Here is a 57,671-nt window from a genome sequence, read left to right as displayed (position 1 = left end):
TACGGTACCAAATGGTCCCGCTCAAAATGATAATGAGGAGAATATTCCTCTCGTTCAAAATAATGTGGTACAAGATGAAGTAGCTCAAGGTGAAAGTGATGAAGCAGTTGCACCACTACATGAGGCAAATCATGAAAATGATGAAGCAAATGTTGCTCCTGTGCCTCTGCCTTTACAAGTAGAAGAGCCTGCTGTCACAGTAGAAAAACTCAATCTGGTTGCTAAGACCGCTGATGGCAAGTATTACGGCATTATGACTCTTGGAGACAACAGAGATATTGAAGGTACTAGAAGTTTTTATGAGCTGACAGAAGAGCAATATAACGAGGCAAAAAAAGACTTCTTGCTTACCTTTAAGAGAAAAGATGGAAAAGCCTTTACGCTTCCACATACAAAATTTCAAAGCACTGATCAGCCAACAGGAGAGATTTTTACTGAAGTTCAGATTAAAAACCATCAGATATATTCTGCATCTGTGGGAGACCCCGTGCTGTCATGGGAGTCATTCAATCCCACTCAACTAGTTGAAGTAGAAGATGTTGTATGGTCTATTACGCTTCACAAAGATTGGGTGATTGAAGGCGATCCAGAATTTGCGACAGGAACCAGCTGGTCGAGTCATATAGACGGCATTTACATTTGCTATATCTGTGAGATAGATGGGCAAGGACATCGCATCTATTCTAAAAGCAATGAAACGAGTAGAAATTCACATAGATTGATCTATTTGGATACAGATTCAGAAAATGAAGATACTCTAAGTGTGATAACAATTAAAAATATTACGATTGACGGTAGCCTCGATGGTTTAGGCGAGACTCCTGCATTTGGGGGCATGTCTGTAGGTGTCTTTAATGGGAAACGAAATACAGCAGTAGATCTTGCTGAAGATGTTCATATTAAGAATTGCTTAGGTGGAGTTTACTTACACAAAGGCACAGGTCTTATTATGAATGCCTCATGTACCATTGAAAATTGCCACTATCAAGAAACTGGGTCCAATCCCTATATTGATCCTAATCAATTCACCTTTTCGGGCGGTGGTGCTATTGCCGCAGATGGTTGGGCACATATTACAATCAACGGTGGTAAATTTATTAATAATAGCTCTACAACAAATGGTGGTGCGATTTATACCCCATATGGTCAATCAAAAACAGTGATTAAAAATGCTGAATTTATTGGAAACTCTACCGCTGAACAAGATGGTTACTGAACCTGCTTTAATGTTGGGTGAGCCACCCATTGATCCAGATTATAGTGATCCATATGGCCCGCAGGATCCTTGGCCAGGGTATACCTATCCTGTTATTAAGCATTCAACATTTGAGGCAAATACGGCCGCAAGAAATGGTGGCGGTATCCTCACAGATATTCAGGTAACTGTTGAAGATAGTACATTGAGTCAAAACAAAGCAGTATCGGGTGGCGGTATCTTCACTCATGACCATGACTACTCAGACCCTGTGAATACAGCCAATTATCAAAACTTAACCATTAATGATGGTACAGTATTTGAAAACAATAAGGCTGCCTCTTTTGCAGAGCCACCTGTTAACTTTGCTGCCTTTACTAATTTACAATTTAAGTCAACATCATTTACACCAATGATGAATGCAACTTATCCGCTTATCTCTCATGATTCACTCTTAAATAATTATGATGTGAACTATGAAGGAAACAAACATCAAGTGGCAGAAGTCGCTTATGTATTTGTTGCAGAAGATGATCGTCCACTGCCAGCAAGTGTTCAAGCACTTCTTCCTGAAAAACAACAAGTGGCCAGTGGTAAAACAGTAACACCAGCCCAATTAGCACAGACAACTGTTGCAACATCTGAAGGTACATGGATCTTTAAAGGCTGGGATAAAGCGAGTGAAATTGTTACAGAAAATGGTGTTGTCTTTACAGGCACATGGACTTTTGAGAAAAAAGTTATAAATTATACGGTTACCTTTGATGCTAATGGTCATGGGGCAGCTCCTGAAGCACAGACTGTTATAGAAAATGGTCAAGCAACTGTTCCAACCCCACCAACGGCAGATGGTTATAGTTTCGGTGGCTGGTATACAGAAGCTGAATGTGACAATGAGTATGATTTTGATACTGCAGTCACGAATGACCTTACACTTTATGCAAAATGGACAAAAAATAAAGTAACTCCAAAAAGAGAAAATCCGCAACCAAAACCAGAGCCAAAACCAGAGCCAAAACCAGAGCCAAAAGCAGAGCCGAAACCAGAACCAAAACAAAAACAAAAACAAAAATTACCTAAAACGGGAGATATTTCTTCAAATGGTTCAATAGTGATAATGGCTATGTTGAGCGTGATAGGTGTCGGCAGTGCACTGATTTATTGCGGAAAAGAAGAAAATTAACTTTTTTGACAGCGGTGGAAGTTCACCGCTGTCTTTTTAGGTCTGGTCATGAAAGAAATAATACTATTTAAGCATTAAAAATCATACAGTAGGCTTTACATCAATAATCCAGTATGCTATTATAATTAATTGTGTGGAGCAATCCACTAATCATGCAATATTCCGCTGAGACCTATGCACTTATGAATATTGCGCGAGAGGAGAAGTAAAATGAACCCACTAATTGCAGAAATTACAAAAGAACAATTACGTGATGATATTCCTGAGTTCCGCCCTGGAGATACTGTTCGTGTTCATGCACGTATCGTTGAAGGTACACGTGAACGTATCCAAATCTTCGAAGGCGTTGTCATTCAACGTCGCGGCCAAGGAATTAGCGAAACATATACTGTTCGTAAAATTTCTAACGGTGTCGGTGTAGAAAGAACTTTCCCAGTTCATTCACCACGCGTGGCTAAAATCGAAGTTGTTCGTAAAGGTCGCGTACGTCGTGCTAAATTGTTCTACTTACGTGATCGCGTAGGTAAAGCAGCACGCATCAGAGAACGCGGACATCGCTAATATAAGAAAACCTCTATCAAAATGATAGAGGTTTTTTGTTTGCGTTGTATGAGAATGATTCTCTTGATATAATGAACATAATTCAAAATAGAGGACGGATAAAATGAACCCAATTATCGAAAAATTTGAGACAGCTGCTAAAGAAAGAAATATTGTTTTAGAGCGTTCAGAAGATACTAAGATGGTCAAAACTTATGGTGGAAAAGAAGTTGAATTAAAACAAGTGCTTTATCGCACGACATTGCAATTAGGAGAACGTGGTTATGTTCCAGCTTCGATCTTATTCCAAGATGATGACGCTAAAACAAAAATTAATTATCAAATCTCATATAGTCGAGTAGCACAAGTGTCCGACCGCAATAAGTTATCGGATATATTACTTGCCTTAAATGCACTTAATGCAAGTAAGACAGGCTATTATAATTTTATTGTTCAACCTGATGGTGGAATTAGTTTAAGACATGTTGGTTTGACAACTATTGATATTGAGTCAATGCTCGAAACTTTTGTATTTGCGGGTAAATTAATCGGAATACTACTTAAAGATTTAGAAAATATGGATGGAGTGGAAGTACTTCCAGTTAGTATAAAACAATAAATAAAATCGCAATATAAAGCAGTCCTTTGCGGCTGCTTTTTTTGTTGTCTTCACAAGAAAATAAAAATTAAAAAGAATACGTTTTCAAGAAACCGCATCCAATCGCTTAAATAAAACATTTCAAAAAATAAAACAAAAAAAGTATTTACAATCATTTGTGAAATATATAACATATCTCGTGAAAAGGCTAACGCTTAGGAGGATAAATAAATGAAAGATGAAAAGCAAATGTCACATCAACAAGAAGTAGTGGATATGATCAATGAACTTGCTGAAAAAGGAACACAAGCATTAGATGATTTTTTGGCATTAGATCAAGAACAAATCGACTATATTGTTGGTAAAGCTTCGGTGGCAGCGCTAGATCAGCATGGCTATTTAGCACGACTGGCAATTGAAGAAACTCAGCGCGGTGTATTCGAAGATAAAGCAACGAAAAACCTTTTTGCATGTGAGCATGTCGTCAATAATATGCGTCATACGAAGACAGTAGGAATTATTGAAGAAGATGAAGTGGAAGGCATTACAAAAATTGCAGAACCAGTGGGAGTAATTTGTGGTATTACGCCAACGACTAACCCCACATCGACAACGATTTTCAAATCATTAATTGCACTGAAAACCCGTAACCCAATCGTATTCTCTTTTCATCCTTCAGCATTGAAGAGCTCGATTGCAGCAGCTGAAGTAGTCTATAAAGCGGCAGTTGCGGCTGGAGCACCTAAAAATTGTATTCAATGGATCGAAAAACCAAGCTTAGAAGCTACAAATGAATTAATGAACCATCCAAAAATTGCAACAATTTTAGCAACAGGTGGAAATGCGATGGTAAAAGCAGCATACTCTTGCGGTAAGCCTGCACTTGGTGTTGGTGCTGGAAATGTTCCAACATATGTTGAAAAAACAGCAGATATCAAACAAGCTGCTCACGACATTGTCATGAGTAAATCATTCGATAATGGTATGGTTTGTGCTTCTGAATCAGGTGCAATCATTGATAAAGAAATTTATGATGAAATGATTGATGAATTCAAGAGTTACCATGTTTATTTTACTAATGCAAAAGAGAAAAAGTTGCTAGAAAAATATCTTTTCGGTTTTGCGGCTAATAGCAAGAATGTTGAGCAAGCAGTATTGAACTCAAAAGCAGTTGGTAAATCGGCACAGTGGATTGCAGAGCAAGCGGGCTTTACAGTACCAAGCGATACAAGTGTTATTGCGGTAGAGATTCCTGAAATTTCATCAAAAGAACCGATGAGTCGCGAAAAATTAACACCAATCCTAGCCATCTTAAAAGCCAATAGTACAAAAGAAGGCATTCAAATGGCTAAAGAGATGGTAGAATTTCATGGATTAGGACACTCTGCAGCCATTCATACGCGTAATAAAGAGATTGTCGATGAATATGGCTTAGCGGTTAATGTGATTCGTATTATTTGGAACTCGCCTTCAACCTTTGGTGGTATTGGAAATGTTTATAATGCCTTTACTCCTTCTTTAACTTTAGGGTGTGGCTCTTACGGTGGAAACTCAATTGGTGATAACGTTAGTGCGCTAAACTTACTAAATATCAAAAAAATAGGAAGAAGACGTAATAATATGCAGTGGTTTAAAGTGCCTTCAAAAATCTATTTTGAACGAGATTCAATTGAATATTTACAAAAAATGCGTAATGTTGAAAAAGCGATGATTATTACCGATGAATCAATGATTAACTTAGGATTCTTACAACGTGTCATTGAACAGCTTCATTTGCGCCGTAATAAAGTGATCTATGAAATATTTAGTGATATTGAACCAGATCCAGATATTACAACCGTTGAGCGCGGTGCAGTAGCAATGAAGAGCTTTAAACCTGATACAATTATTGCACTAGGTGGCGGAAGTGTATTGGATGCTGCAAAAGTTATGTGGATGTTCTATGAACAGCCGGAAATTGACTTCCACGATTTAGTTCAGAAATTTATGGATATTCGTAAACGCGCCTTTAAATTCCCAGAGTTAGGAGAGGTCGCTAAATTTGTAGGAATTCCAACAACTTCTGGAACGGGTTCAGAAGTAACTCCTTTTGCAGTGATTTCGGACAAGAAAAATAATATGAAATATCCATTGGCGGATTATTCACTTACACCGACGATTGCGATCATTGATCCCGCATTTGTTATGACTGTACCAAAACATGTTGTAGCAGATACAGGGATGGATGTATTGACACATGCCATTGAAGCTTATGTTTCTACGATGGCTAATGATTATACAGATGGCCTTGCACTGCAAGCGATAAAAATAGTCTTTGAATATTTAGGACGCTCTGTTTATCAAGGTGATTTTCATTCACGCGAAAAAATGCACAATGCTTCTACAATGGCAGGCATGGCATTTGCGAATGCTTTTTTAGGAATTTCACATTCTATGGCACATAAAATCGGCGGAATGTTCAATACGGTTCATGGTCGTACAAATGCTATTTTGTTACCATATGTCATCCGTTACAATGGAACACGCCCATCTAAGACATCGAACTGGCCTAAATACAACTACTATCAAGCAGATGTGCGCTATCAAGATATTGCACGAAGCTTGGGCCTTCCAGCGGACACACCAGAAGAGGGCGTCAAAAACCTTGCGCAAGCAGTCTATAGCTTAGGGGAACAAGTAGGCATCGAAATGAATCTAAAAGCCCAACTTGAAAAAAATGGCTTTACGAAGAAAGATTTCATGGCACAGACGGAAAATCTCGCCTATCTTGCTTATGAAGACCAATGTACACCAGTAAACCCAAGACTTGCCATGGTTGAAGACATGAAAGAAATAATGGAAGATGCATTTTATGGCTATAAAGAAAGACCCGGCCGTATTAAATAAATGGCATTTTCTATGATGAAGTTGTTTATATTATAAAATTAAGACAATTTATACTATGCCATGCATCACAATGTGATGCATGGCATTTTGTTGCGGTTTATATTGTGACATACTTTTGAATATGATATATAATGATAATCAAAGATAAATAAAATGAAAGGGGTTTTAAAATGGAGACAGTCTATACTACATATTGGATAAGTAAACGTGATGGCATAAAAAAAAGACATGCCACATATAAAACAGAAGAACAGGCTATTGAAGGTATCAAAGCTTGGTGGGAACTTCAAGGGGACCGTTATGAACCGACATATGAAAGAACGAACACAGGTGCTTTAGAAATTGCCTACATTGATGATAATTATTTTTATCGTGTGGAATCCAGTAAGACCGATCAACCACTACCGCCGACTTCTTATCAATTATTTACACAAGGACAGATTGAAGCCAAACGTGGTCAATGGCACGTCGATGATGATTTATATTTATTCGATGAACTGCCTGAAGCATATCGTGACCGCTTAATAATGGCGATGAATGATATTCTTACAGCACGTGCTTATATTTATACAGAAAAAGGACGTCCTGTTCAAAAAATGGAAAGAAAATAATTAATATAGAAAGAAGTATGGTATGAAAAATCAAAATGATAGAGTACTTGCTGAGATTGCCTTGGCAGCAGCATTAGCTTATATCCTATCTTTCATTAAACTTGATATCAATCAAAGTTATGGCATCTCTTTAAGTTTAATTCCCATTTATTTTATTTCGATGCGCAGAGGATTTCGCGAGGGCTTGCTTGCAGGATTTGTTGTAGGATTAATTCGGATTGTTTCCGGTAATTTTGTGATGCTATCCATTTTACAAGTGATGATTGAGTATCCTTTTGCATTTATGTGTGCAGGCTTCACTGGATTATGGTCAAATAAATTCCAACATCAATTGCAGACTCCTAATGATAATGTTGCAATTTTTACGCTGGGTGTTGCCACATTTGTTGGGACAGCTGTTGAATATTTCGTTCATTTTATAGCGGGTGTTGTCTATTGGGGACAATATGCACCTGAAGGAATGAATCCTGTGATATTCTCTTTAACTGCTAATGGTGCTAGCGGACTTTGTACGTGGCTTACGGGTTTTGTTGTTTTAGCGATTATATTGAAGATGAACAAGCGCCTTTTTCTTGTAAAATTGTGATGAAATAAATGACATTCAACTAAATATACACTAAGATAGTAAAATGGATGATTATTTATAGAAAGGCGTGCATAGAGTGGAACAAACATTTATTGAACAAGAATATCTTGATGCAATTTATAAAGCAGCAAAACAGAATGATCGTGAGAAATTTCGGGACTTATTTTTAAAGTTACATACAAATGATCAGCTAGAAGCTTATAAATTATTATATCCAGAATCAAAAGCTAAAATTACTCAATTTTTGCTTCCTCCTGAATTTGCTGAAATATTTGATATTATGGAGACAGATGAACGACTAGAAACGCTAGAACATTTACCTGATAAATATGTTTTGGATACGTTGGAATTTGTTTCGGATGATAATGTGGTTGACTTTTTACGTTCGCTAGATGAAGAGACTGCTACAAAAATCATTGCGAAAATGGACGAAGAAGACCGTCATCCAATTGAACGCCTACTTTTACATAAAGAAAAGACGGCGGGAGCTATTATGACGACTGAGTTCATTGTTGCCCATCGTGATGATTCAGTGGATTCTATTTTAGAGCAGGCGCGCCAAATTGGTCGTGAAGCGGAAATGATCTATTATATTTATGTATTAGATGATGCAGGTAAGCTTGAAGGGGTCGTTTCTTTACGTGACTTGATACTGGCACCAACACAATCAGCGGTCAAAGATATTATGAATACACAAGTGGTCAATGTTCATCCAGAAACGAATCAGCGTATGGTTACTTATTTGATTCGTGAATATGATCTATTAGCCATTCCAGTAATTGATAAAAATGATGTGATGCTAGGAATTGTTACAGTTGATGATATTTTGGAAATAATGGGGATAGAGTCCATTACAGATTTGCAGCGCATGTCAGGGATCTTAATACCTGATGATGTGACAGCAGAGGAGCTTCGCGATGAGACAGTCATTGAAATGACTAAAAGTCGCTTGCCTTGGATTATTATCTTGCTCTTTTTGGGACTCATTTCTGCAAATGTTATTAGTCGATTTGAGGGCGTGCTTTCGCAAGTTGTGGCACTTGCAGCATTTATGCCGATTATTATGGATACGGCAGGGAATGTTGGTACACAAGCATTAGCAGTATCTATTAGACGACTAACACAACAAGATCAGGATGGTCCTGGTATTATTACATTGCTTTTAAAAGAATTTCTCACTGGCGTACTGATGGGAATTGCAAGTGGTATTGTCATGTTTGGAATTTCTTATGTTATCTATCAAAATCATATCTTATCATTAGTTGTAGGACTTGCAATCGCTGTGACCATCAGTATTTCATGTGTGATTGGGTATATCATTCCTGGACTGTTCAGCCGGTTTGGAATAGATCCTGCGGTTTCAAGTGGTCCATTTGTTACAACGATTAATGATACATTTGGCTTATTTACTTATTTCACCATGGCAACATTAGTGCTTCATTTACTTTAATATATATATGTTTGAGCAGCTCTCTTTTTTGAGAGCTGCTATTATTTTATGTTATGATAAGTTGATAATTGTAAATGAATGCAACGACTATGAAATGAGGTGTCGGATGATTGTTTTTGAAGATCTAAAAAAATACAAAAAAATCATCTCGTTAGTTTTAACATTAACTTTTGCAAATGCGCTTGGAGAGTTATTTCTACCGCGTTATATGTCCAAAATAGTAGATATAGGAATCGTAAATAATGATATTCCATATATCTTAAAGTCCGGAGGTGTCATGATTGTTATTACGATCTTGACGATCATCGTTCGTGGATCTGCTGCTTATTATTCGGCAAAAGCTGCAATGTTATTTTCTAGAGATTTGCGCTATAAAATATTCAATAAAGTCAATGATATGACATTTGATGATACAGAAATATTTGGAATATCATCACTGATTACGCGTACGACAAATGACGTAGGAAATATTGAACAATTGGTCTTAATGTCGCTTAGACCATTGGCACGAGCTCCTTTGATGATTATTGGGGGACTTTCTATGTCCCTTGCTATTCATGTGCAATTGACACTTGTTGTTTTAATTGCATTTCCTTTTTTGGCTGGAATTTTATATTATGTTATGAAGGGGGTTATTCCCTATTTCCCAGTATTACAAGCACGTCTAGATCGCATGAATTTATTATTCCGACAGCGATTAACAGGACTTCAAGTAACACGTGCTTTTTCAAATGATGCTCAGGAAGAAGAGATTTTTAATGAAGCCAGTCAAAAACATTATGAATTGAATCTAAAATTAAATAAAGACTTGGCAACGATCCGTCCGTTAATGGTTTTATTTTTGAATATCGCTATCATTGCCGTCATTTATTTTGGTAGCCGCTTCGTATTATCAAACACTATTCAAATTGGACAGTTGATGGCATTTATTCAATATATTACACAAATGCTTAGTGGCTTCATTATGTTGTCTTATATGTTGACACTTTTACCAAGAACGTCAGCTTCCATTCATCGTGTAGAAGAAGTTATTACTTATCCTATTCATAAAACAGGCGGTAATCATTCGCTTGATGGCCCAATACAGTCTATAAAAGCAATGGATTTAACATTTAATTATCCTTATGCAAATCATCCTGCACTGGACCAGTTAAACTTTGAAATCTTTGCTGGAGAGTCAGTTGGAATTATAGGGGGAACAGGAAGTGGGAAATCTACACTTTTAAAACTATTACTGCAATTTTATGAGCCCACATCGGGCACATTAGAGATCAACCATTGCCCCATTCAATCAATTAAAACAAAAGAGTTAAGGCAAGAAATTAGTTATTTACCACAGCAAATCTTTTTCTTTTCTGATTCTATTCGCGGAAATATGCAATATAGCAATAAATATGCAACGGACGAACGAATTCTTAATGAATTAGCTACTGCACAAACGCAGTCTTTTTTAAATTTAAGCGATAAAAAAGTGCTGGATCAGGAGATATATCGTGGCGGAGCAAACTTTTCTGGTGGTCAACGTCAACGCTTAGCGATTGCGCGTGCCCTAAGTCGCGATGCCTCCCTCTATTTATTTGATGATTCATTTTCAGCTCTTGATTTTCGAACAGATTATCACCTAAGAAAGAAATTACACAGTCAATTAAAAAATAAAATTACTATTATCGTAGCCCAACGTGTTGCAACAATTCGACAAATGGACAAAATTTTTGTCTTAAATGATGGACGATTAGTAGGAGTTGGAACACATGATGAACTTTTAAAACATAATAAAATTTATCAAGAAATTGCGATTTCACAAGGAGAAGAGGGGGTGGCCAAATAATGACTGCAAAACAGACAATCAAACGTTTATTGAAATATTTGGCACCTTATAAATTTCAAAGTGTTATTGCGATTGCTACAACATTATTGGTCACATTATTCAGTATCTTTGCACCGATTTACATGGGGAAAATTGTTTCACATTTGCAGCGTGTCATGACCCAAAATGATTCATTGAATTTTGATAGTATTATTCATTTTTTAATGATTTTGGGCATGCTTTATATATTTTCAACGGTTGCTGATATTGCTCAATCCTATATGTTAGAGTATTTGTCGCAATCTTTAATTCGAGATATGCGCCAACAATTATCTTATAAAATCAAAAAAATCCCGCTGTCTTATTTTGATAGTAGACAAACGGGTGATTTGTTAAGTCGTATGACGAATGATATTGACGTTATCGGTCGAAATATTCAACTGAGTGTCAATCGCATTTTTTCAAGCATTTTGTTAGTGATAGGAATTGTAGCAATGATGCTTATTATCAGTCCGACTCTTTTTTTAGTTTTTCTTATAACTATTCCGTTGAATTATTTTGCAACGCAGTGGATTACTAGAAAATCACAACGCTATTTTAAAGAAAAATCAGCGGGGTTGGGAGCAATGGTTGGCTTTGTAGAAGAGAATTTTTCGGGAACAGATTTAATCAAAGCCTATGGTTATGAAGAAGACTCAGCAAAAGTTTTTAAAGAAATCAACGATCATTTATATTCTGTTTCCTATCGTGCCAGTTTTATGGCTGGTGTCTTGCAGCCTATTATGATTTTCATTGGTAATTTATCATATGTTCTAATTGCAGTCGTCGGTGGATTGTTAGTCGTCCATCAACAGATGCTCCTAGGAGATATTTTAGCTTTTATTCAATATAGTCAAGAAATTCGCCGCCCAATCGACATTATTGCAGATATGGCAAATACGCTACAAGAAATGCTAGCTTCGGCAGCAAGAGTTTTTGAATTTTTGGATGCACCAGAAGAATATAAACATGCTAATCAAGTGATTACACGTCCAATTCAGTCAATTGAATTCAAAAATGTTTCATTTTCATATGAAGAAAATGCTCCTGTTTTAGAGAATATTTCATTTAAAATTCGTCATGGAGAAACGATTGCCATTGTAGGTCAAACAGGCGCTGGAAAGACTACATTAGTCCATTTATTACTGAGATTTTATGATGTAACAGATGGACAAATTTTAGTTAATGGCATAGATATTCGCAATGTTTCCAGACAGAACCTTCGTGAATTTTTCGGAATGGTTCTTCAAGAAACATGGTTAATTCAAGGAACAATTTATGACAATATTAAGTATGGTGCTTTAGATGCAACAGAAGAAGAGGTTTTCCAAGCAGCAAAAGAAGCACATGCCCATCACTTTATTGAAAGTTTGCCAGACGGATATTGCACAATATTAAAAGAAGAAGCTACAAATATTTCCCAAGGCCAGCGACAACTTATAACAATTGCAAGAGCCTTTGTGGCCAATCCAGATATTTTAATCTTAGATGAAGCAACAAGTTCAGTAGATACTCGAACCGAACGACTGATTCAAAAAGGCATGAAGAACTTAATGCAGGGTCGTACAAACTTTGTAATTGCACATCGTCTGTCGACTATTGTTGATGCTGACACGATTATTGTGATGGAAAAAGGAAAAATCGTTGAACAAGGAACCCATCAGGCATTGATAGCATCCAAAGGAATGTATGCACAATTATATGAAAGTCAATTTATGGATTAAAAAAAGCAGGTCTTTTTTGACCTGCTTTTTTATTTAAGATTTATTCAGTTCTTTTTCATATAAATACCCAAAAATTAAAATGGCAATAATTGGTACCATCAGTACTAATGCAATCATTCCGAAACCATCTTGTAAGACATCAGCGGATGGAATAGCCTCTGCAATACCTTGCACAAAAGCCAAGATAAAAGTTGCAGCCATTGGGCCAGATGCGACACTTCCTGCATCAAATGCCATACCTACAAATAAATCTGATACCTTTAAAGTCATCAGAAGTACAATAATATATCCTGGAACAACGATATGCCATAGTTCCAGTTCAGGAATAAGAATACGACTGACAGCAAATAAAATGGCTAAACCAGCGCCGATTGATAATGAGGCTTTAATGGGTTTGCCTTTTACTGATCCTCCTGTTACTTCTTCAATCATATGTGTCTGAACTGAGACCGCTGGTTCCGCTAGAATGGTCATTGCACCTAATAAAAATGAAATCAAAAGTAATGGCCAATGAGAATCTAAAGAAGCTAATTTAAAACCGATTAATGCACCGACATTCATAAAGCCAGCATTTACGCCCGTTAAATATAAAACTAAGCCAATAAATACATAAATAAAGCCAGCTGTAATGCGATGGACATTAAAACGGTTGAGTTTTAATTTGGTTACTTGATAAAGATAGAAGACGAAAGTAACAGGTAAGACCGAAATTGCAACATCTTTAAGTTGGGCGCTCATTGTCTGCAAATAATAGCTAAAGAAAGGAATATCATGACTGCTAGAAATCTCTAATGAACCACTTACATCATCTGCCCCGATAAATAAGCTGAGCAACATCATGGCAATGACAGCACCTACTGGTACCATTCCCGTTAAGCCGAAGTTATCAGCCTCTGAAGCGCCTTTTTTTAGCTCTGCGATACCTGCCCCAATTGCCATAATGAATGGAACAGCAATTGCTCCAGTAACTGCAGCAGATGCATCAAATGATAGAGAAATGAATGTGTTGGATGTCACAATCATAACGGCAAACATAAGTAAATAAAAGCCCCAGATCAATTTTTTGATGGGAAAAACTTTTGAAATTCTAAGACTCCCTATCCCAACAATTAATCCGACACCTGTAGAAATTGCAATTAAAATGGAACTTGCAGAAATAGCGTCATGAGTTACAATGCTAATTTGGTTCGCTAGCACGCCTAAGGAAGGTTCCGCAAAAGAAATCATAAAGCCTAAAATGAAACCAATGCCTAACACGATCCAAGTTTTTGCGCTTAAAATGAGCCCTTTACCTAAATATTCTCCAACGGGTGTGATGGAGATGTCCACCCCCACTAGAAATATTGTAAGACCAAGAATTACAAAGATACTACCAAACAAAAAATTTTTTAATGCACTGAATTCAAGAGGCGTGATTGTAAAATGAAGAAATAAAACAAATAAAACAATTGGTAAAACTGATGCGCTAATTTCTTTTAATTTTATAGTGATTTGCCTCATATTCTATCATCCTCCTAAACAACACCGCGGACTTCTTCAAGTGGGAAAGTAAAGAGAACTCCCGTATTTTCTTTCTCAATTTTTAATTCTTCAGCAATTGTGGCGACAATATTATCTGTCTTATCATTTTCAATAATAATGGCAACAATTTCTTTTTCAGGCTCGATTTCCATATTAAATACCTTTTTTGATTTAGCAGCAGAGCCACGACCATGAATAATTGTTCCACCGTTACCGCCTGCACGTTTTGATGCATCAAGAACTAGATCTGCCTTTCCACGATCTACAATTGTTATGACAATATTATACATTTTATGTTGTCCTTTCTCTGTCAATATGGATAAATTGGCTGAATCAATATCATTTTCTTCACGAATCCCTAAAACATCTTTTAAAGAAATTCTCAATCCTAATCCATTATTCTTTTTATCTAAATGCAGCGCCTCAGCCACTTGATGTAATGCACTTTTTGTGCGATGAGAGGGGCCAATAATTAACGTGCATTCTCGGTGCATATCATCTAGTCCTAGCATTTGCCACAATTTAATATCTGCCATGCTATGTGCAAAGAAATAAGTAGCAGATGTTAGACCATTGCGTTTACAAATTGTTGCTGCTTTTTGATGTTTTTCATCATTAATTAGCAACAATAACAATTCAGGTATATCATTTTGCATTTTATTCGTCACCTCACATTTTCATCTATTTATCGTATCATGTTAAAATATTGTTTTCAATCGTCGCCAATTGTAGTAAAATCAAAAGGATATTATGATTTGGGATTTAAAGAAAGGAAAGTATTTTTGTGAAATATTTAAAAGGTTCTAAAATAATTGCATTTTTAATGTTTGTTTTTCTTGTAGGCTTAATTGTTTTAACATATCAACAAGTGTCATTTTTATTCATTCCTATAAATGCTTTATTTAGCACATTAGGTATTCCAGTAATTTTGGCCTTATTCATTTATTATGCTTTACTGCCAATTTATCAATTTGTGTTAGAAAAAACTAGTCGACAATGGCTTGCCATTTTAAGTTCATTTCTTGTATTGATATTGGCATTTGGATTTTTATTCTTAGCCATTTTCCCTAAATTGATTGATGAAATTTCGTCATTTATTAAAATGGCACCGACTATTTTTAATACAGTCGTGACAGAAGTTGAGAACTTGCTTTCAAAAAATGGTCTTTCTTCGCAACAAGTTAATGAGCTGATAAATGAATGGGACATCAATGTGTCCAATACTTTAAAAAATGTAGTAGGTAGCTTAGGGGATGGCATTTCTTCAACAGTTAATTATACCGTTACATTTTTTATTAATTTATTTACAGTGCCAGTGATTTTATATTATTTCTTTAAAGATGGATCAAAAAGTGCAGATAAAATTGTTGAATTGTCGCCGAAAGAATATCGACCATTAGTGGAAGAGATCTTGGAGATTTTTCATGATGGCGTGAGTGGCTATACAAGTGGACGACTAATTTTATGTTTATATGTTGCGGTAGCTTCCTATTTATCTTTTATGCTATTGGGGTTACCTAATGCGATTCTTTTAGGTGTGCTAGCAGGGGTATTTGATATTATTCCTTATTTTGGTCCAGTTTTAGGGATTATGCCTGCAATTTTAGTTGCAGCAACGCAAGGATGGTTTGCGGTAGCTATGGTTGTCGTGACAATTATGGTTATTCAGCAATTGGAAGGAAATGTTATTGCACCATTAGTGATGGAAAATAATTTGAGTATTCATCCTCTTACAACTATTTTAGTGTTACTTGTTTCTGGGAATTTATTCGGAATTTTAGGAATGATTTTAGCGCTGCCTGTCTATGTGATTACGCGTGATATTGTATTGGCAATTTTTAAATTTTATAAGAAAAATTATCAATCAAAAAAGATAACTACTCATTCAAATAAATAGAAAAAAAGCTCATGGAAATAATGCCATGAGCTTTTTTTATATATCCTTTAATTTTTAACTCCTCTTTATCTATGATAAAATATGAAAGAATTCATAGCGAAAAAGGTGCTTAACTTGAAAGAATTAAAACTTGAAGATATTACACATTCTATTGGTGTAAAAGAGTTATTTAAACATTTAAATATTTCAATAACAACTGGCGAAAAAATTGGTTTAATCGGCCGAAATGGTACGGGTAAGTCAACACTCTTAGATATTGTCGCTGGGGATGCTCTTCCTGATGAAGGACAGCGCATTACACCGAAAGATTATACTGTTGCTTATTTAAAACAGGAGCCACAATATGATCCAGATGAGACTGTCTTAGAAACGATCTTCAATAGCCCGCAGCCTTTGATACAATTAGTGCTGCAATATGAATTAATATTAGAACAACTCAGTCAAAATGCGACCGATCAAGCACTTCAGAAAAAGTATACAAAAATTGAAGAAGAAATGAATCGCTTAGATGGATGGTCTATAGATGCGACCGCAAAATCGATTTTAAATCGTTTAGGAATAAAAGATGTTCATGCACCAATGCGCAATCTATCTGGAGGCCAAATTAAAAGAGTAGCACTTGCACAAGTTTTAATTGCGGATGCTGATTTATTAATTTTAGATGAGCCAACAAACCATCTGGATTTCAGTTCCATTCTTTGGTTAGAAAATTTCATAAAAAATTATTCAGGTGCTGTCTTACTGGTTACACATGATCGCTATTTTTTAGACCAAGTCGTGAACCAAATTGTTGAATTGGATTTTCAATCGCTGACAAAATATCCTGGCAATTATGCAGCATATTTACAAAAAAAGCAGGAATTGTTAGAAAATATAGCGTTGCGCCAAGAAAAAAATTATCAGCTCTATAAGCAAGAATTAGCATGGATGCGTGATGGTGTGCGGGCCAGAGGAACAAAGCAAAAAGCTCGCATTCAACGATTTGAAAAGTTACAAGATGAAGTAAATAGTGAGGCAAGACAAGCTGGAATTACAATTAATTTCAAAACGCCACGTCTTGGAAAACAAGTATTTGATTTAGAAAAAGTAAGTTTTTCTTATCATCCAAAAGCGCTAATAAAAGATTTTAGTTTGATTATTAAACGCTACGAAAGAATTGGAATTACTGGAGATAATGGAACAGGAAAATCCACTTTTTTAAAATTACTGTCGCAACAATTAGTACCAGATTCTGGAACTGTAACAGTAGGTCAGACTGTAAAAATCGGATTTTACCAACAAACTTTCCCCAAATGGGACGAGAATAAAAGAATCATAGAGTATTTGCAGGAAGCTGCCAAAACCATTGCTTTAAAAAATGGTCAGCAAATAAATTTAATTCAACTTTTGGAAAGCTTCTCATTTCCTAAAAAAACACATGGAGCATTTATTCGAACTTTATCAGGCGGAGAAAAAAGAAGACTGCATTTAATTCGTATTCTAATGGAACAGCCAAATGTATTATTGTTGGATGAGCCAACTAATGACTTGGATATTGAAACTTTACAAGTTTTAGAAGCTTTCTTAGAAGATTTTAAAGGAAGTGTAGTTGCTGTCAGCCATGATCGTTACTTTTTAGACAAAATTTCCGATAAACTTCTTATTTTTAAGGGCAATGCACAGATTGAAGAATATTTCGGGTCGCTTTCTGAATACACTATAAAGCAGCAAAAAGTTGAGAATGTACCGCAGGCAAAAGATATCAATAGAGCGACTACCAAAAATGCTTCAGCATCTCATCAGGAAACTAAAAAAAGACTTTCCTATATGGAGAAAAAAGAATGGGAAACAATCGAAGAAGAAATTGAAGCATTAGAACAAAAGAGCCAGATGATTGAAGCGAAAATGAATGAAATTAGCTTATTGCCTAATCAAGAAAAATATTATGGCGATTTAATGGATTTACAAAATGAAAAAGAAGAAATTGAAATGAAGTTGCTTGAAAAGATGGAACGTTGGGAATATTTAAGTGAGTTAGCAGAATAAGAGATGGGGGATCGTTGATGAAGCAATATTTAGATTTCGCGCAACATATATTAGAAAATGGTCTTGAAAGAAAAGATCGTACAGGTGTCGGTACAAAATCAGTGTTTGGCTATCAGATGCGATTTAATTTACGTGAGGGTTTTCCAATCTTAACGACCAAAAGGGTGCCATTTGGTTTGATAAAATCTGAACTGTTATGGTTTTTAAAAGGAGACACTAATATTAAATATTTGCTAGAAAGAAACAATCATATTTGGGATGAATGGGCTTTTGAAAAATATGTTAGTAGCAAAGACTATAATGGTCCTGATATGACCAATTTTGGATTAAGAGCAGTAAAGGATGAAGCTTTTAACGAAATCTATCAACAAGAAATGAAAAAATTTCAAGAAAAAATATTAGCTGATGACCGTTTTGCAAAACAATATGGCGATTTAGGTAAAGTATATGGTTATCAGTGGCGTTCGTGGCCTGGAGAAAATGGCGAAACGATTGATCAAATTCAACAAGTTATTCAATCCATTAAAGAAAATCCCTATTCAAGACGACATATTGTTTCTGCATGGAATCCTGCCCAAGTCGATCAAATGGCGTTGCCTCCTTGTCATAGTCTATTTCAATTTTATGTTTCAGAAGGGAAATTAAGTTGTCAACTGTACCAAAGAAGTGCTGATGTATTTTTAGGTGTACCTTTCAACATTTCCAGTTATGCATTGCTCACTTTTTTAATTGCACGCGAATGCAACTTGGAAGTTGGAGAATTTATTCATACTTTTGGCGATGCTCATATTTATTTAAATCATATGGATCAAATTCATAAGCAGTTGAGTCGGCAAACGCGTAATCTCCCACAACTTCAATTGAGTGAACAGCCAGCGAGTATTTTTGATTTTTCAGAAGAGGACATTCAACTTATTGGATATAAACCGCACCCGGGCATTAAAGCACCTATTGCGGTCTAAGTAGGAGGAATAATATGACAATCAACAAGAATATTCTTAATCGCTTAAAAGAAGGGGTTACTCCAATTACTTTTGTGTGGGCGCAAGATATGGACGGTGGTATAGGCAACCGCGGAACACTTCCATGGAAACTGCCCGCTGATATGCAATATTTTAAAGAAGTGACGTGGGACGGTATTGTCGTTATGGGACGAAAAACATATGAAAGTATCCCTCATCCACCACTAAAAAATCGAAAGAATTTTATTTTAACACGTCAAGATGATTTTGAGGCGGCTGGATGCCATATTTATCATGATAGTCGCAAATTATTAGAAGATGCCTTAACCTATCAATTGCCGATACATATTATTGGCGGTGCATCTGTGTATCAATTATATCGAGATGATGTGAATTTACTTTTATGTACGAAGCTTTTGCACCATTTTCAAACAGATGTTAAAATGCCAGAATTGAATTGGTCAAATTTTGAACTGATTGATTCAAAAAAAGGTGAATTAGATAATAAAAATATTTATGATCATGTATTTGAAACATATATTAAAAAATCTGCAATGAAAGAATAGAGGAATACAAATGCCCCATTCATTTGAAAAGTCATTCTATGACTATTTAATGACAGAAAGAGGTAGCAAGAATCATCTAGAGATTGCTCAGTTTGCAGAGTCGGTCTTTAAAGATACAAATTTTCCTAAGCAGTCGAAGTCATATGATGAATTAAGTGCATATTTAGAACTTTCTACGAATTACTTAGAATCGATGTTAATTTTTGATGAGGCATGGGGGATCTATACTTATCAACATCAAGTCGATGTACTTTAAATCAAAAAAAATATGGGATTTTTCTTCAATTATGATATGATGGAGACGATATTTATTAACAAGGAGGAAAATACGATATGAGTACACATATTGGAGCAAGCAAAGGAGATATTGCGAAAATTGTTTTATTACCAGGGGATCCTTTACGCGCTAAATATATTGCAGAAACTTTTTTAGAAGATGTTAGACAATATAATACAGTGCGTAATGCTTTTGGTTATACAGGAACTTATCAAGGGGTTCCTATTTCTGTTCAAGGAACTGGAATGGGTGTGCCATCGATAAGTATTTATGTTGAAGAATTAATTCGCGATTTTGATTGTGAAGTTCTAATTCGTGTCGGATCTGCTGGCGCATTGAAAGAAGATGTTAAAGTACGTGATGTTATTTTAGCGCAAGGAGCCACGACTGATTCGGGCATGAACCGCCAAATTTTTCATCAACAAGTAGATTATGCTCCGCTTGCTGATTTCTCACTTTTAAAAGCAGCGTATGAAACAGGGAAAAAAGCAGGCTACAATGTGCATGTCGGCAACATCTTGACTGCTGACCGTTTCTATAATGAAGAACTTGATAAAGTAAAATTGGCAGAATATGGTATCTTAGGTGTTGAAATGGAAGCAGCAGCACTTTACACGATTGCAGCGAAACATAATCGTAAAGCACTTGCTGTATGTACAGTAAGCGACCATATTATAACGGGAGAGCAGACGAGCGCGGAAGAAAGAGAAACAACATTTAATGATATGATAAAAATAGCACTTGAAGCAGCCATTCATCATGAAAATTAACCACTAAAGAAGGTGTAGCGAGTGAGTTCATCGAAAAAGCAATGGAATAAAAAAGTAACATTAAAACAATATATTATTTCTATAGTAGGTGCTGTCGTATTAGCGATAGTTGGAACATCTTTGTATAAAGATTATCAATTAAAAGCTAACAATGAAGTTTGGATGAGTACGATCCATACTGAAAAAGAATTAGCACCGCTTGAAGAAATGTATAAGCTACTCCTCACTCGCTATGTTGATTCAGTGGATAAGCAAAAGCTGATTGATGGCGCATTAACAGGTATGGCGCAAAGTGCAGGTGATCCATATACAGAATACTTAAGCGAAGATTTTGCAAAAAGTTTAACAGAAGATATTTCAGGATCATTTCAAGGTATTGGGACAGAGGTCACAATGGAAGGACAATATATTAAAGTAATTGCTCCATTAAGTGATTCTCCTGCAGAAAGAGCTGGAATTCAAGCGAATGACTACATTTTAAGCGTAGATGGAACGTCGCTGACAGGTATGCAATTATCTGAAGCCGTTGATCTAATTCGCGGAGAAGAAGGGTCGACAGTAACTTTAACAATTTTAAGAGGTCAGCAACAATTTGATGTAGAACTGACACGTGCGAAGATTCCAGTTGAAACAGTTAAAGTGGAGATTAAGGAAGAGCATCCAGATATTGCCCATATTCGGCTGACAAAATTCAGCGAACCGACAGCTAAAGAATTAATAGAGGCGCTAAAAAAATTAGAGAACCAAGGAATTCAGTCAATTGTCTTGGACGTTCGCAATAATCCTGGGGGTGTCTTGATTGGAGCACTCCAAGTGGCAAATGTTTTTGTGCCTGATGGAAAACCTATTATGCAATCTACTGATCGCACACAAAAAGCTCCAACGATCTATTATGCTGAAAAAGCATTAGGGACTTATAAATTTAAGGGAAATGTTGTACTATTGGTTGATGGCGGAAGTGCTAGTGCTTCAGAAATTTTAGCAGGTGCATTGCAGTCAATTAATATTCCTCTTATCGGCCAAAAAACCTTTGGAAAAGGTACAATTCAAACCATACAACCACTTCAATATAGTAAAGGTGAATTAAAAATTACGATGGGGCGCTGGCTAACAGCAACTGGTGAGCCAATTAACGAAAAAGGGATTATGCCTGATATTGAAGTAGCATCTGATGTTCCAGATGCAATGTTTGCGATTAACACTGAAAAAACTTATGAAATCGATGATATTGGACCAGAAGTCGAAAATATTAAGACGATCTTAAAATATTTAGGATATGATGTTAATCAGACAAATGTTTTCGATGAAAAGACACAAGAAAGTGTTAGAGATTTCCAGCAACAACATGAAATAGAAGTTACTGGAAAGGTTCAAGCAGAAACTGCAGGTGCACTGTCGACAGCTGTTCGCGAACGAATGATAGCTGATGACAAGCAATATCAAGCAGCGATTGATACATTATTAAATGAGAGAAATAATTGATAAAAAGTGGGGAACAACATGAAATATACAAATGATGAATATAAAAATAGCCAATATGATGGAGAATCACCGCTACCACCACGTAGCGAGTTTCACAAAGAAAAAAGCAGAATTCCTCGCTTTTTAATTGATCTTATTAGTATTATTTTTAATGCGGCCATTATAATAGGAATCTTTTTTATCGTACAATATTTTTTCTTTGCGAGTGTAAAAGTGGAAGGTAATTCCATGAATCCTACATTTGATAGCGGTGATCGCTTGATTTTAAATAAAATAGCATCGATTGAACGCTTTGATATTGTTGTATTTAAAGCACCAGATACTGAACCTGGTAAAAATGTACAATATATAAAACGTGTGATTGGCGTTCCTGGTGATAAAGTCGAAATGCGAGAAGACACTTTGTATATCAATGATAAAGAAATGAACGAAAAATATTTACCAGCAGATTTAATTGATTCACTCTCTTATTATTATACAAATGATTTTGATTTGCTGAGTCTATTAGGAGAAGAGAAAGTTCCAGAAGATACTTATTTTGTTCTAGGGGACAATCGCTTAAATTCTAAAGATAGTCGTTCTTTTGGATTTATTGACAAGGATTCAGTGATTGGAAAAATCAGCTTAAGATATTGGCCCATTAATCATTTTGATACTTATTAATTAAAAAGATTGCCCAGCGTGCTGGGCATTTTTTTATTGTGCTATAATAGGATTGTTATTAATAGGATAAAGGAGCAAACATTATGGCAGTCATTCAGTGGTATCCAGGGCATATGGCAAAAGCTTTACGTGAAGTAAATGAACGACTCTCTCTTGTAGATATCGTTTTAGAGTTGGTGGATGCTAGAATTCCTTATTCCAGTGCGAACCCGAAATTAAGTGAATTGCTTCATGACAAATTGAGTATAAAAATATTGATGAAAAGTGATTTAGCAGATGAAAAAATTACTAATGAGTGGCTAAACTATTATGCTAAAAATAACCAGTTAGCGGTTAGTTTCTCTGCATATAAGAAAAATGATCTACAAAAATTAATTCACACCATTCATCAAGCAACAGAAACTCTAAATGAAAAAAGAATAAGCAAAGGAATGAAACCCCGTCCAGTTCGTGCCTTGATTGTTGGTATTCCAAATGTTGGCAAGTCTACATTAATCAATCGCTTGGCTGGGAAAAAAGTAGCAGCTGCAGGCAATCGCCCAGGGGTAACTAAGGCACAACAGTGGATTAAATATAAAAAAGAATTCGAATTATTAGATACACCTGGAATTTTATGGCCTAAATTTGAAGATTTTGAAACGGGTAAAAATTTAGCGGTAACAGGTGCTATTAAAGATCAATTACTGCACTTAGATGATATTGCACTTTATGCAATTGCATTTTTAGTTGAGCATTATCCTCATATATTAGAAAAAAGGTATCAATTAGAGCAAAATTCGGAAAGTGCTTTGTCGACCGTTGATTTATTATTGGCAATCACAGAAAAAAGAGGATTTTTTGATGATTATGAACGAGGAAGTCAGATGCTTTTAAAAGAGTTAAGAGATGGAATATTAGGAGCGATCAGTTTTGAAAGACCAACAGATGAAAGAATTTAAAAATTATAGCATTTCCGATATAAAAAAATATTTACAGTGTCATTCTTCTTTTGACAATATTTTTTATCAACAGTTGCTACTTGATCCAAGAAAAGGTGTGCAACAAGCAGCGAAACAGTGGAAAAGAAATGCTGATAAAATAAAAGAAGTACAAGCGTTCTACCGCACACACCATATAATTGAAGAAGAAAATTATCAAAAAGGGTTTCAAATGATTGCAGGGATTGATGAAGCAGGACGCGGGCCATTAGCGGGTCCTGTAGTTGCAGCGGCCGTAATCTTAGATCCTCAGTGTCCAATTTATGGTTTGAAAGATTCTAAGCAACTTTCTTCGAAAGAGCGCTTGCGATTATTTAATGAAATTAAAGCCAAAGCCATAAGTTATAGCATATCCTATCAATCCGCTCAACAAATTGATCAAATTAATATTTATGAAGCGACACGACGCGCCATGACCATGGCCGTTGAGCAGTTAAATCCTGTAGCAGATCTTTTACTTATTGATGCAATGACTATTGATACGAATATCCCCCAAATTCGTCTAATTAAAGGGGATGACCGCTCGAATTCTATTGCGGCTGCAAGTATTTTAGCAAAAGTAACACGTGATGAACTTATGGTCCAATATAGCGAAAAATATCCGCATTATGGTTTTGAATCGAATAAAGGATATGGAACGGCTGAACATCTAAGAGGTCTAAAATTATTTGGAGCATGTCCAATTCATCGAAAATCGTTCCAACCTGTGACAAATTTTCAATAAATTTTAAATCTGTAGGTAATATAGCAGTTAAATGTATTATTGGAGGATTTATTTATGAAGAATTTGAAAGACATAAACTTAGATATTTTTAAATTAGCACAACTTGGAGAGATCTCACCGAAGACAAAATGTGCCTACTTAAAAATAAAATATCCCGAAGCAATATTTCCTTTTGATTGGATGTTTGATCAGACCACTGTCCAATTTGACAAAAGAAAAAAAGACGAGATGGATGATCGCTTAAATCGGTTATCTGTTACAGAAATTCAAGCACATTATCATAAAAAAGGCATAAAGTGGCTTACCATTCTTGATGACTTATATCCAAAAGAGTTGAGTGCCATCTTTTCACCACCGCTTTTATTATTTTATTGTGGGAATGTTCAATTATTATCCCTCCCTAATAAATTAGCAGTAGTAGGTCCTAGAAAGTGTTCTGATTATGGTCTTCGCGCATGTGATCTTGTTTTAAGACATTTTATACATCATTATAAAAAAGCGCCGATTGTCAGTGGATTGGCTGCTGGAATTGATACCCATGCCCATCAGTTAGCTTTAGAATATCAAGCACCAACTATAGCAGTTCTTGGGACAGGGCTTGACAAGTTTTATCCGAAGCGAAATCAAAAATTACAACAGTACCTAATGAAAAATCAGCTTGTTCTTTCAGAATATCCTTTACAATCGAAGCCTTTAAAACATCATTTTCCTTATAGAAATCGCATAATTGCAGGATTATGTCGTGGAGTACTTATTGCTGAAGCAAAGCAGCGAAGCGGAAGTCTGATTACGGCATCTTATGCATTAGATGAGGGACGTGATGTTTTTGCAATTCCTGGAGACATTTTTTCATTAACAAGTCGCGGGACGAATCATTTAATTCAACAAGGTGCCATTTGTGTGGCGGATGAACAGACGGTGATAGAAGAGTGGGACCTTCAAAAAATAAAATTAACACCATGAGTTGACAAGTTCAAATCGGTTGTCCTATGATATGTATCGATTTAACATTATTTTTAAAGTGATTGTTTGAATGATAAGAAAGGGGTTTTTGTTTTGGCTTTTAAATATCTCGTGATTGTGGAATCTCCAGCAAAAGCAAAAACTATTCAACGATATCTTGGAAAAAATTATAAAGTCGTTGCAAGTATAGGGCATATTCGTGATTTACCGAGAAGTCGTATGGGTATTGATTTTAATAATAATTATGAGCCGGACTATATTACAATTCGTGGAAAAGGTCCAGTTGTTCAAGATTTAAAAAAAGAAGCAAAAAAAGCAGAAAAAGTTTATTTAGCTGCTGACCCGGATCGTGAAGGGGAAGCCATCTCATGGCATTTAGCATATGTGCTCGATCTAGATCCAAATGAAAAAAATCGTGTCACTTTTAATGAAATTACAAAAGATGCTGTAAAAGATGCCTTTAAAGAAGCGCGCCCAATTGATTTAGATTTGGTCGATGCACAACAAGCTCGTCGTGTCTTAGATCGATTGGTCGGCTATGAGATTAGTCCTATTTTATGGAAAAAAGTAAAAAGTGGTCTAAGCGCTGGTCGCGTTCAGTCGGTGGCATTGAAGATGATTATTGATCGCGAAAATGAGATTAGAAATTTCAAGCCAGAAGAATATTGGACAATCTCTGGTCAATTCAAAAAAAATCTCTCTAAATTTGAAGCGGAATTTTATCGACTAAAAGGCCAAAAGAAAGAGCTGCCAAATGAAAAAGTTGTGCAAAGTATTGTAAAAGCGATTGATAAAGAAAAACCTTTCGTTGTAGATAAAATTACACGAAAAGAACGTATTAAAAAACCACAAGCTGCTTTTACAACGAGTACACTCCAACAAACAGCAGCTAATCAACTAAATTTCCGTACATATAAGACAATGCGTACTGCCCAAGAGCTCTATGAGGGGATCAGTTTGGGAAGAGGTGGCGCTACGGGTTTAATTACTTATATGCGTACAGATTCCACACGTATTTCTGCGGTCGCTCAAAAAGAAGCTAAAGAATATATTCAAGCTCAATATGGCGTGGAATATATTGGGCATTATGTTGGCAAAAGTGGGACACAAGATGCGCATGAAGCGATTCGCCCTACTAACATAAATCATTTGCCAGCGGATATAAAAAAATATTTGTCGCCTGATCAATATAAACTATATTCGCTTATTTGGAGTCGCTTTGTAGCAAGTCAGATGGCTGCGGCGGTTTATGACACCATGCAAGTAAATCTTACACAAAATGATGTAACATTTCGCGCAAATGGAAGTCAGATTTTATTTGAAGGATATCAAAAGGTTTATCAAGAAAATAATAAAAAAGATATCATCTTACCTGAATTGCATGAAGGCGACAATGTTTCATTGGTCCAAATTGATCCACGCCAGCATTTTACGCAACCACCAGCACGCTATAGTGAAGCGACTTTAATTAAAACATTGGAAGAAAATGGAGTCGGTCGCCCATCGACTTATGCCCCAACATTAAATACATTACAAAAAAGATATTATGTAGTAATCAAAAATCGCCGCCTTGAACCGACAGAACTGGGAGAAATCGTAAATGAACAAATTATTGACTTCTTCCCGCAGATTGTCGATACGAAATTCACTGCAGAAATGGAAAGTGAATTGGATGATATTGAAACAGGAAAAAGAGAATGGGTGCCTGTTATTGATGAATTTTATCAGCCTTTTCATCGCGATGTCGAAAAAGCTATGGATGAGATGAAAAATATTACCGTCAAAGATGAGCCCGCTGGTTTTGACTGTGATAATTGTGGCTCACCAATGGTTATTAAGATGGGAAAATATGGAAAATTTTACGCCTGCTCAAACTTCCCAGAATGTCGCAATACCAAACCCATTGTTAAAGAAATTGGTGTAACATGTCCGAAATGTAAAAAAGGTAACGTCCTTGAGCGGAAAACTAAGAAAAATCGTATATTTTATGGTTGCGATCGCTATCCAGAATGTGATTTTTCATCTTGGGACCGCCCACTTTCTAGAAATTGCCCGAAATGTGGCGAATATCTCGTTGAAAAAGTTACAACACGTCAGAAGCAGGTCAAATGTTCCAACTGCGATTATGCAGAAGATCCACAAAAATAATATTAAAACCCTTAAGTATCAAAACTTAAGGGTTTTTTAATTTTGGATGATCTGTCATTTTCTTATTATATGTTACAATAAACAGTAGCAATAGTGATGAGGAGGACGAAGATGCAGATACAGATACATGCATGGAAGAATGATTTTTTGAATCGCATACTTTACGAAAAAAATTACTCCGCGCTTACAGCTAGAGCTTATGCAGAAGATTTGGATCATTTCTTTGCATTTTTAATTGAAACGGGCGATTGCGACTTAACCCATGTGACAGTGAATGATGCAAGAATTTATTTAAGTCGTCTAACGGACGAAAAATATGAACGCACGACGATCTCGCGAAAAGTTTCGGCGCTTCGTGCTTTTTATAATTTTTTGCTGATGAATCACTTAGTTGAAGAAAATCCTTTTTCTTATCTTCAAGTTAAAAATAAAAAATTACAACTGCCCAATTTCTTTTATAGCGAAGAAATGGAAGAGTTGTTCAAATCCGTTGAAGGACAAAAACCGCTGGATCTCAGGAATAAGGCTCTTTTAGAAATCTTATATGGGACAGGAATTCGTGTATCAGAATGTCAGCAACTAAGATGGGATAATGTTAATATGGAGATTGGGTATATAAAAGTTCTTGGAAAGGGCAATAAAGAGCGCCTAGTTCCTTTTGGATATTATGCACAAATGGCACTCTTAGATTATCATAAAATGAGCCGCACGCCTCTAATGGAAAAATATCATAAAGAACATGATTATGTATTTATTAATCAATATGGTGATCCATTAACCGTTCGCGGAATACAGTACATTTTGAAACAGTTAATCAAAAAAACAAGTCTAACTGCAAATATTCATCCCCATATGTTGCGTCATTCATTTGCTACGCATTTATTGAATAATGGGGCAAATTTGCGAGAAGTTCAAGAGTTGTTAGGGCATGATAGTTTATCATCTACACAAATCTATACACATGTAACAAAAGAAAATTTAATGAAAAATTATCAGCAATTTCATCCGCGAGCTCACCAGGAAAAAGAATGAAAGGAAGAATAATATGACAACGATATTAGCTGTACATCATAAGGGACAGAGTGCTATGGCAGGTGATGGACAAGTCACTATGGGCGAAAGCGTCATTATGAAAGCGAGTGCTCGAAAAATCAGAAAAATTTATCATGATCAGGTTTTAGTCGGGTTTGCTGGCGGTGTCGCCGATGCCATGAAGTTAGAAGAAAAATTTGAAGGCTATTTGAATGAACAGCAAGGAAATTTAAAGCGCGCTGCAGTTCAATTAGCGCAAGAATGGCGTCAAGATAAAATTATGAAAGACTTAGAAGCACTGCTAGTTGTAATGGATCAGGAACATCTTTTGCTTATTTCTGGAACAGGAGAAGTCATTGCACCTGATGATCAGATTATTAGTATTGGGTCTGGGGGCAATTATGCACTAGCAGCAGCACGTGCATTAAAAAAACACAAGCAAGACTTGAGTGCCCAAGAAATTGCCAAAGCAGGACTTGAGATTGCCAGTGAAATTGATGTCTATACAAATGACCAAATTATCACATTGGAGGTTTAATAAGATTGCTATGAATGTAAAAGAATTTACCCCAAAAGAAATTGTCCAACAATTGGATCAATATATTGTAGGACAACATGTTGCAAAAAGAGCGGTAGCCATTGCACTGCGCAATCGTTATCGCCGCTTACAAATTGAAGAAAGCATGAAAAAAGAAATTACGCCTAAAAATATTTTAATGATTGGTCCTACGGGCGTAGGTAAAACAGAAATTGCTCGCCGATTAGCCGATCTGATGGATGCACCTTTTGTTAAAGTAGAAGCCACAAAATTCACAGAAGTAGGATATGTGGGACGTGATGTGGAATCAATGGTTCGAGATTTAGTCGAGGTAAGCATTCAATTAGTACGCAAAGTAAAGCATGAGCAAGTACGAGCAGATGCTTTTCGCGCAGCAACAAATAGACTAGCGGCAGACTTAGTACCTGCTGAAACAAATGACCGCCACTCTCAGCAACCATCTGGCAATAATCCATTTGCACAAATGATGTATAACTTAGGAATTGACCCCACAACAGGAACACCACGAAAAGAATCAATCTCTTCTGAAGTTCGTCAAAAAAGAGAAACATTAGCTGCAAAAATCCGTACAGGTCAAATGGATCAACAGCGTGTTACAATTCATGTGGAGGAAAAACATCAAACCCCTACTGGTCCTATGGCCGATCAAATGGAGCAATTAGGAATTGATTTAATGGGACCGCTACAAAGCCTCAATCCTCCTAAAATGATTGAACGGGACGTGACGGTAGCAGAAGCAGTCGAGATCTATACGGAGCAAGAGGCAGATCGGTTAATTCAGTCCAGTGATTTATATGCTGAGGCCATTGCATTAGCGGAAAATAGCGGTATTATTTTCCTTGATGAAATTGACAAAATTACTGCAACTCATCAACAAGGGCAAGCACAAATCTCTCGCGAAGGAGTTCAGCGCGATATTTTGCCAATTGTCGAAGGATCTGTCGTAAAAACGAAATATGGAAATGTTCGCACAGACTACATTCTCTTTATTGGTTCGGGTGCTTTTCATTTATCCAAACCAAGCGATTTAATTCCTGAATTACAAGGTAGATTCCCAATTCGTGTTGAGTTAGAAGACTTAACTGCAGAAGACTTTGTTGAGATCTTAACCAAACCAAAAAACTCACTAATCAAACAATATCAAGCACTTCTTGCAACAGAAGATGTCCATGTACAATTTACAATGGATGCGATTGAAGAAATTGCGGATATTGCCTTTGAAGTGAATCGTGCAACAGATAATATTGGGGCACGCCGACTATATACTGTCGTTGAGAAATTGTTGGAAGATTTACTCTTTGAAGCGGGACAAGTTCCCATGGGTGAGGTACAAATTACGAAAAAATATGTCGAAGAAAAATTAGAATCCATCATAGAAGATCAAGATTTATCCCGTTATATTCTATAATAAAAATACCCCTAAAGACTGATATGCCTACAACATTAAAATGAATGATGGCATGCAAAATCTTTTTAGGGGTATTTTTTATTGGTTTTTCTTTTTTTGTAATAAATGAAGGCCAAAAGAGGTCTCGCGCTCTTTTTTTTGCTTGACTCGTCGGATATTGTCGCGATGCTTATATATTATAAACAAATTCAATATAATCATGACCGCAATAAACACTACATCATGGGTGAATAAGGCACATAAAAGTGAACTGAGACCTAAGATGATACTGGAAATGCTAACAATGCTTGTTAAATAAAGTACAGTGCCAAAGCATACGGTGCCAATAAGGGTTGTAAGAGGATAGGTCCCTAAAATAATTCCTACGGTAGTTGCGACAGCCTTACCCCCTTTAAAATTAGCAAAAATAGGATAGGCATGGCCGATACAAGCAAATATTCCAAAAAACAATGGATGCATATCAATTCCATAATATTGTGGCAGTAAGACGGCTAAAGTCCCTTTTAAAATGTCCAAAATAATTACGACTGTCCCCGCTTTAATGCCTAATACACGATATGTATTTGTCGCACCTGAGTTGCCACTGCCATATTCACGAATATCTTTGCCGAAGAAATACTTTCCAATCCAAACGCCAGAGGGGATAGATCCCAACAAATAAGCAATGACAATAAATAATAAATACTTCATAGACTCTCCTCATTTCCTTTTCATTCTAACATGGATGCATCTTGTAAAGAAATATAAAACAAGTGAAATTATTCTTATTTTTTATGTATAATGAAGCGTATGCTATAATAATAAAGCATTTACCTAAGTTTGGTTGTAATAAAAGGAGTGAGCAGACTTGAGTAAAAATGAATATTTAGATTCTTCTATTCATATTTTAAAAGGCTTGGACGCTGTCAGAAAAAGACCGGGAATGTATATCGGGTCTACAGATCGTCGTGGCTTGCATCATTTAGTATTTGAAATTGTTGATAACGGTGTTGATGAAGTGTTGGCTGGCTACGGCTCGGAAATAACTGTCACCATTCATCCAGATGAAAGCATTTCAGTACGCGATGATGGACGCGGAATTCCAACGGGGATGCATGAATCAGGCAAATCAACAATTGAAGTTATTTTTACAACACTACATGCTGGCGGTAAGTTTGATTCTGAAGGAGGCTATCGAACAGCAGGGGGACTTCATGGTGTTGGAGCTGCCGTTGTGAATGCACTATCTGAATGGTTAAAAGTGACGGTTTATCGTGATGGCACAAGTTATACACAACTTTTTGAGCATGGTGGCACGCCTGTTGGCAAAATAAAAAAAGAAAAAGTTTCTAAAAAAGAACGTGGAACCTTAGTCACTTTTAAACCAGATCCCGCAATTTTTCAAGTGACAACCTTTTCATTTGATATTTTATGTGAACGACTGCAAGAATCTGCTTTCTTACTCCAAAACACAAAAATCATTGTAAAAGATGAACGAACAAATGAAGCGATTGAATATCATTTTATGGATGGTATTAAAAGCTTTGTGGAATATGTTAATGAAGATAAAGATACACTTACTCCAGTTGGTTATTTTAGTGGGGAATATGATGAAATTCAGGTAGAATTTGCCTTTCAATATAATGATGGTTATTCAGAGAATTTCTTAAGCTTTGTTAACAATGTACGTACGCGTGATGGTGGAACACATGAAGTCGGCGCCAAAACAGCGATCACAAAAACATTCAATGAATATGCACGCAAGCATAATTTTTTGAAATCTAGAGATAAGAACTTGGAAGGTGCAGATATACGTGAGGGTCTGGTCGCCATTCTTTCTGTGAGAATTCCCGAAAACAAACTTCAATTTGAAGGACAGACGAAAAACAAACTCGGAAGTCCCGATGCAAGAACTGCAGCTGAATCAATTATTTCTGAGCAGCTTGGCTTTTTTCTAGAAGAAAATGGTGAAATATCGCAAAATATTTTGCAAAAGTCAATCAAAGCTCGCCAAGCGCGAGAAGCTGCACGAAAAGCACGTGAAGCAAGTCTCAGTGGGAAATCAAAATATCAGCGTGAAACCATGCTGTCTGGAAAATTAACACCTGCTCAAAGTCGCAACGCTAAGAAAAATGAGCTTTACTTAGTAGAAGGGGATTCTGCTGGTGGCAGTGCCAAGCAAGGACGCGACCGAAAATTTCAGGCAATTTTGCCACTTCGCGGGAAAGTAATAAATACTGAAAAAGCTTCACTAGAAGACATTATGAAAAATGAAGAAATTGCAACGATGATCTATACCATTGGTGCAGGAGTCGGTGCGGAGTTCGATGAAAGTGCTAGCCACTATGACAAAATTATTATTATGACCGATGCGGATACAGATGGAGCACATATTCAAGTCTTGCTTTTAACTTTCTTCTATCGCTATATGAAACCATTAATTGAAGCTGGAAAAGTATATTTGGCTATGCCACCTTTGTATAAGATTTCAAAAGGATCAGGTAAGTCCGAAAAAATTGCCTACGCTTGGACAGAAGAAGAATTGCAAAAAGCAACAGAGAAAATAGGAAAAGGCTATATTATCCAACGCTATAAAGGCCTTGGCGAGATGAATCCCGATCAACTCTGGGAAACTACTATGAATCCAGAGACTCGAAATCTTATAAGAGTAACAATCAATAACGATGCCAGTGCCGAGAAATATGTTTCGACATTAATGGGGACTAAAGTAGACCCAAGACGCCGCTGGATTGAAAATAATGTTCAATTTACGATGGATGAGAAGGGTAGCTTATTGGAGGATGTCTCCGTAATGGCTGAAGATAAAAAAGAGTATTATCAGGAAAGGTTAGATATTTAATGGCACATCAACAAGGAGTTCAAGAAATTGCATTAGAACATGTCATGGGTGACCGTTTTGGTAGATATTCTAAATATATCATTCAAGAGCGCGCTCTTCCCGATATTAGAGATGGCTTGAAGCCTGTTCAGCGTCGGATTCTTTTTGCAATGAATAAAGAGGGCAACACCTTTAGTAAACCTTACAGAAAATCAGCAAAAACAGTCGGAAATGTTATTGGGAATTATCATCCACATGGCGATACTTCGGTTTATGATGCCATGATTCGTCTAAGTCAAGACTGGAAGATGCGTGAACCGCTCATTGAAATGCATGGAAATAATGGCAGTATGGACGGCGATCCGGCAGCTGCTATGCGTTATACAGAAGCACGTCTTTCTAAAATTTCAGACGAGCTATTAAAAGATATTGACAAAGAAACGGTTCCTTTTGTATTAAATTTTGATGATACAGAATATGAACCCGTTGTATTACCTGCTAGATTTCCGAATTTGCTTATAAATGGTGCAACGGGTATTTCAGCAGGATATGCAACAGATATTCCGCCACATAACTTAGCAGAAGTCATAGATGCTACGATACATCTTGTAAAACACCCAAATGCATCCTTAGACACATTGATGAATTATATTAAAGGACCAGACTTTCCTACTGGGGGTATCATTCAAGGAAAAGCGGAATTGAAAAAAGCGTATGAAACAGGCAAAGGTCGTGTAGTCGTACGGGCCAAAACACGCATAGAATCGATGAAAGCGCACCGTGAAATGATTATCATCGATGAGATTCCATATGAAGTCAATAAGAGTAACCTCGTAAGAAAAATTGATGATATTCGTTTAAGTAAGGCGATTGATGGAATTAGTGAAGTCCGCGATGAATCGGATCGTCATGGATTACGCATTGTGATTGAGCTAAAACGCGATGTTAATGCCCAAGGCATCCTTAATTATTTATTAAAACATACTGATTTACAAGTTAATTATAATTTTAATATGATCGCAATTGACCATTTGAAACCTGCTCAAGTTGGGCTACGTACGATTATTAATCGTTATATTGAACATAAGCGTGAAGTGATCTTGAAACGCACCGCATTTTTATTAAAAAAAGCCGAAAATAGAGAACATATTGTACAAGGCTTAATCAAAGCGGTCTCCCTATTAGACCAAGTGATTCATGTCATTAGAGCCAGCAATAACAAATCGCATGCGAAAATCAATTTAATCAATGAATTTTCATTTACTGAAAAGCAATCTGAAGCTATTGTCACCTTACAGCTTTATCGCTTAACAAATACAGATATTATAGAATTGGAAGAAGAAGCGGCACAGTTAGCTCAAGATATTTCAAACTATAAAGAAATCATTGCCAATAAAAAAACGTTGGATCAAGTTGTAATCACTGAATTAAAAGACATTAAAAATAGCTATCCTTCTCCAAGATTATCTACCATCGAAGATGAAATCACTGAAATTAAAATTGAAAAAGAAGTCTTAGTAACAGAAGAGGACGTTATTGTTACAGTAACGCGCGAAGGCTATCTGAAACGAACAAGTCTGCGTTCCTATGCTGCATCTAATAGCGATGATGCTGGAATTCGTGAAGGGGATGCATTAATTTTTGTTGACCAATTAAATACATTAGATCAACTTATTCTATATACAAATAAAGGTAACTTTATTAATCGCTACGTACATGAATTAAAAGAAATTCGTTGGAAAGACATGGGATACCATATTTCTCATGATATCTCACTTGCAGCAGATGAATTCATATTGTCAGTTTTTGCATTTAAAAAATTGTCATCAACTGAAAAGATTGTATTCATAACGAAAGAAGGCCGCATTAAGCAAACAGATGTTACTGAATTTGAAGCAAAACGCTCCCATATGACACAAAGCTATCAAGCGATTAAACTTCAAAGTGATACAGATGAAGTAGTGGCTATTTATAAAGTAGATGAACAAAAACATTATGATGTATTCTTAGTAACGCGTGAAGGATTCGGTCTGAAATATCCTCTAAGTGAAGTTTCCACATATGGACTGAATGCTGCAGGTGTTCTATCAATTAACTTGAAAAAAGGCGATGAAGTAATTTCTGGAATGGTCATTGAGGTTGGACAAAATCCTGCTTATGGATTGATTGTTACACAAAGAGGAGCTATTAAAAAAATGAATATTTCTTCATTTGATGAAATTGCCAGAGCAAGAAGAGGATTGAGTGTTTTAAGAACATTAAAAACTAATCCGCATCATGTGCAACTTTTTATTCCTCTATTACCAGATGAAGCAGTTACCATAACTGCTGAACACAATATTTCCAAGGAAGTTAAAGAAGTTGAGCTGCCAATATCGGATCGCATAAGTAATGGATCATTTATTTTCGATGAGAATAAGGACGGAAAACCTGTATCATATAACAGAAAATTTTTAAAAATTTTTAGTGAAACAGAAAGCACATCGCCCGAATAAAATATACATTTGAAAATATATAAAAAGCAAACCGCTAAATAATTGTGAAGTGATTAATCTCACAGTGAAGCGGTTTGCTTATTTTTTTCACATCATTGTGAAAATTATGGTTAACGCCTTCATACATTTTGGTATAGCGATAAAGCCTATAGCACCAGTGTTTTATAACACAATTTTAACATACAATCTGTTGTATTTATGTTGTAAGTCTTCACAAATTATGCTATTATGACTATGAAAATCAATGAAAAACAAGTCACACTATTAAACTAAGGAGTTGTATAAAATGCAAAAGTCAAAAGAAACAACCTCATTTGACAAAGCTTGGCGTGGATTTAAAGGATCAAAATGGCAACATGATATTGCAGTTCGCGATTTTATTCAAAACAACTACACACCATATGATGGCAATGATGAATTTTTAGAAGGACCAACAGAAGCAACCTCACAATTGTGGTCACACGTTCTTGATCTCGATCGTAAAGAACGTGAAGCTGGCGGTGTACTTGATATGGATACTAAAATTGTATCTACAATTACATCTCATGGCCCAGGTTATTTAAATAAAGATTTAGAAACTATCGTAGGTTTCCAAACAGACAAACCATTCAAACGTTCACTGCAACCATTTGGTGGTATTCGTATGTCGGAAGCAAGTGCTAAGTCTTATGGCTATGAAATTGATAAAGAAGTTTCACATATTTTCACTGCTTATCGCAAAACGCATAACCAAGGGGTATTCGATGCATACACTCCTGAAATGCGCGCTGCACGACATAGCAAAATTATTACAGGACTTCCTGATGCATATGGACGTGGACGTATTATCGGTGATTATCGTCGCGTTGCATTGTACGGAATTGACCGCTTAATCGAAAGCAAATTAGCAGATAAAGAGCGCGTGGGCGGAAATGGCGTTATGAGCGAAGAAAATATTCAACTTCGTGAAGAACTAAGCGACCAAATTCGTGCACTTTATGAAATCAAAGAATTAGGAAATATTTATGGCTTTGATATTTCAAGACCTGCAGAAAATGCACAAGAAGCATTCCAATGGCTATATCTCGGTTATCTAGCAGCAATCAAAGAACAAAATGGTGCAGCAATGTCATTAGGACGTACCTCTACATTCTTAGATATCTATGTAAATCGTGATCTTGAAGAAGGCACTTTAACAGAAAAAGAAGCACAAGAATTAGTCGATCATTTTGTAATGAAACTTCGTCTCGTAAAATTTGCTCGTACCCCTGAATATAACGAATTATTCTCAGGAGACCCTACATGGGTTACAGAATCAATTGGTGGGGTAGGTGTTGATGGACGCCATATGGTAACGAAAAACTCTTACCGCTTCCTTCACACATTAGTAAACCTAGGACCTGCTCCTGAACCAAACTTAACAGTACTATGGTCGAAAAACTTACCACAAAGCTTTAAAGAATTTTGTGCAAAAACCTCAATTGAAACAAGCGCTATTCAATATGAAAATGATGATATTATGCGCTCAATTTATGGTGACGATTATGGAATTGCTTGCTGTGTTTCTGCAATGGAAATCGGTAAACAAATGCAATTCTTCGGTGCACGTGCCAACTTAGCTAAAGCATTGCTTTATGCTATTAATGGTGGGGTCGATGAAATGACAAAAGCTCAGGTAGGACCTGCTTATCGACCAATTACGAGCGATGTTTTAGACTATGATGAAGTAATGGAAAAATATGACGATATGATGTCATGGCTTGCAGGACTTTATATTAATACATTGAATGTAATTCATTACATGCATGATAAATATAGTTATGAAGCAAGCGAAATGGCACTTCATGATACAAATATTTTAAGAACGATGGCCACAGGTATTGCTGGATTCTCAGTCGCTGTTGACTCATTGTCCGCAATTAAATATGCGACCGTTCATACAATCCGTGATGAAAATGGTTTGGTTGTCGATTATGAAATCGAAGGCGATTATCCACAATATGGAAATAATGATGATCGTGTCGATCAAATCGCAATCGAATTACTTGAAACCTTTATGAATAAAGTAAAAGAACATAAAACTTATCGTAACGCTGTTCATACGACATCAATTCTTACCATTACCTCTAACGTGGTCTATGGTAAAGCAACGGGTAATACACCAGATGGACGCCGTGCAGGTGAACCATTTGCTCCTGGTGCAAACCCATTACATGGACGCGATAAAAATGGTGCTTTAGCCAGTTTGAACTCTGTTGCTAAACTTCCATATGAATACTCATTAGATGGCATTTCCAACACCTTCTCGATCGTTCCAGATGCATTAGGAAAAGGTGATGCTAACCAACATCGTAACTTAGCAAATATGTTAGATGGCTATGTCATCAAAGGTGGACATCATCTAAACGTCAACGTTCTAAACCGCGACACATTACTTGATGCTATGGATCATCCAGAAGAGTATCCACAACTTACAATTCGTGTTTCTGGATATGCGGTTAACTTTATTAAATTAACACGTGAACAACAAATGGATGTTATTAGCCGTACATTCCATAAAAATATGTAAAAATATAATAAAGGGTGAAAGAAATGGCAGAAGAAACCATCGGATATGTCCATTCGATTGAATCATTTGGCTCAGTGGATGGACCAGGGATAAGATTTGTAACTTTTATGCAAGGATGTCGCTTAAGATGTGCCTTCTGCCATAATCCCGACACTTGGAATATTGGCGGAGGAACCCCTTATACGCCGCAAGAAATGCTGGATATGGCACTTGAGTATGAGCCGTACTGGGGGGATAATGGTGGTATCACCGTCAGTGGAGGCGAGCCACTACTGCAGATTGATTTTCTCATTGAATATTTTAAATTAGCAAAACAACATGGCATTCATACTACCATTGATAGTTGTGGTGCACCATTTACGAGGGAAGAACCCTTTTATAGCAAATATGAAGAGTTGATGAAATATACAGACCTTGTATTAATGGATATAAAACATATTAACGACAAGTTCCACCGTTATTATACTGGCGCTTCAAATCAGAGTATTCTAGAAATGGCAAAAGATTTATCAGATCGTGGAAAATCGATGTGGATTCGCCATGTTCTCGTTCCTGAATATTCGGATTTCGATGAAGATCTAGAAGCCCTAAGCCAATTTATAAAAAATTTGGATCATGTTGATAATATTGAAGTCTTACCTTATCATACGCTAGGTGTCTATAAATATAAAGAATTGGGCATTCCATATCGCCTTGAAGGAATTGAACCTCCAACGCAAGAGCGCATTGATAACGCCAATAAAATTCTAAATACAAATAAATATCGGGAACAACTGAATCAATAACTATAAAAGAAGAAAGCCAGGCGGTTTTCTTCTTTTATAATTGAATTTTTAGAGCATTTCAATTATTCTAAGAATATAAAATCATAGAAAGAAAGAGTGAAGAAATTGGTTAAAACATTAATATTTGGACATAAAAACCCTGATACCGATGCCATCGGTGCCGCTATTTCATTTGCCCATTTTGTAAATGAGCAGGGAGGAGATGCAGAAGCTGTTGCGCTAGGCCATCCAAATGATGAAACAGCTTATGCACTTAAATATTTTAATATTCAAGCGCCACGCATCATCCAAACGGCTGCAAATGAAGTAGATGAAGTGATGCTTGTTGACCATAATGAAAAGCAACAAAGTGTCGATGACATTGAAGAAGTAACCGTCAAAGCGGTCGTCGATCATCATCGTATCGCAAATTTTGAGACTGCTGATCCGCTATTTTATCGTGCAGAGCCTCTTGGCTGTACATGTACCATCTTATATAAAATGTATCAAGAATCTGGAATTGAAATCCCTAAAAATATTGCTGGAATCATGATGTCTGCAATTATTTCAGATAGTTTATTATTCAAATCACCTACTTGCACACCAAAAGATGTCGAAGTCGCAAATAAATTAGCAGAAATTGCTGGAGTTAATATTGAAGAATATGGTCTAGAAATGCTAAAAGCAGGCACTAATATTTCATCTAAAACGGCTGCTGAAATTCTAAATGCTGATGCTAAAACATTTGACATGAATGAAAGAGTCGTTCGCATCGGTCAAGTCAATGTTGTAGATTTTGAAGAATTAACCCAACGAAAAGGTGAAATATTAGAAGCAATGAAAGAAGAGACCGATAAACATTATTATGATTTATTTGTGCTTCTTATTACTAATATATTAGATAGCGATTCAATCGGCTTAGTTTATGGCCCAGGATATCGTGAAATGGAAATGGCATTTGATCGTCCTGTTCAAATGAATACTATTGACCTACCAGGTGTTGTTTCACGAAAAAAACAAGTGGTACCACAGTTAACAGAAGCATTTAATAATTAATTCAACTTTAAAGCTTAGTGACGATATTTTTTTAAAGTTAACCGAAAAGCTTAGTGATAAAAGATATCGAATGACTAAGCTTTTTTATTTGTAAATTTTTCATAATACCCCTTTACTTATGCTTATAATGTGGTATAATTCTTTTTAATCACAATATATAGTATATATCTATCTATTGTGAAAGTTTGAAAAAGGAGACCTTCATATGAAAACTAAAACAAAAAATGCCTTACATGAGATCATCGTCATTAAACGTGATGGTCGCCAGGTAGACTTTGATACAACCAAAATTGCCACTGCCATCGAAAAAGCTTTCAAAGCAGTAGATCGTGAAAATAATGCTAAAGTTTCTCAGATTTTAGATAATGTATTGCATGAAATTGCAAGAAGATTTACAACAGATATTCAAATTTATGAAATTCAAAGTATTGTCGAGCAAGAATTGATGCATGCTGGAGAGCAAGAAGTAGCACAAGCATATATCGAATATCGTGTCAATCGAGATCTAGCACGCGCCAATGCCGTCAATATCAACTATAAAATGAAAGACTTACTAGAAAAAGATCAAACAATTGTCAATGAAAATGCGAATAAAGACAGTCGCGTCTTTAATACTCAACGCGACTTAACATCTGGTGTGGTGGCTAAAGCGCTCGGTTTACAGATGCTACCTCCACATGTTGCAAATGCTCATCAAAAAGGTGAAATTCATGTCCACGACCTAGATTATCAGCCATTCACACCAATGACAAACTGTTGCTTGATTAACTTTAAGGATATGTTCAAAAATGGTTTTGAAATTGGCAATGCCCAAGTTGAAAGTCCTCGTTCAATTAATACTGCAACAGCTCAAATGGCACAAATCATTGCAAACGTTGCTAGCAGCCAATATGGTGGTACAAGTGCGAATCGTATCGATGAAACACTTGCACCTTTTGCAGAAATTAATTTAGAAAAAAATAAAAAAATTGCTGCACAATGGATTAGCGATCCAAAAGATCAAGAAGCTTTCGCAATGGAACGTACTAAAAAAGAAATATATGATGCCATGCAAAGCTTGGAATATGAGATCAATACGCTTCATACAGCACATGGTCAGACACCATTTACAACAATTGCATTTGGTCTAGGAACGAGTTGGATTGAGCGCGAAATTCAACGCGCTATCTTAAATGTTCGTATAGAAGGTCTGGGTAAAGAAAAACGTACGGCAATCTTCCCTAAATTAGTTTATACCATTAAAGATGGGGTCAACTTAAAACCAGAAGATCCAAACTACGATATTAAACAATTAGCTTTAGAATGTGCTACAAAACGTATGTATCCAGATGTTTTAATGTATGACAAAATTGTTGAGATTACAGGATCATTTAAAGCACCAATGGGATGTCGTTCTTTCTTGCAAAGTTATCAAGATGAAGAAGGCAATGAAATCGTTGATGGTCGAATGAACTTAGGCGTAGTCACCATGAACTTGCCAAGAATTGCCTTAGAATCTAATGGCGATTTTGATAAATTCTGGGAAATATTTGATGAACGCTTAGGAATTGCTTCTGATGCATTAGTATATCGTGTGCATCGCGTACTAGATGCAACACCTGAGAATGCGCCGATTTTATATCAGCATGGTGCTTTCTATGGGGGATACTTGGAAAACCATGAATCAATCGAACAACTATTCAAAAATCGAAGAGCAACCGTCTCTTTAGGATATATAGGCCTTTATGAAGTAGCGACTGTTTTTTATGGTCCAAATTGGGAGCATAATAAAGAAGCAAAAGATTTCACACTTGAAATTATGAAAGCATTGAAAGCCAAAGTGGGCGAATTATCGGATAAATATGACTACCATTTCAGTGTTTATAGCACACCTTCTGAGAGTTTAACGGACCGTTTCTGCCGTCTAGATACTGAAAAATTTGGAAAAGTGAAAGATATTACAGACAAAGAATATTATACGAACTCATTCCATTATGACGTACGTAAGAATCCAACACCATTTGAAAAAATAGATTTTGAAAAAGATTATCCATTTTATGCAAGTGGCGGCTTCATTCATTACTGTGAATATCCTAATATGCGCCAAAACCCTAAAGCACTAGAGGCTGTATGGGACTATGCATATGATAAAGTAGGATATCTTGGAACGAATACACCAATTGACCACTGCTATGAATGTGGCTTCGATGGAGATTTTGAACCGACGGAGCGAGGCTTCAAATGCCCGACATGTGGGAATACTGACCCAGCTACTTGTGATGTTGTCAAACGTACATGCGGTTACTTAGGCAATCCACAACTCCGACCAATGGTACATGGACGTCATAAAGAAATTGCGGCTCGCGTTAAACATATGCCAAAATTATAATGACAGAAAAGGGGAGAAATAAATGGCACATTATGATCCTAAAACTGGCATCAGAAACCCCGAGCCAAAAGAATGGCTTGCAAAAGACTGGTCTCAAGGTAAAATTGCAGACTATAAACCTTATAATTTTGTTGATGGGGAAGGAGTACGTTGTTCGATTTATGTCAGTGGGTGCTTATTTGCTTGTCCAAACTGTTATAATCGTGTCATTCAGAATTTTAATTATGGCATTCCTTATACAGAAGAATTAGAACAGAAAATTTTAGACGATTTAGCAGCACCTTATTGTCAAGGCCTCACATTATTGGGAGGCGAGCCAATGTTGAACACTAATATCCTGCTTCCTTTGTGCCAGAAAGTTCGTGAAAGATTCGGCCATGAAAAAGATATCTGGTCTTGGACAGGCTATACATGGGAAGAACTTTTAAAAGAATCAGAAGATAAAAAAGAGTTACTGCAATTGGTCGATATTCTTGTGGATGGTCGCTATATTGATGCCTTGCGTGATCTTACATTGCATTTTCGCGGCAGTTCCAACCAGCGCATCATTGATGTCCAAAAGAGTTTAGCATCTGGACAAGTCATATTATGGAACCATGGTGATTATCTAAAAAGCGAAGAAAAAAATACTTAACAGTTGACAAGCTTGAAAATTGTTAGTAATATATGCCCAACAATGAAATATTCTGCAAGACAAGGGAAAGTATCGATAGCAGATTAATTACAGAGAGTCTCGTCTAGGTGAAAGAGAACTAAGAAACTATTGAGAAAATGGCCCTTGTGTAGATAATTAGTGAATCATTAGCTAATTACGGGTACGCCCGATAAAGCGTCGCAATATTATTTTACGTATTGCTTGAGGCCGGCACTTTTTAGAGCCGGTAAATAAAAGGTGGTAACACGAACAGCTTTCGTCCTTTTCAGTCTAAATGACTGGGGCGAGAGCTTTTTTATTTATAAAGAAGAGGAGGGGTATAATGATTACCTTTCATGATGTATCTAAATCTTTTATAACAAACAATGGCCAGAAAATTAAAGCAGTCGATCAAGTGAATTTAACCATTCAAGCGGGGGAAATTTTTGGAATTATCGGCTTTTCGGGTGCTGGCAAAAGTACGCTACTTCGATTAATTAATGGATTAGAGCTTCCTAGTAGCGGATCTGTCGAAGTTGCGGGGCAGAATTTAGCGCAATTATCTGCCAACGAACTTGCCAAAGCGCGTCAAAATGTAAGCATGATCTTCCAACAATTTCATCTATTATGGAGCCGAACTGTCATCGAGAATGTTCAGTTGCCGCTTGAGATTATTGGAACACCAAAGACACAAAGCCTTCAAAAAGCGAAAGAATTAATTGAACTAGTAGGACTGGCAGGGCTTGAAGATAAATATCCCTCCGAGTTATCAGGAGGACAGAAGCAGCGTGTAGGCATTGCTAGAGCGCTAGCCAATGATCCTAAAATATTATTATGTGATGAAGCCACTAGTGCCTTAGATCCACAAACGACACAGGAAATACTAGAGCTACTTATCAATATTAATAAAAGATTAAAAATTACTATTGTCTTGATTACCCATGAAATGGATGTCATTCAACAAATCTGTGATCATGTGGCTGTAATGAGTGATGGCAGAATTATCGAAATGGGTGAAGTTGTTGATATTTTCAAACATCCGCAACATACGCTAACACGGCAAATGGTTCAGTCCACTGGAATTGATATGAATGAATCGTTGATTGATCTATGGGCGCAATATTCAAATGTCTATCCTAAGGGAACATTAATTCAGCTAACCTTTGATGAACAGACGGTCGATTTACCCATTGTAACAGCTTTAAGTCAAAAATATGACATCCCAATAAGTATTGTTTATGCCCAGATTCACACATTAAAGACAGATAATTTAGGAAAAATGATCATTCATATTGAAGTTGAAGAAGCACAACTAAAACAATTGCTACAATCATTTATTAATGCGGGAGTGCAAGCGGAGGTGATCGATCATGAATAATAACCCCTCACTTTTTGAACAATATACAAATTTCGATCGTGTCAATTGGGAAAAAATTCTTAGCGCAACTTATGAAACGCTTTTTATGACTTGTTTTGCGACATTGGCGGTTTTCTTTTTAGGCATTACAGTGGGTTATTTGCTTTATAGAACAACTCAAAGATCACATAAGAAAACAATTGTGGCACAATTTCTTTCTGGAATTGTCAATCTTTTTCGAGCCATTCCATTTCTCAACCTCATTGTTTTATTAATACCAGTTACCAAACTACTTTTAAATACAATTACTGGTCCTGCTGCTGCCTTGCCTGCACTTATATTATCAGCGACACCATTTTTTGCACGAATGGTCGAGACAGGACTTCGCGATATTGATCGAGGAGTACTAGAAGTGGCAGATGCAATGGGAATGACCGCTTGGCAGAAATTTAGCAAAGTGTATTTTCCAGAAAGTTTGCCCACAATTGTATCAGGAATCACTTCCACAGCTATTGCACTTGTCGGCTATACCGCAATGGCTGGTGTTATTGGTGCAGGTGGACTTGGCAACTTAGCATATTTGGAAGGGTTTCAGCGAAATAATGCAACAGTAACACTTGTTGCAACATTCATTATTTTAGTCATTGTATTTTTAATTCAATGGACGGGCGATATTCTCGTTCGTAAAATAGATAAAAGATAGGAGATTGAATATGAAAAAATATTTACGTTATTTTGTTTTATTAGTTGTTAGTATCGTACTCGTAGCTTGTGGCAAGTCTGGATCAAAAGAAGAAGGAACTTCAACAAAAATTACAGTCGGCGCATCTAATGTTCCGCATGCTGCTATTTTAGAACAAGCAAAACCATTGCTTAAAGAAGAAGGAATTGATTTGGAAATTATTACATACAATGATTATGTCCTTCCTAACGCTGCTTTAGAAGAAGGCGACATTGATGCCAACTATTTTCAACATATTCCATACTTTGAAAAGAATGTAGAAGAGCATCATTATGACTTTGTTAATTTAGGAAGCATTCATCTGGAACCAATGGGTGCTTACTCTAAAAAATATAAATCACTAAGCGAACTACCAGATGGTGCCACGATTCTTGTTTCAAATAGCGTGACAGACCATGGTCGAGTACTTGCAATTTTGCAAGAGGCTCAATTAATTAAAGTGAAAGATGGCGTCGAATTATCAACGGCTGACTTTGAAGACATTGAAGATAACCCTAAAAATTTAGTCATTGATTATGAATATGACCCTGCATTGATGACGACTTTGCTTGAACAAGATGAAGGAGATGTCGTCTTTATTAACTCAAACTTCGCTGTAGATCACGGCATTTCACCGCTAACTGATGCAATTGCCATTGAAAGCTCAAGCTCACCTTATGCTAATATTATTGCAGCACGTAGCGAAGACAAAGATTCTGAAGCACTTAAAAAATTAGTCGAAGTATTACATTCAGATAAAATTAAAGACTTCATCTTAAAAGAGTGGAAAGGCGCTGTCGTACCTGTCGATTAAAGCAAATTCTGACGCTTTATTAAATACATTAAAAAACACCTGTAGCATTGCTACAGGTGTTTTTGTCATTGAGGTGAGGTGATCATTTAATTATGATTTTTATTTGTAACAGCACTTTGAGCTGCCGCAAGTCGTGCAACTGGAATTCTAAATGGTGAACATGAAACATAGGTGTAGCCAATCTTATCGAAGAATGCGATTGAAGCTGGATCACCACCATCTTCACCACAAATACCGCATTTTAAATCTGCTTTGGTACTGCGTGCACGATTGATAGACATTTGAAGTAATTCGCCTACACCATGCTCATCAATGGCCCCAAATGGACTTCTTTCAATGATGCCTTTTTCTTCATATTCGGCAAGAAACTTGCCTGCATCATCACGTGAAAAGCCAAAGGTCATCTGGGATAAGTCATTTGTTCCAAAACTGAAGAAATCGCTCTCTTCAGCAATTTCATTAGAGAGTAGCGCCGCACGTGGTACTTCAATCATCGCGCCGACATGATATTCTACTTCTTTATTTTGTTCAGATAAGACCATTTCTGCTTCTGCAATAACGTGATCTTTAACATATTTCAATTCTTTTACGTCCATGACAAGTGGAATCATGATTTCTGGTTTTACATCGATTCCTTTAGCTTGAGCACGAATAGCTGCTTGGATAATCGCACGTGTTTGCATACGATAAATTTCCGGATAAGTAACTGCTAAACGACATCCCCGGTGTCCGAGCATCGGATTCACTTCATGTAATGTAATCATACGATCGCGCACTTCATCTGTTGACTTACCTAGATGTTTCGCTAATTGCATGGTTTCTTCTTCTGTATGTGGTAAGAATTCATGAAGTGGTGGATCTAGCAAACGAATAGTAATTGGCAAGTCATCAAGTTCTAAGAACATACCATAAAAATCTTCCTCTTGAAATGGTAGTAACTTCGCTAAGGCAGTTTCACGTTCTTCCAGTGAATGCGCTAAAATCATCTCACGAACTGCCGTAATTCGCTCATCATTAAAGAACATATGCTCTGTTCGGCATAATCCGACACCATCTGCTCCGAAATTAAGGGCCGCTGCAGTATCTTTTGGTGTATCTGCGTTGGCTCGAACACCAAGCGTTCGCACTTCATCTACCCAATCCATAAATTGTTTGAATTTTCCAGTAAATGTCGGTTCAACACAAGGAAGAGCGCCTTCATATACACAACCTGTTGAACCATCAAGAGAAATAACATCACCCTCATAAAATGTTCGATTGCCAATTCGCATAGTCTTCAATTCATCATCAATTAAAAGTTGAGAAGCACCTGCAACACAGCATTTACCCATTCCGCGTGAAACAACGGCTGCATGTGATGTCATCCCACCTTGAGCTGTCAATATTCCTTCAGCAGCAACCATTCCCGCTAAATCTTCTGGAGAAGTAACCTGGCGAACAATAATCACTTTTTCACCTGATTCGGAAGCGACCACACTATCTTCAGAGTGGAAATAAATTTTCCCACTTACTGCACCAGGAGAAGCAGCTAATCCTTTTGCGAGCACTGGAACATTTTCTAATACTTTTTCATCAAAAGTAGGGTGGAGTAGCTGAATTAATGTATGAGGATCCACTAACATTAATGCTTCTTCTTTACTGATTAATTTTTCATCATACATATCGACGGCGATATTGATCGCCGCTTGAGCGGTACGTTTTCCATTACGTGTTTGCAAGATGAATAAGCGACCATTTTCAATCGTAAATTCAATATCTTGCATATTTTTATAATGAGTTTCCAATTTTGTTGCAATATGTTTGAATTCATCATAAAGATCTGGCATCTGTTCTTTCAGACCATGAATATCTTTCGGTGTACGAACACCTGCCACAACATCTTCACCTTGTGCATTGATAAGATATTCGCCATAAAGATCATTTTCACCTGTCGCTGGGTTACGTGTAAAAGCCACCCCAGTCCCAGAAGTATCTCCCATATTACCATAGACCATGGACTGAACATTTACTGCTGTCCCTAAATCATGTGGAATATCATGCAGATTACGGTAGATACGTGCACGCTCATTGTTCCATGACTTGAAAATGGATTCAACCGTTTGGAATAATTGGTCAAATGGATCCGTAGGGAATGGACATCCTACTTCATTTTCATAAATCTTTTTATATTCATCAATTAATGTATTCAAATGATTAATGTGTAATTCACTATCTTCTGTAGCATTCGCTTCTTTTTTTACCGTTTCTAACGCTTTTTCAAACTTGTCACTGGATACTCCTTTAACAACATCGCCAAACATTTGAATAAAACGGCGATACGAATCCAATGCAAAGCGTTCATTATTGGTCGAAAGTGCCAGCCCTTTTACTGTCTCATCATTAAGTCCTAAGTTCAAAACGGTATCCATCATCCCTGGCATCGAAATAGCTGCCCCAGAACGAACGGAGAAGAGGAGAGGGTTGCTCACACTTGCAAATTCTTTCCCTAAATCTTGTTCCACTAATTGAATATGGTGTTTAATATCTTCTTTTAGAGAATCCCATAATTGTTGATCCTTATTTAAATAACGGATACATGCATCTGTAGTTATCGTAAATCCGGCAGGAACAGGCAATCCTAACTGTGTCATTTCAGCAAGGTTTGCACCTTTTCCGCCCAATTTAGCAGCCATGTTTTTATTTCCTTCGTTAAATGAATAGATATATTGAGTAGACATGAATACCTCCTAAAATTTTTTAAAAAATATTAAAAGCAAATAAACTATTCTATAACACATTCCTCCTTAGTAAATGAATACGCTTTTATTATAATCATTTTACGAAAAAAAGCAAAATTAAACCTTAACAATTTTTAAAACTTAGGCTGTTTTTCTTTTTAAAAAGGTTGATTTCATAGCATTTAAGTTTCCATTCAACAAGTGAATGAAAGTTTTAATTTTTATAAATCATCTGTATTATAACAGAATCGTTTTGAGATACTTTCTATAAAGAATTATAGTTTTTTTAGATATTATAACCGCTTTATGCGGATAAGGTGATGTTTGCACAGCAGTCGGCGGAGAAAGACTTGGGCTATAGTTTGGGTGTGGGTTTTGAGATTGATCCTAGCGGGTCATACTTACACCAAATGCTGGCGAAAACGTTTAAATCGTGCATGTATCAGATTCGTCAAGGACAGGTTCAGCGTCCGAACGACTATCTCTTTATGGCATTCAAGCGTTTATTTTTAGACTATGGACGTTCCCAGCAGTCGATGGGGCAAGCGGAACTGTCGGCAGATCTTGCGGAGCTTATTCATAATCCCGATATTTTGTTGGAATAAAGCTTGGTTTTAGGCAAGAGGTGTGCTACACTGAGTGTGAACACCCCTGTGTCTAAATGTTTTAAGTGAACCCTAAAAATTAAAAGGAGGACATTATCATGAAACCTTTACAGTCATTACATTCCTTAACCCTTGGGGTAGTGTTGTGTCTTTTAGGCACAGGTTTAGTGGCATGTAAGCCATCAGGACAACAGGCAGGGGTATCTGAGGCATTAATTCAAAAAACTTATCAAGCACAGCAACAGCAAACATTGGAAGAACATAAATTGGCAGAGATTGCCCTCTTAACGGGCGACACCTCCACGGTGGTCAGTGCGAGTGCCAAAAAAGAAGACAAGAGTCAATTGTCAGACACCCAATTGGCAGAGGCAGCTCAACATACCGCCCCTGCTAAGGCAGAAATGACAGAGCATGATCCTGCCGTTGCCACACAGGGGACGACTGATAGTGAAGTTCATCATACCACATCTTCAGCGGTCGCCAGTGCCCATACAGGCAGTGGAGCGACCAGTACGCCAACTGAATCAAGTCACGATACGTCATCAACAGCTGCCGCAAGTACAAGTAATACAAATAGCGGGGGAAGTTCATGGACTTTTGAAGCTGAAAAAGTAAATGAATTTGAATCCGCCCATGGTGGAACAACTGAAGAATGGGAAATTACAACAAAAATGAATCAAAGTGAATATGACTCATTGTTTGCTGACTTTAACTACAATAACGATTAATCACTGACTTTAAAAATTTAATATGGTATTTCACTAACACGTTTATTTTAAATAGGCGTGTTTTTTTAATACAAAAAATCAAAAAGAAAGGATGACACATTTTATGTCAACACCACACAAAGTGTTTCAGAAGTGGTTAGCGTCGCTCCTTTTAGGGATCATTACGCTAACGGGAGTCTTGCCCTTAAATGCTTGGGCAAGTGAACCGTCCGAGCGGACGGCAGAACCGATTGAAGTCATTCAGTCGCTGCCTGAAGCGAACGATCCATCTGAGAGGAACTCAACTGAAATCATAGCGGATGAAGAAATACCATCCGTTGTTCATTCAGTAGAGGACGAAACCCTAACCCCCACAGGGGAAAATGAAGCTACTGCTCCTGAAACAAAAGAAGCCAAAGAGAAAACATTAGGAAAAGAACAGGAGAGTCAAGCGCCACCGATGGTGGAAGCAGAAGATGAAGAAGAACCCGCACTTGAAATCAGTGATCCCTTAATGTCCATTCAAGTCTTACGGGCAAGTGGATACAATGCCAACTCATTGGGTAGCTATTCCTTTACCGATCAACGGGGAGAACGCTATGCCTGTCCTTATATTACGGTCAATGGAAAATTAGCGTATTGTTTAGAGAACAAGAAAAAATTTCCAGCCAATGATAGCTATATAAAAAAACCTTATGAAGATGAGGGTATTTTTAATATTATCTATTATGCTCATCAGTGGGGCTGGGATAAACCGGGGGCAAACTATGTGCGAACCCATATTGCCTTAAATATTCAAGCAGGTAATATGGCATACCATGTCCAAGACGCTGGAGTCGATAAATTGCTTCAAAAAGCAAAAGACAAAACGGCTCCTTTTGGAAAATTAAGCATTAGCTCCCCAAATCAAACCGCCACTATCGGGAAAACCAAGCGTCAAGTGACGGACTGGTACAAAGTATCAGGCGTTAAAAATACTACGCTCAGCTTTTCACTCCCAAGTGGTGTAACACTTCATACCCGTGATGGGAAAACCCAGACGGGCAAGGTTACCCTTAAAGGTTCGCAAGACTTCTGGCTATCTGCACCGCTGGATAAGACCGTAACGGTCAATACAACGGTTAAAACAAATGATATGATTCGTCCTATGTTTTTATTTTTACCTCCTCGTCCAGAACTACAACAGCTTGTTGCACCTGATATGAAAACTGACCCGATTCAATCGGTCAAGATTTCCGCTAAATTTTTTAAACGAACAGGAGATTTAGAAGGGAATAAAAAGGACATTGAAACGGGACAGCCTTTAGAGGGAGCGGTCTTTGTCTTAAAGGACGGGACAAAAACTATTGCCCGTGCCACAACGGATCGCAACGGGAAATTCGTCTTTAAAGATATTCCGATGGGCGACTACACCTTGCATGAACTCAAAGCCCCGAAAAATTATCGTCCGCTAAAAAGTCCGAAAAGCATTACCATCACCCCACAACAAACAACCACCGTCACGATTACAAATGAACCGATGAAAGCTAAAATTCATATCACCAAAGTCGATGACCGTGATTATCAAAATGAGGGGGTCAAGCCCCCACTGGCAGGGATTGTATTTGAGGTCTTAGACCCTATGGGTCGCCTGATTCAAACACTTACCACTGACAAACAAGGGCTGCTGAAAGTGATTGGTTACGCTTGGATACGTATACGCTAAAAGAGCGTACTCCCGCAGGGTATTATCCTATGACAACGATCACCCAAGGGTTAACGCAAGACCGTTGGACGTATTACTTAAATGTGGAAAATCAACCGATCCGCCAACGCCTCCAAGTGGTGAAAGTGGACGCTGAAAGCGGCGAAACCATTACAATGGACCATGCCCACTTTAAGATTTACGACCGCCAAACCCAACGCTATGTGACCATGGAATGTCAAAAAATTTAGGCAGTACTTGACAAATAATTGGGCAATATATAGCATTTGTAATATAAGCAATACAATAATTATGGAGAGCGTCATCATGACTACTTATCAAATAGCTTATCGTGAATAAGCTTTAAGAAGAGTTTGTGCTTGACGAAACGATAATTTTAGAGGCTCACAAACTCACAAAAAGGATAAACACGAGAAAAAGTATGGTCGTACAGAAGTTTATGAAATGTTGGATGCTTAATCATGTACAGAGTAGAATTTGCATACTCCGCATTCAACGCTTTAAAGAAACTCGATAAAAATAATACAGTAAAAGTTATCAAGCACTGGGTTATTAAAAACTTAGATGGTAGAACTGTGAAACGCTCTAACGTCTTATAATGTATGTATAAAAGAGGTGTAAATCATGCTAAATATTAACATCACAAATTTTAGAAAGAATATTTTTAAGATATTGAAGCAGACAATAAAATATAATGAGCCGGTCAATATCAGTACCAAAGAGGAAAATGTGGTGCTTTTGAGTGAAGAAAAATACAACAGTATGACGGAAAGTTTATATTTATCTTCTATGCCTGCAACAAAAGAAAAAATTATAGAAGGATTGAATACCTCGCTTGATGATTGCATTTCAGAGTCTAAGGTAGCGTGGTAATGTATAACGTTGTCTACACTAATATAGCACTTGTTAGAGAAAAACCATTTCAAACACCACCACGCTACGATTTCAGATTAAAAACTACTGTAGAGTGTCCAGAGAGAATAATAGACTTTCATTAATACAAAGAGGGCATGACAACCGTTGAGGCAGTTGATGTAAAACTATTCGCTTCGTATAATATATATTATGTAACCCTATAAGAATAAAAAAATATAGGATGTATCAATTATATCTTATGTTACCCTATAAGGATAACAAATATCGCACTTACAATACAAAATGAAGCACTCCTATTTATTAAACCATATCATCTACTAATAGTTTATTTTATATTTTTATAAGTGTATTTCATTCGCCCGACAGTTTTTGTCTATCGGTAAGCGTCTCCGATCTCGCTCCGCACGCTGTGCCTCATAGCAAGGTCATAGTCGATGGTGAAGCTCTCGCTTCGGTATACTTATCACGACAATAGCACCTTGTTTCTTCAAGGAATAGACCTGTGCTGATCTTGATTTAGATGTGTCACGTCATCTGCCTCTCGGGAAGCCCCACGTCTAAGAATTATTTGGGTTGTTTCTTTACCACAACGTTATTTAATTGTCAAAAAACGTCATATTAAGGGGATTTATCCCCTTAACGTATCTTACTTATCTACACACTTGTGGATCAACATTTATTTGATCTAAAACGAAAAAACAGAGCATTTCCTTCAAGTGGAAGGGCTCCAATTGCCCAACAAAATGAGGGAATCTCTGTATGAATCTAATTATAGAGGTATCTTAAATAAAAGTAAAGAATCCTAATAAAAAATAAAGTCAGCACCTTCTACTGGACACTCCTTAGTACCTTGACCCTTCAAAGGATTAAATACACTGCTTGAAGATTGTCTGTCAGGATCTGAGATAAAATGGTGATATATAGGATTATCTATACTCAGAAAGCGCTTGTACTTCTATTTTAAAAAAGTAAAACACCGCAAATTTTAGTCAAAACTTGCGGTGTTTTTATTGCTGTTCTTTATTTTTTACCAGAAAAAGAATATTCAATAATTTATTTCCTACTCTTCTGTCTAGTCTATCTACACATAAATCTAATATAGTCCTATTGAATGGCTCCTATTTTAATTAATAAGGATTCAGCATAAGGAATGAAAAATGTAATCATGGGACCAAGTAATAATGCGATAATGAGCGTTCCTTCACGAATAGTTAGGGGGGTTTTAAAAATTAATGTTAATATGATGACAAGAGCCATCGTTACAAAATCATAGTATTGGCGAACTTTTCCAAAATCCATATCCAATACACGTGCAATAGCTGCACAGAAGAACTCTACTGGCATTCCGATGACATCTAATGTAACAATGATACTCAAGGACATTGCCATAAGTACACAGGCAACCACGAGCATCAGTACGCGTACCATATATTGCTCTGTATCAAATGCTGCAAGTACATCATAATAAAAGAAATTGAAAAAAGTACCCACTGTAAAACTGACAGCAAATTGTAATATATTTATCCAGTTAAATTTGCTACGGAGTAAGATAATTTGTCCCAATACACAAAGTGCATTTAATATCATAATCAGTGTGCCAATTTTAATCGAAGTGACATAAGAAAGCGATCGAGAGACTGCATCCCATGCACCAAGACCAACATTTGCTTTAATGGATAACGATCCACTAAAAGCGAACACAATGACCATTATAAAAAAGATAAACACTTTATATAAATAATTTTTTGAAAATATTTGTTTCATAATAACCTCTTTCTGAAATTAGTAACGTTTGCCCCAATATTGGAAATAATCTGTACGCAGTGGGCCATTATATAATTTCCGCTTTTTGGTAGCTTTATTACCATAATATTTCTCAAACTCTAAGTCACTTGTTAAGATATATTTACTCCAATTTTTAAGAGGGGCAAATACTTCTCCCATTTGGCGATACAATTTGTGCACAGCTTCACTATCACTCAGTCGTTCACCGTATGGCGGATTCGATACGATAATTCCAAAAGATTTGTCTGTTTTGAAATCGGCAACTTGCATTTGTTTAAATTCGATAGCATAACCTAATCCCGCAGCCTCAGCATTAGCCTTTGCAATTGCAATCATGCGACCGTCAATATCAAAAGCCAAAATATCCAATTCTTGATCATAATCTGCAAGCTCTTCTGCTTCTGCTCGTACTTCTTCCCATACATTGGGATCCATTAATTCCCAGCTTTCACATAAAAAATCACGATTAAATCCTGGTGCAATATTAAGTCCTATCATAGCAGCTTCAATCGCAATTGTTCCCGAACCACATGTAGGGTCTACGAAAGGGCGATCTGGGGTCCATGTTGTTAATTTAACTAATGCGGCAGCCAAATTTTCTTTGAGTGGTGCACCACCCTTTTCTGTGCGGTAGCCTCTTTTGAATAGACCATCTCCTGTTGTATCTAACGTTATAAGGACATGGTCTTTACGAAGTGCGACTTCAATCGGATATTTTGCACCTGTTTCTGGCAACATACCGCGACGATGATAGATCTGTTTGATTCTTTCGGCAATGGCTTTATTCACTAATCGCTGAACATCTGGAACGCTGTGGAGCTTGGACTGAATAGATTTTCCAGCAACTGGGAACGCCCCATTCATTGGAATATATTCTTCCCAAGGGAGGCTTTTAGTTTTTTCGAATAATTCATCAAAGGTGTATGCTTGAAATTCTCCGATAATAATTTTGACACGGTCAGCAATACGTAGCCATAGATTGGTCTTAGCAATATCTTTTTGTGTTCCTTCAAAACGAACGCGACCATTTTCAACTTGAACGTCATACCCTAGTTGTCGCAGTTCGTCTCCTACTAATCCTTCAACTCCTGCTGCACATGTGGCGATGAGTTGATATTTTCTTTGATTCATAGAAACTTCCTTTCTAAAAGAAGCATAAAAATGCTCAAAAAATAAATCCCCCAGCAATATCGAAATCGTAGGAGGATTTAATCTGCCTATTCTATCTTTAAAGATAACATGTAATTTACTATAAGCCATGTTCTGTATCAAAAAATCATAGGCGGATTTTTTGACGATAATTATCTGTCTGTTGCGATTGCAACCTCTTATCTCCGTTCATTTTCGGGATAAAAGTGCCCCTACCTTTGTTTGGGTTGCTCACTCGTGGGGTTTACCGCGTTCCACTGGCTAAGTTTCCTTAGTCACTTCGTCACTGTGGCACTTTCAAGCATACTCAAGCATACCTTATAGGGTTAGCTTTTTTTGCTGCCATCATCTATTGCAAACAATAGAGCCATAGCTTATGGTTTCACTATGCACGAACACTACAAGCATCTCAGCTTGTGTGAGCATGGACTTTCCTCACGTATACACGCGCAATTATCCATAAATTACATGTTGTTTTTTATTGATCATCTGATGGTTGGGCAGGTGATTCTTCTTCAAGTTTTGATCCGAATACTTCACGTTCCAAATTGGAGAGACGTTTCAACACATCAAAATTTGTTACGGAAGAAGGAGCCGATGCTACAATTGTCTGCTCTTTTACGGCTGGCTCTTCATCAACAGCTTCCAATTTTTTGATAAGGCGTTCATTTTCTTCCCGCAATTTCTCGATTTCTTCATCATAAGAGCGATAATCACGAATAATAATATCTAAAAATTGATCGACTTCTTCGGGATTATAGCCTTTAAATTTGGTATCAAATACTTTATCCAATATTTTTCGTTGTGTTAATTTTCTCACGGAATTCACCCCAGTTAATTGTCATTATGCTATTTATTATTATAGCAACTTTTATACGGATTTAAAAGTCGGAATTCGGTTTTTGCGAAAACAAATGAGGATGATCTGCTACAAATAATTCTAACTCGCTCAAATGCGTTTGCATAATGGAATACTCTCTTTCTAAATTCATGCGCTCAATGGTCTGTTTTAAATACTTCGCTTTACCAGGATATTCTTCATCATAAATGAATAAAAGTCCATCAGTGTGGTGTATAAGAAATTGTTGATTGGCACTGAGTTGTGTTGGAGAAGTGTAGGGATGTTTGGAGGTGTAGTTCACATAGTCAGCTTGATGTAATAAAAGTTGTAATTTCTGCTGATGATCTTCATTCCAATTATGACCAAAGTCCATATATGGCAAAAATATCGCTAACTTTATATGGGGGTACTCCATTTTTAGATCATTGACGACTTCCGCACTCCACTGCTCTACCCCTAATTGTCCAGAGCAAATAAACCATCCCCACCCTTCTTCAATTAATCGCTTGAGTTCATTTTTTAAATAAGCTTTCAAATATTTTAATTTTATATCCTGTTCAGAAAAAATTTGCAGTTCATACGAGCGGTATCCACTCATCAACAATTTTTTCATAATAATGCTCCTATCATTTAGAAAACTGGTATAATTTGATATAATATACATAATGTATCTTAATGTAAAAAGGAGGTTGAGTCCACTGACTGTCAAATATCCGAATGGTTCAACACCATTTCAACAGCAAAATGACGTGTCTAACTCTCCCCAAAATGTTACTTATGGTAATCGTGGAATGACTCTGGAAGAAGATATTAATCTTACCAATCGTCAATATCTTGCACTAGAAAAAGCGGTTATTCATAAAAAACCAACGCCCATTCAAGTCGTTGCTGTGGACTATCCTAAGCGCTCCGCTGCTAAAATTACGGAAGCTTATTACCGAACAGCATCGACAACGGATTATAATGGATTATATCGTGGGTATTATCTGGATTTTGAAGCAAAAGAAACAAAAAATGCAACTCGCTTTCCTTTGAATAACTTTCATAGACATCAAATTGAACATATGCAACAATGTATTAAGCATGGTGGGATCGTTTTCGTTTTAATTCGTTTCAGA

At 36.7% G+C, this 57,671-nt stretch carries 49 protein-coding genes and 1 other RNA gene (2 of these 50 only partly in view); 41 read left to right on the top strand and 9 right to left on the bottom strand.

Going from position 1 to position 57,671, the window contains the following annotated elements; genetic code table 11:
- From C231_RS0101090 to C231_RS0101045, 10 genes are all read left to right on the top strand, one after another.
- Nucleotides 1–1,216: the 3' portion of a hypothetical protein gene (locus tag C231_RS0101090; RefSeq protein ID WP_018658812.1), read on the top strand. 179 nt of this gene lie to the left of the window's left edge; the window shows 1,216 of its 1,395 coding nt (coding positions 180–1,395); its start codon lies beyond the left edge, outside the window; its stop codon occupies nucleotides 1,214–1,216.
- Entirely contained in the window at nucleotides 1,170–2,378 is a 1,209-nt protein-coding gene (locus tag C231_RS07525) for an InlB B-repeat-containing protein (protein WP_083912480.1), read from the top strand. Before C231_RS0101090 ends, C231_RS07525 begins: the two co-directional genes overlap by 47 nt.
- A 210-nt stretch (nucleotides 2,379–2,588) precedes the next feature.
- Nucleotides 2,589–2,939 (top strand): 50S ribosomal protein L19, encoded by a 351-nt coding sequence (rplS, locus tag C231_RS0101080; RefSeq protein WP_018658810.1) that lies wholly within the window; start codon nucleotides 2,589–2,591, stop codon nucleotides 2,937–2,939.
- Between the two features lie 103 nt (nucleotides 2,940–3,042).
- Nucleotides 3,043–3,537 (top strand): hypothetical protein, encoded by a 495-nt coding sequence (locus tag C231_RS0101075; protein WP_018658809.1) that lies wholly within the window; start codon nucleotides 3,043–3,045, stop codon nucleotides 3,535–3,537.
- Nucleotides 3,538–3,747: 210 nt separating this feature from the next.
- On the top strand, nucleotides 3,748–6,402 hold the full coding sequence (gene adhE, locus C231_RS0101070) for a bifunctional acetaldehyde-CoA/alcohol dehydrogenase (RefSeq protein WP_018658808.1): 2,655 nt from the start codon (nucleotides 3,748–3,750) through the stop codon (nucleotides 6,400–6,402).
- 170 nt (nucleotides 6,403–6,572) lie between these two features.
- Nucleotides 6,573–7,013: a hypothetical protein gene (locus C231_RS0101065; protein WP_018658807.1), complete on the top strand. Its 441-nt coding sequence runs from the start codon at nucleotides 6,573–6,575 to the stop codon at nucleotides 7,011–7,013.
- A gap of 22 nt (nucleotides 7,014–7,035) precedes the next feature.
- A complete protein-coding gene (gene thiT / locus C231_RS0101060) occupies nucleotides 7,036–7,599 on the top strand; it encodes an energy-coupled thiamine transporter ThiT (RefSeq protein ID WP_018658806.1) in 564 nt (187 codons plus the stop codon).
- A 76-nt stretch (nucleotides 7,600–7,675) separates the two neighbouring features.
- Nucleotides 7,676–9,049 (top strand): magnesium transporter, encoded by a 1,374-nt coding sequence (mgtE, locus tag C231_RS0101055; protein ID WP_018658805.1) that lies wholly within the window; start codon nucleotides 7,676–7,678, stop codon nucleotides 9,047–9,049.
- Nucleotides 9,050–9,155: 106 nt separating this feature from the next.
- A complete protein-coding gene (locus tag C231_RS0101050) occupies nucleotides 9,156–10,877 on the top strand; it encodes an ABC transporter ATP-binding protein (protein WP_018658804.1) in 1,722 nt (573 codons plus the stop codon).
- On the top strand, nucleotides 10,877–12,619 hold the full coding sequence (locus C231_RS0101045) for an ABC transporter ATP-binding protein (protein ID WP_018658803.1): 1,743 nt from the start codon (nucleotides 10,877–10,879) through the stop codon (nucleotides 12,617–12,619). The genes C231_RS0101050 and C231_RS0101045 overlap by 1 nt, the downstream gene beginning before the upstream one ends.
- A 33-nt stretch (nucleotides 12,620–12,652) precedes the next feature.
- On the opposite strand, the gene C231_RS0101040 is transcribed toward C231_RS0101045, so the two are convergent.
- Together C231_RS0101040 and C231_RS0101035 are read right to left on the bottom strand one after the other, a co-directional pair.
- Nucleotides 12,653–14,119, bottom strand: coding sequence for a DUF1538 domain-containing protein (locus C231_RS0101040; protein ID WP_018658802.1), 1,467 nt, complete (start codon nucleotides 14,117–14,119; stop codon nucleotides 12,653–12,655).
- Nucleotides 14,120–14,133: 14 nt separating this feature from the next.
- Nucleotides 14,134–14,796, bottom strand: coding sequence for a P-II family nitrogen regulator (locus C231_RS0101035; protein ID WP_018658801.1), 663 nt, complete (start codon nucleotides 14,794–14,796; stop codon nucleotides 14,134–14,136).
- Nucleotides 14,797–14,924: 128 nt separating this feature from the next.
- Between C231_RS0101035 and C231_RS0101030 the strand changes: the two genes are divergently transcribed.
- The 15 genes from C231_RS0101030 to hslU all read left to right on the top strand — a co-directional run bounded on the left by C231_RS0101030 (nucleotide 14,925) and on the right by hslU (nucleotide 30,593).
- Nucleotides 14,925–16,037, top strand: coding sequence for an AI-2E family transporter (locus tag C231_RS0101030; RefSeq protein ID WP_018658800.1), 1,113 nt, complete (start codon nucleotides 14,925–14,927; stop codon nucleotides 16,035–16,037).
- A gap of 114 nt (nucleotides 16,038–16,151) precedes the next feature.
- Complete coding sequence (locus C231_RS0101025) at nucleotides 16,152–18,062, top strand: ABC-F family ATP-binding cassette domain-containing protein (protein ID WP_018658799.1); 1,911 nt, start codon at nucleotides 16,152–16,154, stop codon at nucleotides 18,060–18,062.
- A 14-nt stretch (nucleotides 18,063–18,076) separates the two neighbouring features.
- A complete protein-coding gene (locus C231_RS0101020) occupies nucleotides 18,077–19,024 on the top strand; it encodes a thymidylate synthase (RefSeq protein ID WP_245533368.1) in 948 nt (315 codons plus the stop codon).
- 14 nt (nucleotides 19,025–19,038) lie between these two features.
- Nucleotides 19,039–19,590, top strand: coding sequence for a dihydrofolate reductase (locus tag C231_RS0101015; RefSeq protein ID WP_018658797.1), 552 nt, complete (start codon nucleotides 19,039–19,041; stop codon nucleotides 19,588–19,590).
- A gap of 10 nt (nucleotides 19,591–19,600) precedes the next feature.
- The gene (locus C231_RS0101010; protein WP_018658796.1) at nucleotides 19,601–19,846 is read left to right on the top strand and encodes a YozE family protein; all 246 of its coding nucleotides are present in this window, start codon (nucleotides 19,601–19,603) and stop codon (nucleotides 19,844–19,846) included.
- A 77-nt stretch (nucleotides 19,847–19,923) separates the two neighbouring features.
- On the top strand, nucleotides 19,924–20,637 hold the full coding sequence (gene deoD / locus C231_RS0101005) for a purine-nucleoside phosphorylase (protein ID WP_018658795.1): 714 nt from the start codon (nucleotides 19,924–19,926) through the stop codon (nucleotides 20,635–20,637).
- Nucleotides 20,638–20,658: 21 nt separating this feature from the next.
- A complete protein-coding gene (locus tag C231_RS0101000) occupies nucleotides 20,659–22,119 on the top strand; it encodes a S41 family peptidase (RefSeq protein WP_018658794.1) in 1,461 nt (486 codons plus the stop codon).
- 18 nt (nucleotides 22,120–22,137) lie between these two features.
- The gene (gene lepB / locus C231_RS0100995; protein WP_018658793.1) at nucleotides 22,138–22,782 is read left to right on the top strand and encodes a signal peptidase I; all 645 of its coding nucleotides are present in this window, start codon (nucleotides 22,138–22,140) and stop codon (nucleotides 22,780–22,782) included.
- A gap of 83 nt (nucleotides 22,783–22,865) precedes the next feature.
- Nucleotides 22,866–23,720 (top strand): ribosome biogenesis GTPase YlqF, encoded by an 855-nt coding sequence (ylqF, locus tag C231_RS0100990; RefSeq protein ID WP_018658792.1) that lies wholly within the window; start codon nucleotides 22,866–22,868, stop codon nucleotides 23,718–23,720.
- Nucleotides 23,692–24,483, top strand: coding sequence for a ribonuclease HII (locus tag C231_RS0100985; protein ID WP_018658791.1), 792 nt, complete (start codon nucleotides 23,692–23,694; stop codon nucleotides 24,481–24,483). The genes ylqF and C231_RS0100985 overlap by 29 nt, the downstream gene beginning before the upstream one ends.
- 54 nt (nucleotides 24,484–24,537) lie before the next feature.
- A complete protein-coding gene (dprA, locus tag C231_RS07520) occupies nucleotides 24,538–25,446 on the top strand; it encodes a DNA-processing protein DprA (protein ID WP_018658790.1) in 909 nt (302 codons plus the stop codon).
- A 93-nt stretch (nucleotides 25,447–25,539) separates the two neighbouring features.
- Nucleotides 25,540–27,594: a type I DNA topoisomerase gene (gene topA, locus C231_RS0100975; RefSeq protein WP_018658789.1), complete on the top strand. Its 2,055-nt coding sequence runs from the start codon at nucleotides 25,540–25,542 to the stop codon at nucleotides 27,592–27,594.
- 117 nt (nucleotides 27,595–27,711) lie between these two features.
- Nucleotides 27,712–28,626: a tyrosine recombinase XerC gene (gene xerC / locus C231_RS0100970; protein WP_040407968.1), complete on the top strand. Its 915-nt coding sequence runs from the start codon at nucleotides 27,712–27,714 to the stop codon at nucleotides 28,624–28,626.
- Between the two features lie 13 nt (nucleotides 28,627–28,639).
- The gene (hslV, locus tag C231_RS0100965; protein ID WP_018658787.1) at nucleotides 28,640–29,164 is read left to right on the top strand and encodes an HslVU peptidase proteolytic subunit; all 525 of its coding nucleotides are present in this window, start codon (nucleotides 28,640–28,642) and stop codon (nucleotides 29,162–29,164) included.
- A gap of 10 nt (nucleotides 29,165–29,174) precedes the next feature.
- A complete protein-coding gene (gene hslU, locus C231_RS0100960; RefSeq protein WP_018658786.1) occupies nucleotides 29,175–30,593 on the top strand; it encodes an ATP-dependent protease ATPase subunit HslU in 1,419 nt (472 codons plus the stop codon).
- A gap of 78 nt (nucleotides 30,594–30,671) precedes the next feature.
- Here hslU and plsY read toward each other — a convergent pair whose 3' ends face one another.
- A complete protein-coding gene (gene plsY / locus C231_RS0100955) occupies nucleotides 30,672–31,283 on the bottom strand; it encodes a glycerol-3-phosphate 1-O-acyltransferase PlsY (protein ID WP_018658785.1) in 612 nt (203 codons plus the stop codon).
- 157 nt (nucleotides 31,284–31,440) lie between these two features.
- Here plsY and parE point away from each other — a divergent pair, with 157 nt between their 5' ends.
- From parE to C231_RS0100905, 10 genes are all read left to right on the top strand, one after another.
- The gene (gene parE, locus C231_RS0100950; protein WP_018658784.1) at nucleotides 31,441–33,432 is read left to right on the top strand and encodes a DNA topoisomerase IV subunit B; all 1,992 of its coding nucleotides are present in this window, start codon (nucleotides 31,441–31,443) and stop codon (nucleotides 33,430–33,432) included.
- A complete protein-coding gene (gene parC, locus C231_RS0100945) occupies nucleotides 33,432–35,906 on the top strand; it encodes a DNA topoisomerase IV subunit A (protein ID WP_018658783.1) in 2,475 nt (824 codons plus the stop codon). The genes parE and parC overlap by 1 nt, the downstream gene beginning before the upstream one ends.
- A 286-nt stretch (nucleotides 35,907–36,192) precedes the next feature.
- A complete protein-coding gene (gene pflB / locus C231_RS0100940) occupies nucleotides 36,193–38,454 on the top strand; it encodes a formate C-acetyltransferase (RefSeq protein ID WP_018658782.1) in 2,262 nt (753 codons plus the stop codon).
- A 23-nt stretch (nucleotides 38,455–38,477) separates the two neighbouring features.
- Nucleotides 38,478–39,239, top strand: coding sequence for a pyruvate formate-lyase-activating protein (pflA, locus tag C231_RS0100935; RefSeq protein ID WP_018658781.1), 762 nt, complete (start codon nucleotides 38,478–38,480; stop codon nucleotides 39,237–39,239).
- Between the two features lie 105 nt (nucleotides 39,240–39,344).
- The gene (locus C231_RS0100930) at nucleotides 39,345–40,274 is read left to right on the top strand and encodes a manganese-dependent inorganic pyrophosphatase (RefSeq protein ID WP_018658780.1); all 930 of its coding nucleotides are present in this window, start codon (nucleotides 39,345–39,347) and stop codon (nucleotides 40,272–40,274) included.
- A gap of 205 nt (nucleotides 40,275–40,479) precedes the next feature.
- Entirely contained in the window at nucleotides 40,480–42,642 is a 2,163-nt protein-coding gene (nrdD, locus tag C231_RS0100925; RefSeq protein ID WP_018658779.1) for an anaerobic ribonucleoside-triphosphate reductase, read from the top strand.
- 22 nt (nucleotides 42,643–42,664) lie between these two features.
- Nucleotides 42,665–43,276, top strand: a complete 612-nt coding sequence (gene nrdG / locus C231_RS0100920) for an anaerobic ribonucleoside-triphosphate reductase activating protein (RefSeq protein WP_018658778.1) — start codon at nucleotides 42,665–42,667, stop codon at nucleotides 43,274–43,276.
- A gap of 343 nt (nucleotides 43,277–43,619) precedes the next feature.
- The gene (locus C231_RS0100915) at nucleotides 43,620–44,654 is read left to right on the top strand and encodes a methionine ABC transporter ATP-binding protein (RefSeq protein ID WP_018658777.1); all 1,035 of its coding nucleotides are present in this window, start codon (nucleotides 43,620–43,622) and stop codon (nucleotides 44,652–44,654) included.
- Entirely contained in the window at nucleotides 44,647–45,336 is a 690-nt protein-coding gene (locus tag C231_RS0100910; protein ID WP_018658776.1) for a methionine ABC transporter permease, read from the top strand. The genes C231_RS0100915 and C231_RS0100910 overlap by 8 nt, the downstream gene beginning before the upstream one ends.
- A gap of 10 nt (nucleotides 45,337–45,346) precedes the next feature.
- A complete protein-coding gene (locus C231_RS0100905; RefSeq protein ID WP_018658775.1) occupies nucleotides 45,347–46,168 on the top strand; it encodes a MetQ/NlpA family ABC transporter substrate-binding protein in 822 nt (273 codons plus the stop codon).
- An 86-nt stretch (nucleotides 46,169–46,254) separates the two neighbouring features.
- Here the strand turns inward: C231_RS0100905 and ppdK are convergent, their stop codons facing one another.
- Nucleotides 46,255–48,885, bottom strand: a complete 2,631-nt coding sequence (gene ppdK, locus C231_RS0100900; RefSeq protein WP_018658774.1) for a pyruvate, phosphate dikinase — start codon at nucleotides 48,883–48,885, stop codon at nucleotides 46,255–46,257.
- Between the two features lie 317 nt (nucleotides 48,886–49,202).
- Here ppdK and C231_RS0100895 point away from each other — a divergent pair, with 317 nt between their 5' ends.
- The 5 genes from C231_RS0100895 (at nucleotide 49,203) to C231_RS0100875 (ending at nucleotide 52,775) form a co-directional block, all read left to right on the top strand.
- Nucleotides 49,203–49,490 (top strand): hypothetical protein, encoded by a 288-nt coding sequence (locus C231_RS0100895; RefSeq protein WP_156808071.1) that lies wholly within the window; start codon nucleotides 49,203–49,205, stop codon nucleotides 49,488–49,490.
- Between the two features lie 98 nt (nucleotides 49,491–49,588).
- Nucleotides 49,589–50,218, top strand: coding sequence for a hypothetical protein (locus tag C231_RS0100890; protein ID WP_018658772.1), 630 nt, complete (start codon nucleotides 49,589–49,591; stop codon nucleotides 50,216–50,218).
- Nucleotides 50,219–50,321: 103 nt separating this feature from the next.
- Nucleotides 50,322–51,902: a prealbumin-like fold domain-containing protein gene (locus tag C231_RS0100885; protein ID WP_018658771.1), complete on the top strand. Its 1,581-nt coding sequence runs from the start codon at nucleotides 50,322–50,324 to the stop codon at nucleotides 51,900–51,902.
- A 29-nt stretch (nucleotides 51,903–51,931) separates the two neighbouring features.
- Complete coding sequence (locus tag C231_RS0100880; protein ID WP_018658770.1) at nucleotides 51,932–52,132, top strand: hypothetical protein; 201 nt, start codon at nucleotides 51,932–51,934, stop codon at nucleotides 52,130–52,132.
- A gap of 394 nt (nucleotides 52,133–52,526) precedes the next feature.
- Entirely contained in the window at nucleotides 52,527–52,775 is a 249-nt protein-coding gene (locus C231_RS0100875; protein ID WP_018658769.1) for a type II toxin-antitoxin system Phd/YefM family antitoxin, read from the top strand.
- A 1,107-nt stretch (nucleotides 52,776–53,882) separates the two neighbouring features.
- On the opposite strand, the gene C231_RS0100870 is transcribed toward C231_RS0100875, so the two are convergent.
- From C231_RS0100870 to C231_RS07515, 5 genes are all read right to left on the bottom strand, one after another.
- Nucleotides 53,883–54,542 (bottom strand): YczE/YyaS/YitT family protein, encoded by a 660-nt coding sequence (locus C231_RS0100870; protein WP_018658768.1) that lies wholly within the window; start codon nucleotides 54,540–54,542, stop codon nucleotides 53,883–53,885.
- Between the two features lie 18 nt (nucleotides 54,543–54,560).
- The gene (locus tag C231_RS0100865; protein WP_018658767.1) at nucleotides 54,561–55,694 is read right to left on the bottom strand and encodes a THUMP domain-containing class I SAM-dependent RNA methyltransferase; all 1,134 of its coding nucleotides are present in this window, start codon (nucleotides 55,692–55,694) and stop codon (nucleotides 54,561–54,563) included.
- A gap of 116 nt (nucleotides 55,695–55,810) precedes the next feature.
- Nucleotides 55,811–56,177, bottom strand: an RNA gene (gene rnpB / locus C231_RS08375) — RNase P RNA component class B.
- Between the two features lie 13 nt (nucleotides 56,178–56,190).
- Complete coding sequence (gpsB, locus tag C231_RS0100860; protein WP_018658766.1) at nucleotides 56,191–56,532, bottom strand: cell division regulator GpsB; 342 nt, start codon at nucleotides 56,530–56,532, stop codon at nucleotides 56,191–56,193.
- Nucleotides 56,533–56,593: 61 nt separating this feature from the next.
- Complete coding sequence (locus C231_RS07515) at nucleotides 56,594–57,166, bottom strand: SLOG family protein (protein ID WP_018658765.1); 573 nt, start codon at nucleotides 57,164–57,166, stop codon at nucleotides 56,594–56,596.
- An 85-nt stretch (nucleotides 57,167–57,251) separates the two neighbouring features.
- Between C231_RS07515 and recU the strand changes: the two genes are divergently transcribed.
- Nucleotides 57,252–57,671, top strand: partial view of a Holliday junction resolvase RecU gene (recU, locus tag C231_RS0100850; RefSeq protein WP_026314272.1) — the 5' portion only. It continues 201 nt past the right edge of the window; only the first 420 of its 621 coding nucleotides appear in the window; it begins with the start codon at nucleotides 57,252–57,254; its stop codon lies beyond the right edge, outside the window.

It is taken from the genome of Allofustis seminis DSM 15817 (genome assembly GCF_000374325.1).
GTDB classification, from domain to species: Bacteria; Bacillota; Bacilli; order Lactobacillales; family Carnobacteriaceae_A; genus Allofustis; species Allofustis seminis.
This window is presented reverse-complemented; position numbering and strand designations above follow the sequence as displayed.

What these genes read in the sequence shown, in the direction of transcription:
- C231_RS0101040 (WP_018658802.1), bottom strand. Translation starts at nt 14,119, where the DNA reads ATGAGGCAAATCACTATAAAATTAAAAGAAATTAGCGCATCAGTTTTA.
- C231_RS0100865 (WP_018658767.1), bottom strand. Translation starts at nt 55,694, where the DNA reads ATGAATCAAAGAAAATATCAACTCATCGCCACATGTGCAGCAGGAGTT.
- C231_RS0100880 (WP_018658770.1), top strand. Translation starts at nt 51,932, where the DNA reads ATGACAACGATCACCCAAGGGTTAACGCAAGACCGTTGGACGTATTAC.
- rplS (WP_018658810.1), top strand. Translation starts at nt 2,589, where the DNA reads ATGAACCCACTAATTGCAGAAATTACAAAAGAACAATTACGTGATGAT.
- C231_RS07525 (WP_083912480.1), top strand. Translation starts at nt 1,170, where the DNA reads ATGCTGAATTTATTGGAAACTCTACCGCTGAACAAGATGGTTACTGAA.
- C231_RS0100885 (WP_018658771.1), top strand. Translation starts at nt 50,322, where the DNA reads ATGTCAACACCACACAAAGTGTTTCAGAAGTGGTTAGCGTCGCTCCTT.
- pflA (WP_018658781.1), top strand. Translation starts at nt 38,478, where the DNA reads ATGGCAGAAGAAACCATCGGATATGTCCATTCGATTGAATCATTTGGC.
- C231_RS0100875 (WP_018658769.1), top strand. Translation starts at nt 52,527, where the DNA reads ATGCTAAATATTAACATCACAAATTTTAGAAAGAATATTTTTAAGATA.
- C231_RS07515 (WP_018658765.1), bottom strand. Translation starts at nt 57,166, where the DNA reads ATGAAAAAATTGTTGATGAGTGGATACCGCTCGTATGAACTGCAAATT.
- nrdG (WP_018658778.1), top strand. Translation starts at nt 42,665, where the DNA reads ATGGCACATTATGATCCTAAAACTGGCATCAGAAACCCCGAGCCAAAA.
- dprA (WP_018658790.1), top strand. Translation starts at nt 24,538, where the DNA reads ATGAAGAATTTGAAAGACATAAACTTAGATATTTTTAAATTAGCACAA.
- thiT (WP_018658806.1), top strand. Translation starts at nt 7,036, where the DNA reads ATGAAAAATCAAAATGATAGAGTACTTGCTGAGATTGCCTTGGCAGCA.
- C231_RS0101010 (WP_018658796.1), top strand. Translation starts at nt 19,601, where the DNA reads ATGCCCCATTCATTTGAAAAGTCATTCTATGACTATTTAATGACAGAA.
- C231_RS0101065 (WP_018658807.1), top strand. Translation starts at nt 6,573, where the DNA reads ATGGAGACAGTCTATACTACATATTGGATAAGTAAACGTGATGGCATA.
- deoD (WP_018658795.1), top strand. Translation starts at nt 19,924, where the DNA reads ATGAGTACACATATTGGAGCAAGCAAAGGAGATATTGCGAAAATTGTT.
- ppdK (WP_018658774.1), bottom strand. Translation starts at nt 48,885, where the DNA reads ATGTCTACTCAATATATCTATTCATTTAACGAAGGAAATAAAAACATG.
- plsY (WP_018658785.1), bottom strand. Translation starts at nt 31,283, where the DNA reads ATGAAGTATTTATTATTTATTGTCATTGCTTATTTGTTGGGATCTATC.
- C231_RS0100870 (WP_018658768.1), bottom strand. Translation starts at nt 54,542, where the DNA reads ATGAAACAAATATTTTCAAAAAATTATTTATATAAAGTGTTTATCTTT.
- C231_RS0100915 (WP_018658777.1), top strand. Translation starts at nt 43,620, where the DNA reads ATGATTACCTTTCATGATGTATCTAAATCTTTTATAACAAACAATGGC.
- C231_RS0101075 (WP_018658809.1), top strand. Translation starts at nt 3,043, where the DNA reads ATGAACCCAATTATCGAAAAATTTGAGACAGCTGCTAAAGAAAGAAAT.
- hslU (WP_018658786.1), top strand. Translation starts at nt 29,175, where the DNA reads ATGAATGTAAAAGAATTTACCCCAAAAGAAATTGTCCAACAATTGGAT.
- C231_RS0100910 (WP_018658776.1), top strand. Translation starts at nt 44,647, where the DNA reads ATGAATAATAACCCCTCACTTTTTGAACAATATACAAATTTCGATCGT.
- ylqF (WP_018658792.1), top strand. Translation starts at nt 22,866, where the DNA reads ATGGCAGTCATTCAGTGGTATCCAGGGCATATGGCAAAAGCTTTACGT.
- C231_RS0101045 (WP_018658803.1), top strand. Translation starts at nt 10,877, where the DNA reads ATGACTGCAAAACAGACAATCAAACGTTTATTGAAATATTTGGCACCT.
- C231_RS0101035 (WP_018658801.1), bottom strand. Translation starts at nt 14,796, where the DNA reads ATGCAAAATGATATACCTGAATTGTTATTGTTGCTAATTAATGATGAA.
- C231_RS0101050 (WP_018658804.1), top strand. Translation starts at nt 9,156, where the DNA reads ATGATTGTTTTTGAAGATCTAAAAAAATACAAAAAAATCATCTCGTTA.
- lepB (WP_018658793.1), top strand. Translation starts at nt 22,138, where the DNA reads ATGAAATATACAAATGATGAATATAAAAATAGCCAATATGATGGAGAA.
- pflB (WP_018658782.1), top strand. Translation starts at nt 36,193, where the DNA reads ATGCAAAAGTCAAAAGAAACAACCTCATTTGACAAAGCTTGGCGTGGA.
- parC (WP_018658783.1), top strand. Translation starts at nt 33,432, where the DNA reads ATGGCACATCAACAAGGAGTTCAAGAAATTGCATTAGAACATGTCATG.
- hslV (WP_018658787.1), top strand. Translation starts at nt 28,640, where the DNA reads ATGACAACGATATTAGCTGTACATCATAAGGGACAGAGTGCTATGGCA.
- C231_RS0100905 (WP_018658775.1), top strand. Translation starts at nt 45,347, where the DNA reads ATGAAAAAATATTTACGTTATTTTGTTTTATTAGTTGTTAGTATCGTA.
- C231_RS0101015 (WP_018658797.1), top strand. Translation starts at nt 19,039, where the DNA reads ATGACAATCAACAAGAATATTCTTAATCGCTTAAAAGAAGGGGTTACT.
- C231_RS0100890 (WP_018658772.1), top strand. Translation starts at nt 49,589, where the DNA reads ATGAAACCTTTACAGTCATTACATTCCTTAACCCTTGGGGTAGTGTTG.
- nrdD (WP_018658779.1), top strand. Translation starts at nt 40,480, where the DNA reads ATGAAAACTAAAACAAAAAATGCCTTACATGAGATCATCGTCATTAAA.
- adhE (WP_018658808.1), top strand. Translation starts at nt 3,748, where the DNA reads ATGAAAGATGAAAAGCAAATGTCACATCAACAAGAAGTAGTGGATATG.